Origin of the sequence: Gardnerella swidsinskii, assembly GCF_023277705.1 — a bacterium.
In the GTDB taxonomy this organism is placed as follows: Bacteria; Actinomycetota; Actinomycetes; order Actinomycetales; family Bifidobacteriaceae; genus Bifidobacterium; species Bifidobacterium swidsinskii.
The window spans coordinates 749,729-807,399 of record NZ_CP083176.1; the positions used below are offsets into that span (position 1 = coordinate 749,729).

Annotated in this window: 41 protein-coding genes, 3 rRNA genes and 2 pseudogenes (1 of these 46 cut by a window edge); 11 read left to right on the forward strand and 35 right to left on the reverse strand. The window is 43.3% G+C overall.

Features of this window, described 5'->3' with window-relative positions:
• The 5 genes from thiS to K9E37_RS02880 all read right to left on the reverse strand — a co-directional run.
• Positions 1-69, reverse strand: the start of a protein-coding gene (thiS, locus tag K9E37_RS02860) for a sulfur carrier protein ThiS (protein ID WP_004108127.1). 138 nt of this gene lie to the left of the window's left edge; 69 of the gene's 207 nt are visible here — the first part of the coding sequence; it begins with the start codon at positions 67-69; its stop codon lies beyond the left edge, outside the window.
• 123 nt (positions 70-192) lie between these two features.
• The gene (thiO, locus tag K9E37_RS02865) at positions 193-1,263 is read right to left on the reverse strand and encodes a glycine oxidase ThiO (RefSeq protein ID WP_004104781.1); all 1,071 of its coding nucleotides are present in this window, start codon (positions 1,261-1,263) and stop codon (positions 193-195) included.
• 489 nt (positions 1,264-1,752) lie between these two features.
• Complete coding sequence (locus tag K9E37_RS02870; RefSeq protein ID WP_248893555.1) at positions 1,753-4,440, reverse strand: glycoside hydrolase family 31 protein; 2,688 nt, start codon at positions 4,438-4,440, stop codon at positions 1,753-1,755.
• Positions 4,441-4,536: 96 nt separating this feature from the next.
• Positions 4,537-5,373, reverse strand: a complete 837-nt coding sequence (locus K9E37_RS02875; protein ID WP_004108130.1) for a TraX family protein — start codon at positions 5,371-5,373, stop codon at positions 4,537-4,539.
• A 77-nt stretch (positions 5,374-5,450) separates the two neighbouring features.
• Entirely contained in the window at positions 5,451-7,151 is a 1,701-nt protein-coding gene (locus K9E37_RS02880) for an alpha-amylase family glycosyl hydrolase (protein ID WP_102703474.1), read from the reverse strand.
• A 258-nt stretch (positions 7,152-7,409) separates the two neighbouring features.
• Between K9E37_RS02880 and K9E37_RS02885 the strand changes: the two genes are divergently transcribed.
• From K9E37_RS02885 to malQ, 5 genes are all read left to right on the forward strand, one after another.
• Positions 7,410-8,639 carry an extracellular solute-binding protein gene (locus K9E37_RS02885; RefSeq protein WP_004108134.1) on the forward strand — a complete coding sequence of 410 codons (1,230 nt, stop codon included), beginning with the start codon at positions 7,410-7,412 and terminating at the stop codon, positions 8,637-8,639.
• A 159-nt stretch (positions 8,640-8,798) separates the two neighbouring features.
• Positions 8,799-10,205 (forward strand): carbohydrate ABC transporter permease, encoded by a 1,407-nt coding sequence (locus K9E37_RS02890; RefSeq protein ID WP_004108136.1) that lies wholly within the window; start codon positions 8,799-8,801, stop codon positions 10,203-10,205.
• Positions 10,202-11,125, forward strand: a complete 924-nt coding sequence (locus K9E37_RS02895; RefSeq protein WP_004104797.1) for a sugar ABC transporter permease — start codon at positions 10,202-10,204, stop codon at positions 11,123-11,125. The genes K9E37_RS02890 and K9E37_RS02895 overlap by 4 nt, the downstream gene beginning before the upstream one ends.
• 311 nt (positions 11,126-11,436) lie before the next feature.
• Positions 11,437-13,446 (forward strand): type I pullulanase, encoded by a 2,010-nt coding sequence (pulA, locus tag K9E37_RS02900; RefSeq protein ID WP_004108138.1) that lies wholly within the window; start codon positions 11,437-11,439, stop codon positions 13,444-13,446.
• 278 nt (positions 13,447-13,724) lie between these two features.
• Positions 13,725-15,974 carry a 4-alpha-glucanotransferase gene (gene malQ, locus K9E37_RS02905; protein ID WP_248893557.1) on the forward strand — a complete coding sequence of 750 codons (2,250 nt, stop codon included), beginning with the start codon at positions 13,725-13,727 and terminating at the stop codon, positions 15,972-15,974.
• Positions 15,975-16,440: 466 nt separating this feature from the next.
• Here malQ and K9E37_RS02910 read toward each other — a convergent pair whose 3' ends face one another.
• The 3 genes from K9E37_RS02910 to K9E37_RS02920 all read right to left on the reverse strand — a co-directional run bounded on the left by K9E37_RS02910 (position 16,441) and on the right by K9E37_RS02920 (position 18,918).
• On the reverse strand, positions 16,441-17,049 hold the full coding sequence (locus K9E37_RS02910; protein ID WP_012914533.1) for a DUF624 domain-containing protein: 609 nt from the start codon (positions 17,047-17,049) through the stop codon (positions 16,441-16,443).
• A gap of 187 nt (positions 17,050-17,236) precedes the next feature.
• A complete protein-coding gene (locus K9E37_RS02915) occupies positions 17,237-18,070 on the reverse strand; it encodes a carbohydrate ABC transporter permease (RefSeq protein WP_076003104.1) in 834 nt (277 codons plus the stop codon).
• Positions 18,067-18,918 carry a carbohydrate ABC transporter permease gene (locus K9E37_RS02920; RefSeq protein WP_248893559.1) on the reverse strand — a complete coding sequence of 284 codons (852 nt, stop codon included), beginning with the start codon at positions 18,916-18,918 and terminating at the stop codon, positions 18,067-18,069. Before K9E37_RS02920 ends, K9E37_RS02915 begins: the two co-directional genes overlap by 4 nt.
• Before the next feature lie 302 nt (positions 18,919-19,220).
• Between K9E37_RS02920 and K9E37_RS02925 the strand changes: the two genes are divergently transcribed.
• Positions 19,221-20,234 carry a LacI family DNA-binding transcriptional regulator gene (locus K9E37_RS02925; RefSeq protein WP_033888411.1) on the forward strand — a complete coding sequence of 338 codons (1,014 nt, stop codon included), beginning with the start codon at positions 19,221-19,223 and terminating at the stop codon, positions 20,232-20,234.
• A gap of 154 nt (positions 20,235-20,388) precedes the next feature.
• Here K9E37_RS02925 and K9E37_RS02930 read toward each other — a convergent pair whose 3' ends face one another.
• The 3 genes from K9E37_RS02930 to K9E37_RS02940 all read right to left on the reverse strand — a co-directional run bounded on the left by K9E37_RS02930 (position 20,389) and on the right by K9E37_RS02940 (position 24,314).
• Entirely contained in the window at positions 20,389-21,729 is a 1,341-nt protein-coding gene (locus K9E37_RS02930) for an ABC transporter substrate-binding protein (RefSeq protein ID WP_004108164.1), read from the reverse strand.
• A gap of 272 nt (positions 21,730-22,001) precedes the next feature.
• A complete protein-coding gene (locus K9E37_RS02935) occupies positions 22,002-23,417 on the reverse strand; it encodes an ABC transporter substrate-binding protein (RefSeq protein WP_248893561.1) in 1,416 nt (471 codons plus the stop codon).
• Positions 23,418-23,603: 186 nt separating this feature from the next.
• Complete coding sequence (locus K9E37_RS02940) at positions 23,604-24,314, reverse strand: histidine phosphatase family protein (RefSeq protein WP_012914537.1); 711 nt, start codon at positions 24,312-24,314, stop codon at positions 23,604-23,606.
• Positions 24,315-24,483: 169 nt separating this feature from the next.
• Between K9E37_RS02940 and K9E37_RS02945 the strand changes: the two genes are divergently transcribed.
• Positions 24,484-24,939: a DUF4235 domain-containing protein gene (locus K9E37_RS02945; protein ID WP_012914538.1), complete on the forward strand. Its 456-nt coding sequence runs from the start codon at positions 24,484-24,486 to the stop codon at positions 24,937-24,939.
• 67 nt (positions 24,940-25,006) lie between these two features.
• On the forward strand, positions 25,007-25,789 hold the full coding sequence (locus tag K9E37_RS02950) for a nitroreductase family protein (RefSeq protein ID WP_248893564.1): 783 nt from the start codon (positions 25,007-25,009) through the stop codon (positions 25,787-25,789).
• 35 nt (positions 25,790-25,824) lie between these two features.
• Here the strand turns inward: K9E37_RS02950 and K9E37_RS02955 are convergent, their stop codons facing one another.
• A complete protein-coding gene (locus tag K9E37_RS02955; protein ID WP_076003106.1) occupies positions 25,825-26,082 on the reverse strand; it encodes a hypothetical protein in 258 nt (85 codons plus the stop codon).
• A gap of 271 nt (positions 26,083-26,353) precedes the next feature.
• Between K9E37_RS02955 and K9E37_RS02960 the strand changes: the two genes are divergently transcribed.
• Complete coding sequence (locus K9E37_RS02960) at positions 26,354-27,880, forward strand: aminotransferase class I/II-fold pyridoxal phosphate-dependent enzyme (RefSeq protein ID WP_012914541.1); 1,527 nt, start codon at positions 26,354-26,356, stop codon at positions 27,878-27,880.
• Positions 27,881-27,995: 115 nt separating this feature from the next.
• Here K9E37_RS02960 and K9E37_RS02965 read toward each other — a convergent pair whose 3' ends face one another.
• The 6 genes and pseudogenes from K9E37_RS02965 to K9E37_RS06460 form a co-directional block, all read right to left on the reverse strand.
• Complete coding sequence (locus K9E37_RS02965; RefSeq protein ID WP_004108190.1) at positions 27,996-29,057, reverse strand: LacI family DNA-binding transcriptional regulator; 1,062 nt, start codon at positions 29,055-29,057, stop codon at positions 27,996-27,998.
• A gap of 29 nt (positions 29,058-29,086) precedes the next feature.
• Positions 29,087-30,466 (reverse strand): glycoside hydrolase family 13 protein, encoded by a 1,380-nt coding sequence (locus K9E37_RS02970; RefSeq protein WP_248893566.1) that lies wholly within the window; start codon positions 30,464-30,466, stop codon positions 29,087-29,089.
• 32 nt (positions 30,467-30,498) lie between these two features.
• Positions 30,499-31,320: a carbohydrate ABC transporter permease gene (locus K9E37_RS02975; RefSeq protein ID WP_004108195.1), complete on the reverse strand. Its 822-nt coding sequence runs from the start codon at positions 31,318-31,320 to the stop codon at positions 30,499-30,501.
• Positions 31,320-32,225, reverse strand: coding sequence for a carbohydrate ABC transporter permease (locus K9E37_RS02980; protein WP_012914542.1), 906 nt, complete (start codon positions 32,223-32,225; stop codon positions 31,320-31,322). The genes K9E37_RS02975 and K9E37_RS02980 overlap by 1 nt, the downstream gene beginning before the upstream one ends.
• An 84-nt stretch (positions 32,226-32,309) precedes the next feature.
• Positions 32,310-33,581 carry an ABC transporter substrate-binding protein gene (locus K9E37_RS02985; protein WP_033888414.1) on the reverse strand — a complete coding sequence of 424 codons (1,272 nt, stop codon included), beginning with the start codon at positions 33,579-33,581 and terminating at the stop codon, positions 32,310-32,312.
• An 873-nt stretch (positions 33,582-34,454) separates the two neighbouring features.
• Positions 34,455-35,651: pseudogene (locus K9E37_RS06460) on the reverse strand (alpha-amylase family glycosyl hydrolase); the annotation flags it as partial.
• Between the two features lie 302 nt (positions 35,652-35,953).
• On the opposite strand from K9E37_RS06460, the gene K9E37_RS02995 reads away from it, so the two are divergent.
• Positions 35,954-37,216 (forward strand): MFS transporter, encoded by a 1,263-nt coding sequence (locus tag K9E37_RS02995; RefSeq protein ID WP_102703482.1) that lies wholly within the window; start codon positions 35,954-35,956, stop codon positions 37,214-37,216.
• Positions 37,217-37,260: 44 nt separating this feature from the next.
• Here K9E37_RS02995 and K9E37_RS03000 read toward each other — a convergent pair whose 3' ends face one another.
• The 13 genes and pseudogenes from K9E37_RS03000 to K9E37_RS03060 all read right to left on the reverse strand — a co-directional run bounded on the left by K9E37_RS03000 (position 37,261) and on the right by K9E37_RS03060 (position 51,595).
• Entirely contained in the window at positions 37,261-37,785 is a 525-nt protein-coding gene (locus K9E37_RS03000) for a hypothetical protein (protein ID WP_102703483.1), read from the reverse strand.
• Between the two features lie 27 nt (positions 37,786-37,812).
• On the reverse strand, positions 37,813-39,024 hold the full coding sequence (locus K9E37_RS03005; protein ID WP_103014047.1) for an ABC transporter permease: 1,212 nt from the start codon (positions 39,022-39,024) through the stop codon (positions 37,813-37,815).
• Entirely contained in the window at positions 39,008-39,718 is a 711-nt protein-coding gene (locus K9E37_RS03010) for an ABC transporter ATP-binding protein (protein WP_102703485.1), read from the reverse strand. Before K9E37_RS03010 ends, K9E37_RS03005 begins: the two co-directional genes overlap by 17 nt.
• A complete protein-coding gene (locus K9E37_RS03015; RefSeq protein WP_012914547.1) occupies positions 39,715-40,617 on the reverse strand; it encodes an efflux RND transporter periplasmic adaptor subunit in 903 nt (300 codons plus the stop codon). The genes K9E37_RS03010 and K9E37_RS03015 overlap by 4 nt, the downstream gene beginning before the upstream one ends.
• A 17-nt stretch (positions 40,618-40,634) precedes the next feature.
• Complete coding sequence (locus tag K9E37_RS03020) at positions 40,635-41,027, reverse strand: hypothetical protein (protein WP_012914548.1); 393 nt, start codon at positions 41,025-41,027, stop codon at positions 40,635-40,637.
• 420 nt (positions 41,028-41,447) lie between these two features.
• Positions 41,448-42,179, reverse strand: coding sequence for a sensor histidine kinase (locus K9E37_RS03025; protein WP_081378952.1), 732 nt, complete (start codon positions 42,177-42,179; stop codon positions 41,448-41,450).
• Between the two features lie 458 nt (positions 42,180-42,637).
• Positions 42,638-43,288, reverse strand: a complete 651-nt coding sequence (locus K9E37_RS03030; protein ID WP_012914550.1) for a response regulator transcription factor — start codon at positions 43,286-43,288, stop codon at positions 42,638-42,640.
• A gap of 194 nt (positions 43,289-43,482) precedes the next feature.
• Positions 43,483-44,814: an ATP-binding protein gene (locus tag K9E37_RS03035; protein WP_041160538.1), complete on the reverse strand. Its 1,332-nt coding sequence runs from the start codon at positions 44,812-44,814 to the stop codon at positions 43,483-43,485.
• A gap of 154 nt (positions 44,815-44,968) precedes the next feature.
• Positions 44,969-45,688, reverse strand: a pseudogene (locus tag K9E37_RS03040) (nitroreductase family protein).
• A gap of 222 nt (positions 45,689-45,910) precedes the next feature.
• Positions 45,911-46,027, reverse strand: a 5S ribosomal RNA gene (gene rrf, locus K9E37_RS03045).
• Between the two features lie 178 nt (positions 46,028-46,205).
• Positions 46,206-49,272, reverse strand: a 23S ribosomal RNA gene (locus K9E37_RS03050).
• 376 nt (positions 49,273-49,648) lie between these two features.
• A 16S ribosomal RNA gene (locus K9E37_RS03055) occupies positions 49,649-51,175 on the reverse strand.
• Together the 16S, 23S and 5S rRNA genes form the textbook arrangement of a ribosomal RNA operon.
• Before the next feature lie 192 nt (positions 51,176-51,367).
• On the reverse strand, positions 51,368-51,595 hold the full coding sequence (locus K9E37_RS03060) for a hypothetical protein (RefSeq protein WP_248893573.1): 228 nt from the start codon (positions 51,593-51,595) through the stop codon (positions 51,368-51,370).
• 353 nt (positions 51,596-51,948) lie between these two features.
• On the opposite strand from K9E37_RS03060, the gene K9E37_RS03065 reads away from it, so the two are divergent.
• The gene (locus K9E37_RS03065; protein WP_012914553.1) at positions 51,949-52,722 is read left to right on the forward strand and encodes an SIR2 family NAD-dependent protein deacylase; all 774 of its coding nucleotides are present in this window, start codon (positions 51,949-51,951) and stop codon (positions 52,720-52,722) included.
• A 25-nt stretch (positions 52,723-52,747) separates the two neighbouring features.
• On the opposite strand, the gene K9E37_RS03070 is transcribed toward K9E37_RS03065, so the two are convergent.
• From K9E37_RS03070 to rbsD, 4 genes are all read right to left on the reverse strand, one after another.
• Complete coding sequence (locus tag K9E37_RS03070; RefSeq protein ID WP_012914554.1) at positions 52,748-54,667, reverse strand: alpha-glucosidase; 1,920 nt, start codon at positions 54,665-54,667, stop codon at positions 52,748-52,750.
• Between the two features lie 214 nt (positions 54,668-54,881).
• Positions 54,882-55,850 (reverse strand): ketopantoate reductase family protein, encoded by a 969-nt coding sequence (locus tag K9E37_RS03075; protein ID WP_004109418.1) that lies wholly within the window; start codon positions 55,848-55,850, stop codon positions 54,882-54,884.
• Positions 55,851-56,092: 242 nt separating this feature from the next.
• Positions 56,093-57,139, reverse strand: a complete 1,047-nt coding sequence (locus K9E37_RS03080; protein WP_004109420.1) for a ribokinase — start codon at positions 57,137-57,139, stop codon at positions 56,093-56,095.
• Positions 57,140-57,185: 46 nt separating this feature from the next.
• Positions 57,186-57,581 carry a D-ribose pyranase gene (gene rbsD, locus K9E37_RS03085; RefSeq protein WP_004109421.1) on the reverse strand — a complete coding sequence of 132 codons (396 nt, stop codon included), beginning with the start codon at positions 57,579-57,581 and terminating at the stop codon, positions 57,186-57,188.
• Positions 57,582-57,671: the final 90 nt, after the last annotated feature.

Here is a 57,671-nt window from a genome sequence, read left to right on the forward strand (position 1 = left end):
CGCAATAAGCTGAGCAACAGTTAATCCGTCTTGCGCTTCAACAATTTCACCATTGACTACGATTTGCATAATCTAACCTTTACTAACTAAAAGCTGAATTACTAAAAGTACTTTCTGCATCACACTTACGTCTATATTTGAACGCTTCACACAATTCGCAGCGGAATATAACGAATTCACTGGAATTAGCGATTAAAAGCGAGCAGGATTGCAGCTTTCCAAGAAGCCCTTTTCCTTCTCGGTCAATTCTTGCTCAAGCACAAGCTTTGTAGTCAAAGAAGAACCCAAAGCGGTGAGCAAAATGCCGTGACGGAAGTAACCAGTGGAAATCGTGGTATGCGTCTTAGGATCAATACCAATGAATGGCAAATCGTCCGGAGTTCCAGGGCGGCCGCCAGCGGTAACCTCAGTAATCGAGCATTCCTGAATGCCAGGAAGCACGCTTGCAGCATCGCGAAGTAAGTCGAGTACGCCACCAACCTTTGGAATATCGCGGTCATCTTCGCGAGAAGTAGCGCCAAGCACAAGCTCGCCTGTTTCCTTAGCGCGAGGAACCAAATAAACTGGACGATCATGCACAAATCCACGAACCACAGAGCTCAAAATTGGGCGCAAAGGCTCTGGAATAGTCATACGAATCATATCGCCCCACACAGCGCGAAGCTTAAGCTGAGGAAGCATATCCTTAGCACCCAAGCCGGATGCCAAAACTGTGTCTGGACCCAAATCGTCTGGAGTGCTTGCGCGACGCTCAATAACAACACCGCGCTTTTCGAGTGCATCAATCATTGCTGCAGTGAAAAGACGAGGGTTGATTTGATGGTCGTCCGGCACGCTTACAGCGCCAGCAATAGTTGGCGAAAGAGCAGGCTCAATCTCACGAAGCTTACTCACAGAAATATGCTCAGCTCTACGGCCGTAACGATGCTGCAAGTTTAGCAACTCGTTTACGTGCTCGTTATCTGCAGCGTCACCGCCAATTACGTAAGAGCCGCACTCTAAGTAGCCAGTTGGCTTATCGGTGTACTTTGCAACCGAATCAACCAATTCCTTATACATAGTTGCAGACTCAAACATAAGAGGATACAACGCTTCTTGCTGATATTGCATTTCTGCGGTAGGAGCTAACATGCCAGCAGCATGGTGAGAAGCGCCCGAGACTGGATCTGGATCAATTATGCTAACTTTTACGCCAGCTTCCGTAAGTCTCCACGCTGTTGCTAAACCAATAATACCTGCACCAATAATACGAATATTTCGCATAATACTCCTTCCCTACGGCGGCATTACCCGCATCAGGTTTACGGTCGGCTTTCGCCCTCTCAGCCTGTATAGAACAAGCTCCCGCGTTTCGTAGCTTTGACTTTCAAAACTGCGATTGTAAAGCTGTAATATTGCCAACTTTAGCGATATTACAAACGCTACAGATAGACGCAACGAAAATATGTGATTTTCGTCACACTACCGTGTAGTATTCTAGCACTTCTGTGAAAAATTGGTTAATTGAGATGGCATGTCAAATCGCAAAACTAAGCAATTTCGTTACTGACGCAGTACGGTTTCTGCGCGAGTAACGTATAACTCCGTTTTTTCGTTACTGGCGCAGACAGCGCTCGCGCGGATTACGCTCGCGCGCGAAACTCGCGTTGGAAGTCCACTGGACTTCCAACTTAAGCGAGTTTCCGCTCCGAGTTGCCTTCGCGCGCTACGCTCTATGCGCTCAGGCAGGTCGTCGCGCTCGCGCTGACGGAATTACTCAACCGAGCGCAGCAAAATCTCCTCAAGCGCGTGCTTTACCGAAACAGGCAGTGTGCAACGCCATTGCGCCCACTTAACTACGGAAGGCTGGTCGGTTGCGTAAGCGTTAAGCATATCAACGCTGTTGCGATACTTTTCTGCTTCCGATTCGTTCTCGTATTCAAGAGTTGAGATTTCAGCAATAGCACTTGCACTTCCGCCAGAATCTCGCACTGCATCAAAAGCCATTTCCTTGCCTCTGTACGGCACTTGCGCTTGAAGCAGGAATCGGTAAGCGTCGCCAACTTTAGGGTCGGCAGCGATTTGCAATCCACCGTCAACAATTACGCGAACTTCCGAACGAGCTGGCACGTCTTTCACAGAAACCGACAAGCTCAAAGTCGCCTCTTCGCCTTCGTAAGAAACCGCAAACTCGCTTGCGTTAAGCTCTCGGCTCCCAACAAACACGCGCACGTGAGCAAAATCTGCGCAAGCAACTCCTCTAAATACAACGTTCCAGTTGCGTTTTTGCGGCACAGATTCTACGGCAGCATCACATCCTGCAACACCGGAAATAATAAATTGCGAAGAACCATTGCCGTCTCGCCACACAAAATTCATACGTGTATTAGCAGTATTTCCAGCAGACGCGGCAGCAAAATCGCCGTTATCTTCTCGCATCACAAATTCGCCGTCAGCTCCAGGGAATGCAAGAACTCGCAAAGCCCGCGGATTTTCAATGCTATTAACAGATTCAGCGGTCTCAGCACTACGCTCGCAATCTGCAACTTCCGGCAAAACTTGCAGAGGCACAATCGCTCCAGCGCGCGCAAAAGCCGGCACGCGGTCAAGTGAGCGCCACGCTTCAAATCTGCGGCCATTCCAGCCGCGAGACACATACCTGCGTCCGTCAAACAAATCGTACCAATCGCCTTCCGGCAACCAAACTCCAGCACATCCGCGCAAAGCAGCCGCGTCGTTAGGCGAAACAATCGGCGATACTATAAGCTCGCTTCCAAAACGGTATTCGTTAGGAATTTCGTAAGCCATTCCAACTTCCGGCGACTGCCAGTACATTGGCTCAATAATCGGCCTGCCTTCAAAAGCTGCACGATAATTCATCGTATAAACGTATGGCAAGAGTTCCGCGCGCAATCGAAGCATTTTCACCATTGCTTCGCGAGTTTCCTGAGGGAAATTCCACGGCTCTTTTCCAGCAAACGGTGAGCAAGTCGAGTGCAAACGATTAATAGGACTAAACGCGCCGAAAGCGTACCATCGCGCTTCTAACTCGTTATTTCTAACGCCAAGCATGTGTCCGCCAATATCGTGACTCCACCATCCGTAGCCAATATTGGAAGCTGTAGAAGTGAAGTAAGTTTGGAAAGCAAGGGAATCCCAAGTAGTAACGGTATCTCCCGAGAATCCAACTGGGTAGCGATGCGAACCAGGCCCAGCATAGCGAGAGAATGTAAGCGGCCAGCGGCCGTCGCGCGCAGCGTCCTCATAATGCATGTGGTTCAGCATCCAAAGAGGATCCAAGCCAGGCTCGCGCGTCACTCCGCCCTGCTGCCAGTCAATCCACCAAAATCGCACGCCTTCATCTTCCATACGATGATGCATGTTGAAGTAAGCCTTCACAAACTGCGGGTTCGTTAAATCAAATTCCACAGCTTTGCCGCTTGCCGGATCAATGCCAGCATCTTGCGCAACTTGCGGATAATCTTTTTCAAACGCACGCACGCCGTCGCGCGGATGCAAGTTCAAAGTTGGAGACAATCCAGCAGCGTTAAGTTTACGCAAAAAAGCACGATGATCCGGGAAAAGTTCCTCGTTCCACGTATAGCCCGTCCAACCGGATCCATACTTCGGATCAACATCAGTAACATGCCAATCCATGTCAATAACAGCCGTGCTAAAAGGTATGCCTTCGCGCTTAAAACGATTATGCAATTGCAAATATTCGTCTTGACGGTAGCGATAGTATCTGCTCCACCAATTGCTTAGCGCAAAACGTGGCAGCAGCGGCTGAGCGCCCGTAAGCTTATAAAAGTCTTGAATTGCTTGAATGTAGTGGTGCCCGTAGCCGAAGAAGTATAAGTCTTTATATCTTCCTGATTGCTCGCTAACTTTTTGCGCACGCGACTTAACCCAAGCCCCATACGGGTTTGGTTTGCCATTTATTTCCTCAGCTGGCACAATTTCGCAAGTTGCAGAATCGTCTAAAATAGACCATCCGTCGCGCGAAAGTATTCCTTTACCAAGTTTTACTGGGCCGTTCGCCTGATCCAAAGTTCTAAAAGTTCCAAGAAGATTTCCCGGGCAGTCGTCGCCGTAATGCCACGTGTTAAATTGAGTACACGGCACTCCGCGCACAACAATACTTAATCCTTCTTTACTAAAAGCTTCGCAATTATAAGTAAGATGCAGCTTTTCAGTTTCGACTTCCAGCCATCCGTTTTCGTTTTTGCGCGCACTAAACTGCGGCTGAGTATCCGAGCTTTTCTGTGCAAAATTGCGACAGATTACAGTTTGCGTAGGATTGTCAACAAACTTTCCGTCGTCACTCCACTCAAGACGAATAAGCGAATCTGTAATAACCGTAATTCGCCACTTTTCGCCCTTAATTACCTGACTATCCTGCGCCTTTGCATTTGAATCAGTTGCGTACTTATAAAAAATTCCCAACTTGGAAGAGTCCATACTACTGCACATCTCTGCTGTTACCTTGCAACTTTGCTTATTAACAATTTTATGTATTATTTTATGTATTATTTTGTTTGCTTACAACTTATAACTTTAATGAATGTATACTGCAAACACTGACGCAATGATCAACATCAGCGGATACCACGCATACATAACACAACGGAACGTCGTCGAGTTTTTAGGACCATCACCATAAGGGCTACGATAATGCAACACAGCTACACCAATACCAGGTGTAAGCATCGACATAGCGCCGAACATTCCTGCAGTCATCTCCATAGTAATTTCGCGCTTTTTTAATAATTCAAAAAGAAGTACGAAAATAAGCAAAGTTACGCCGCCGAAGAAAATTCCATGCTGCACAAAAACTTTTCCTATCAAATTCCAAAGAAGACCCGCAATGATAAGCACGGTAATAGCAAAACCTTTACTAAATCCGCTTAAACGTTCCCTAATTGTATCTATACTCGAAAGTACGAATAGGGAAATAACCATTGCAAATACAGGATTTTGCGAACGCATGTCGAACAAACATTTTGAATTCACCAAATCGTATGGAACTTCGCAAACCACTGCTAAAATCAGCAATCTCAACATGTAAAGATTCAAATTATGCGTGTTATGGTATCCGCGTACTAGTATCCACGCATACCATGGCACTGCAGTCCAGCTTATAAATTCACAAACTAATATGACTGTCAATGCAAACATATTATTGGTTACTGTTCCGCCGAACATTCGTGCAATTACTGTGTTACTAAATGCACCTAGCATAAGCATAAAAGCGCCGAGCATTTTGAGTTTATTGAGCGTGATTCCAGTTTTTATGTTACGGTCAGCGCGAATTGGTTTGCCGTTTGCATCAAGCATTTCCTTATTCGCGTTACCGCTATCACGCATTATTGCTTTACCACTATTAATACTCATTGCACGTCCTTGTTTATTTGCGCATACCTAGTTTATATAAACTTTATCCGTAGTCGCGTATCTACCTAACCTGTAATTTACATTCCAAACACTGCAAAACTTTGAGCGCCGAGTGTTAAGCAATCACCATCAACTGATATTTCTCCAATTTTCAGTAATGGATTGTAAGCAGATTCTTGCGTAAGATTCGCTAATGCTTCTAATGAAACTGTTTCACTATTTACACCTGGGTTCATAACCACAATGCTTCGTTCCACAGCTGATTCTCCTGCGCCACCTTTTGCGCAACGCTCGTAAGCAAAGCCGCGGCCGTCAACCGGAGCATACAAAACTCTCCAAGACGCGTCAGCTTGCAAAGATTTGCGACTATGGCGAAGCGCAATAAGCGAGCGCACCCACGAAAGGAAGGAATCTTCGCAATTAATTTGCGCAGAAACAGTTGGAATTTCACCACTTTCCACTGCTTGTTTTCGAGAATTTGCGCAAGTTCTTCCGTCTGCTCGCGCTTCAACAGGCAAGTATAATTTAGATTTTGCAGCCATTGAGAAGCCAAAATTCTTTGCATCATCCCATTGCATTGGCGTACGAGTGCCCGTACGAGCGTAGCCGCCTTCTTTTGTTGGAATATCGCGATATTTCATGCCAATTTCGTCGCCGTAATACACGAATGGCACGCCTGGCATAGTGAGTATCATGCCAAAAGCCACGCGACGCTCACGATCGTCAAGACGCGGAGCAAGACGCGGCGTATCGTGATTGCATGTGATGAAACTAAAGTAACCTTGGTTGCAGGTTGACTCATATTGTGGGTAATAATCGTCTAAAAATGGGCAAATACTGCCGCCACCGTGCGCATTAAAGTAGCTGTGATCGCGCTCAGAATTGTTATCTAAAGCGTTATCAACGTCACGAAGTAAACGCGCATAACCATTAGGATTGCCATCCCAGCGCCAATTCAAATAGAAGTCCATGTCGAATCCGGCAGCAAGAGCCTGACGCGGTCTGCCCCATTCGGACACAAAAGCAGCCTGCGGATACTCTTCTTTTACAGTGCCAAGCATTTCCTGCCATGCGCGAATTGTATTGTCTTTTCCAAGACTTCCTTCGCCATTATTGTCATCGTTTTTTACAAGCGAATCAGCCATATCAACTCGGAATCCATCCGCACCAAGCGAAAGCCAAAATCGCATAATATCAACCATTGCAGCGCGAGTTTCTGCCGCTTCTTTGGAATCTGGAGCGGATTGCCAAGCTCTATCCCTATGTGCAAAACCGTAGTTTAATGCAGGCTGACATTTGAAGAAGTTTAGAATATAAGTGGCGTCACGCTCAGTTTCACCACCAACAAACGGCATAGAATAGCCGCTAAACGCACTGTCGGTCCAAATGTAGCGCTTACTGAACTCGTTTTCTTGAGCTTTTGAACTTTCGCGGAACCATTCATGTTCTTCACTAGTGTGACCTGGCACTAAATCAAGCAATATGCGGATTCCTTGATTGTGAGCTTCACTAAAAAGCTGCTGCAAGTCTTCGTTAGTGCCATAGCGAGCAGCTACTTTTTTGTAGTCGCGCACGTCATAGCCCGCATCTTTAAAAGGCGAGTCATAGCAAGGATTAAGCCAAATTGCGTTGCAGCCAAGCGATTTTACATAGTCTAACTTTTTGATAATTCCTTGAATGTCACCTATGCCATCGCCATTGGAATCACAAAAACTTTGCGGATAGATTTCGTAAAAAACCGCGTCTTTAAGCCACTGAGCATGATCGTATAATGCCATTATTTCACCCTTCTAGCGTTGTGCTATTTAGTTTACACGCAACCACTTGAAAAAATTTATAGGGCGAAATATACAGATTAACCCGCCACTCATTTGCAAACGACACGATATCCGTGTATACTACACAGTGCTTACGAACGGATTTGTGAGACTTGTGACGCTGCTCTACGCAGCAATCGCGATGTTGCGCCACAACGGAGTCCGTTACTACGCCACCAAATGATATGCCAGTTTTTGGCATGATATAGGAGGTCAAGGATGACGAATATTAAGAAGATGCTGGGTGCAGGTCTTGCAGTTGCTACTTTGTTTGGATTTGCAGCTTGCGGTTCAAGCACTAACAATAGCGCTAAGAAGGCTGCTGATTCAGCACCTGTTCAGCTCACCGTTTGGGGTTCTGCTGACGATCAGAAAGATGGCGGCTGGATTAAGACTGTTGAAGCAGAATTCAAGAAGGAAAATCCAAACGTTACTTTCAAGAACGCTGTTGTTGAGCCACCAGACGCTGCTAAGGCTGTTAAGCAGGATGCTAAGGCTGCTGCTGATGTGTTCCTCTTCCCTAACGATCAGCTCGGCGACTTGGTAAAGGCTGGAGCAATCGGCGAATTAAGCGATGACGCCACAAAGCAAGTTAAGGAACAGAACGAAGATACTTTGATCAAGTCTGTTACCGCTCAGGACGGTAAACTTTACGGCGTTCCTTACACCGGCAACACTTGGTTCATGTACTACAACAAGTCCAAGTTCTCCGCTGATGACGTTAAGTCCCTCGACAAGATGCTTGAAAAGGGCAAGGTTTCATTCGATCTTGCTAATGCTTGGTATCTCCCAGGCTTCTACCTCGATGGCAATATGACGCTCTTCGGCGAAAATGGAAACGATGCTAAGGCTGGCATGAAGCTCAGTGATAAGGCTGCTGAAGTTACCAAGTACATTGCAACAAAGCTCGTTGGAAACGAAAAGCACTTCGTACTTGATGGAAATGGTCGCGGCTTGGCTGGCTTGAAGGACGGCTCCGTTGATGCAATGTTCTCCGGTTCTTGGGATGCAGCCAAGGTTAAGGACGCCTTGAAGGATAACTATGCTGCAGCTGCTCTTCCAACCTTCAAGACTGAGTCTGGCGAGCACCAGATGAAGTCCTTCGCTGGTTCTAAGGCTGTTGCTTACAACACCAACACCAAGTCTCCAGAGATGGCTGCTAAGTTCGCTGCATTCTTGGGCTCCAAGAAGTCCCAGCAGATTGCTTTCGAAAAGGAAGGTGCAATTCCTTCTGACAAGTCCCTTGCTGATAGCGTAAAGGCAGAGCCAGCTGCTGTTGCTCAGATGGAAACCATTGCTAAGACTTCTGTCTTGCAGCCAGCAATTCCTGAAATGGGTAAGTTCTGGGATCCAGTTCAAGCATTCGGCACTTCTATCTCCACCGGTAAGATTACTGGCGATAATGCTGCCGCGCAGACCGCAGAATTTGCTAAGGGCTTAGAGAAGTAAGTAAACAAAACTTACTCTAGCCAACAAATCTAAATAGATGCATAAGCAGTGTTTTATGCACTTTGAGTAAAACAATGCGCCCCAGCCCCCGCTCCGGCAAGGGGTGGGGCGCATTGTTTATCTTCTACAAAATAATTTTGTTTACATGAAAGGCATGTCATGACTGGCACGACATCCACAAAGCGAGAAAGACGCCAGAAGAAGACGTCAACTGCAGAACGCTTTGCTCCTTCACCTTATTCACTGAAAGAGGCTGCAAAACATGCGGACATTCTTTCATGGATTTCTGTTGTCATATTTGGCTTTGGCAATTTTGTCCGCAAGCAATACATCAAAGGCGTTATATTCTTAGCGTGCGAAGCAACTTTATTCGTATTCTTATTTACAATTGGATTGGATTATCTTCCAAAAATCAACACTCTTGGCACAGTAGAACAGGGCAGAGTTAAAGTCAACGGATTCTGGCGATACAGTGCAGGCGATAATTCTGTAGAAATTTTACTGTATGGAGTTATGTCGATATTAGCGATTGTATTGCTTGTATATCTGGCAACTCTCGCTCTTCGCAGCGCGTACAAAGCGCAATCTGTAATGGCAGACGGCAAGAAGCCACTTAATTTCATTGATGATGCGAAGACTCTTCTTGACGAAAAAGCACACGTCGGTTTTATGACTCTTCCAACTGCTGGCATTGTGTTATTCACAATTTTGCCATTGTTCTTCATGATTTCTATGGCTTTCACAAGCTATGACGAGAATCATCAACAAAAATTCAGTTGGATTGGGTTAGACGTTTTTTCTCAATTCTTAACCGGAAAAAGTGATTTAATTAAAGCTGACGTATTCTTTGACGTATTAATCTGGACTCTTGTTTGGGCATTCCTTGCAACCTTCCTGAACTTCTTCCTCGGCATGTTCATTGCAATGATAATCAATAGAAAGTCCACTCGTCTTAAGGGATTGTGGCGAACTTGCTTCTCCCTTACAATTGCAGTTCCACAGTTTGTTTCATTGCTTATTATGAACAATATGCTTAGCCAGAACGGTGTTATTAACATTGTCTTTAAGCAAAACGGTTGGATACATCAGGAGCTTCCTTTCCTTACGGATGTAACTTGGGCTCGAGTGACGGTAATTCTTATCAATCTTTGGGTTGGTATTCCATTCACCATCATGCAGATTACAGGTATCTTGCAAAACGTTCCTGCAGAACTTTACGAAGCTGCAGAGCTCGATGGCGCAGGTTGGTGGCAACGTTTCATGAACGTCACAATGCCGTACATCATCTTTGTTATGACTCCATATTTGATTACTACCTTTACTGGCAACATCAATAACTTCAACGTTATTTACCTCTTAACAAAAGGTGGTCCAGCAAGTAGCAAAGTCAACAGTGCAGGCGGCACCGACTTGCTTATCACATGGCTCTACAAGTTGACTGTTGACCAGCAAAACTACAACGCAGGTGCAGTAATTGGTATTTTGACGTTCATTGTGCTTGCTGTCGTAGCACTGATTACGTATCGCAACTCTGGATCTTACAAGAATGAGGAGGGATTCCGGTGAGTGATAAAACTACAACTAAGAACGAAGAAGCTGTTGTAAAGAGCACTCGTAGTGTTTCTTTCCTTAAAGATCAACATGTCAGAAGAGTAATTGGAGATACTTTCTCACATTTGTTCTTGCTGGTGTTGTCAGTTATTTGGCTGATTCCAATCTTGTGGGTTTTGTTAGAAAGCTTCAACAAGAACACTGGTTCCTATCAGAAAACCTTCTTCCCAACTGAATACTCACTAAATAACTATATAAAGTTATTTACCGATACCGATGACATTAATTTCCCACGAATGTTCCTCAACACTTTGATTGTGTCAATTTTCGTGTGCATTATTTCTTTGGTGTTTGTGTTAGCAGTGTCCTTCTGCATGTCTCGTCTCCGTTTCAAAGGGCGCAAGACATTCATGAATCTTGCTCTGATTCTTGGTATGTTCCCAGGTATCATGGCTGTTATTGCTATCTACTTCATTTTGAAGGCTCTTGGTTTAACAAAAGGTTCGATTGTATTAATCGCACTTATTATCGTTTATTCTGCAGGTAGCGGTGCCGGCTTCTACATTATGAAGGGCTACATGGATACTATTCCAAAGTCTTTGGATGAAGCTGCATACTTGGATGGATGCACAAAGTGGCAAGTATTCTGGAAGATTATTGTTCCAATCTGCAAGCCTATGATTGTGTTCCAAGCAATTACTGGATTCTTGGGACCATGGCTAGACTTCGTTATGGTGAAGACAGTAGTGAGAGACAATAAGGAAAACTACACAGTTGCTTACGGATTAATGGAGATGCTTACCAAAAAGTATCTACCTGATTGGTACGCTGCATTCGCGGCAGGCGCTGTGTGCATTTCCATACCAATCGTAATCCTGTTCATTATTATGCAGCGCTTCTACGAAGAGTCCATGTCTGGCTCCGTTAAAGGCTGATAATTTACAGGATATAAATCTACTGAAGGCTGAGACGCTTTCGAGCGTTTCAGCCTTCTCTTTCGCTAGACAACACGAACACGTAAAAATAAAAAATAACTTAACACACTCGCCGTTTGACTTAATACGATAATGGCTATCGCATAAACCCTACCGTGTTTAGCCAAATAGTGCCGCAAAACATAAAAAAACTTGATAACAGAACAATAAGTAAATAATAAAATTTAAAAACTGTATAATTACTAATACGATTAAATAATTTAGAAAATTTAGACAATTCGCAAAATAGCGAAGGAAGAAGGATACCCTATATGACGACTCCATCTTCGGCAACATGGCCTGTATACGAAGGACCTCTTGGATTTACTTTAAACGCTAAATCTACAACATTTACTGTATGGGCACCAACTGCACAGAATGTGACGTTAAGACTTTTTGAAACCGGAAACAACAGTGAGCCAATTCAAACACACGAATTGAAACCGTTGCATGACGGAGCTTGGCGGATTAATTTCCGTAAGCGTTTAGACGGCATATACTACGATTATCTTGTTACTTTCCAAGATGGCACAGTAAATCGAACTAGTGACCCTTGGGGTGTAGCGAGCGGTGTAAATGGTGAGCGCAGCCTTGTCATAGACGATGAGCGAGTGTCTCCTGCCAATTGGCATAAAGATAAGTCTCCTAAGTTTGTGCGTCATGCAATGGTTGTGTGGGAAACGCATGTTGCAGATTTCAGCAGCAATCCTAATGGCGGCTTTAAGCCAGAGCATAGAGGCCAATATCTCGCTTTTACTGATGAACATACATCTTTGCAAAATCCAGATTCTTCTGAATGCAACTTCCCTACTGGCTTGGATTATTTAAAGCAGCTTGGCATTACTCATGTGCAACTCGAACCTATTTACGATTTTGCAACAGTTGACGAATCCGCAATCGACAATGCGCGCAAAAACGGTGCTTCAGCAGAAGAATTAGATTCTCTATACAACTGGGGTTATGATCCTCACGCTTACAACGTTCCTGAAGGTGCTTATTCTAGCAATCCTTACGACGGCACTGCGCGAATTCGCGAATGCAAAGCAATGATTGCGGCATTACATGCTAATGGCCAACGCGTAATTATGGATGTTGTTTATAATCACATGTACAAGTCTGCAGAAAACGCTTTCGAATGCATGGCTCCTGGGTATTTCTGCAGGCGAGACTCTGACGGATCTTTTGCTAACGGCTCTGGCTGTGGAAATGAAATGGCTTCTGAACATCCTATGTTCCGCAGGTTTATTATTGAATCTTTGCTGCATTGGGCACGCTGCTATCACATTGATGGTTTCCGTTTTGATCTTATGGGATTGACTGATACTGAAACCTTAAATCAGGCACGAGCTGCATTAGATGAGCTTCCTGGCGGTAAAGATATTGTTATGTATGGAGAACCGTGGAGTGCTTCGGATCCTGCTGTTGATGAAAAAGTTCCGATGGGAGATAAAGACGGCAGAAGCACTCTTAACGAGCGCATAGGCTGGTTTAGTGACGAGTCTCGCGATTCCCTCAAAGGCAACGTCATGAACCATCTCGACCGCGGGTATGTAAATGGCAATGAGCTCTGGTGCTCAGATGCGGCTCGCCAAACTCTTAATGCATGGCGTGATACGCCTTCTGCAGGTAAAGAAGTTGGACAGATTGTTCAATATACTTCTGCTCACGACGATTTGACTTTCTGGGATAAGCTTTGTATCTCTATGCGCGAGAATGCTAGCGATTTTGAGTTTGACGCTCAAGATGCACAACAAGTTGCGGATATTTTGAACGCTAATATGTTTGCAGCTGGAATTGTTTTGTGCTCTGCAGGCACGCCGTTTATGCTAAGCGGAGAAGAGTTTGGACGCACTAAGCACGGTTGCGATAATTCTTATAATCGCGGTGTACTAATGAACCAGCTTGACTGGGCGCGCGCTGAACGTTTCAATCCGCTTGTTCAATGGTATCGTGCACTTATAAAGCTTCGCGCTGAATATAGCTCATTGTATGATGGCAAACGCAAACAACTTGAAACGTCTAACCATACTGTTTTGGCTACGCGCATTGGCAATAATTTAATTGTTTGCGCAAATCCTATGTATCATGAAGATGCAACTATTCAGCTACCTGCTATTCATAGCGCAAAGGCTCAAGAGTGGCATTGCGTACTTAATTCAAGTGATTATTTTGCTAAGTGGACTGGAAAACAACCTGACACCGCGGTAAATATTACAACTGAAAAAAGCGCTGCTACCCTACACTTGCCTATCAGAACTTTTGTTGTGCTTAGCAACAAGTAATTGCGTTTTAGTAAGTAAAAAAAAATAATAAACTGTCAGACGATTGCAACTAAACATGAGTAATCACAACACTTGTGTTTAGTTGCAATTACTTATAAAAACTAGCAAATATGTCGCAACGCTAATTTGCAAACGATGTCAGGTATTTATATAATTGACAGGCAGGGTGTATTTCAATCCAGAGATGTATTGATTTACACGCTATCGCCATAGTTGCACATTTGGCACGCTTACGACGATGTTAGGAATGTGCCAAATCATAAAGTAGAAGGAGCACCATGACAACAACAGCTACTGGCAAAGCTGATGCTGATAAGCCTATGGAAGAAAGCGCAGAACGTCTTGCACGTCCACTTATTAAGCTTGCTAAGGCGTGCGGCGTTGCCACTTTTTATATTGATCAGCAAGGAAGCTACACCGAAATTACAGATGAAGCATTAGTTGGAGTACTTGATGCATTAGGCATGCCTGCCGACACTCAAGACAATATTGCAATTTCATACGAGAAGGTTCAGCGCAAACGCTCTAGCGAGTTATTGCCACCAACTGTCGTTTCGTTTAATGGCGCAAAAACTTGCGTACCAATTCACGCAGGAGATGCCAAAAAAGAGCAAATTCACATTTCTCTTACACTCGAAGATGGAACAGATTATGAAGACTCGTTAGGCGATATTCAATCCGAAGACGATGGAGACTTGTTCATTGAACTTCCGGATGATTTGCCAATGGGCTACCACACTTTGCATGCCAAAGTAATCAGCGCGAATGGCGAGACGGCTCAACATGCTGATGTCACATTGATTGCCGCACCTGCGCGTATTCCATTGCCTGAAAGCGTTAAGCAAAAGCACCGTTGGGGATTCATGACGCAAATGTATTCTGTGCGTTCAAAAGATTCTTGGGGAATTGGCGATTATGGCGATTTGCGTCGCCTACTTAAGGATGCTGGAGAAATCGGCAAGGCTGATTTTATGCTGATTAATCCAATTCATGCGTGCGCTCCAGTAACACCTCTTGAGCCTTCACCGTACTTACCTGAGTCTCGTAGGTTCTTGAATGTCACTTATATTCGTCCGCAAGATATTCCGGAATATGCTGAATTAAGTGGCGAAGATCTTGCTAAAGTAGAGCAATTGCATGAGTCTATTGCTCCTCAAAACAATAATCCAAATCCTATAGATATCAACGCTGCATGGGATGCCAAGCTTCCTGCGTTGCGTATTATTTTCAAGCAACCTCGTTCTACCGAGCGCGAGCGCGAGTTTAGTGAGTTTAAGCATCGTTCTGGTGAAGATCTTGACGCCTTTGCAACTTGGTGTGTTGCGTTTGAGGTTTGGGGTGCTCCTTGGGGCGAGAATTTGTGGTTTGACACTACAGGCAAAGGCACTCCGCAAATTGAGCGACTTAAGCGCGAACATGCTGACTTGTTTGAGTTCCATCGTTGGCTTCAGTGGATTGCTGATGAGCAAGTTGCTACAGCTCACGCTGAAGCTAAAGCTGCTGGTATGGCAATTGGTCTTATGCAAGACATGGCAGTTGGCGTACACGGCTACGGTGCTGACGTTTGGTGGAGTCCGGAACGATTTGCTAATGGTGTAAGCGTTGGTGCTCCTCCTGATTTCTACAACCAGCAAGGTCAGGATTGGGGTCAACCTCCATTCGATCCAAATTATTTGGATGAAACTGGCTATATTGCTTACCGAGACATGGTTCATAACGTGTTCTTGCATGCAGGAGCTGCTCGTATTGATCACGTTCTTGGATTGTTCCGCTTATGGTGGATTCCACAAGGACAGGGTGCTAGAAACGGCGCGTATGTGTACTACAACGTAGATGCAATGCTCGCAGTTCTCACTATTGAAGCAACTCGCGCAGGCGGTGTTGTTATTGGCGAAGATTTGGGCACTGTGCCGAAGTATGTTTCTAAGGTTCTTGCATCTCATGGCGTGCTTGGCACTGTTGTTGAGTGGTTCACCCACGACGACGAAGCTGAAGCCACTACTAAGAAGGCTGGAAAGAAGCAAATTATTTTTGCTAATCCGTCTACATATCGAGAGTATGCTCTTGCTTCCGTTACTACGCACGATATGCCACCTACAGCTGGTTATCTTGCCTTTGAGCATGTCAAGCTTCGCGAGCAACTTCATCTGCTTACAGACTCCGTAGAAACGTTCCAGGAGGCTGCTCAAGCTGAACGCGATGCAATGATGAAGATGCTTCTTGAGAACGGTTGGATTAGCAAAGATGCTGCTGAGGATGTTGAAGGTCATGTACAAGAGATTGTGGAAGCTATGCATGCAATTATGCTCACTTCCCCATCTTTGCTTTTGCAAGTAGCTTTGGTTGATGCTGTCGGCGAGAAGCGTTCACAGAATCAGCCTGGAACTAGTACAGAGTATCCAAACTGGCGTATTCCACTTGCTGATGCTGATGGTCGTGTAGTTCACACCGATGAAGTATTTAAGTCACCACGAGTGCTATCTATGACGGCAGTTATGCGCGGCGAAAATACACGGAAGCATGTATAATTTAATAGTTGGTTTACCGATGAACTGACTCTATTCCCCCCCTCGTAAGGAATATGATTTGCATAGTAGCAAATCAAAATATTTCTTACATGATGTCCTATGTGAGGCGAGCATCTATAATAGTGCTCGCCTCATTAATTATGGGGTTATGGAGTAAGAAGCAAACCCCCTGCCTCAACACCGTTACTCGCGCAGTACGTAATCTGCGTCAATAACACAAATAAGCAGCAACACTCGCGCGCTAAATCGCAGCGCTCAAGCAGGTCATCAGCGCACACCAGTCACAACCTAATTTCTAAAGCACAGCCACACAAACCTGCCCTGCCTTCGTCTTTATTGACGAAGGCAGACCTCGCTTGCGTTGAAAGCACACCGTGCTTTCAACCCTAAGCAAGCTCGGCACTCCGAGTTGCTTTCGCGCGCACAATGCTGCGCTCAAGCAGGTCGTCACGCCATAACGCAGAAATTACTTCTTAATATACTTTGCAAATACACGCTCTAAAATCGGAGTATGCAGCATAATAAGCGATCCCCAACCAATGAATACCAACAAAGGCAAACCCTGCGGCAAATATACGATTGATGCAAATATTAACACAATAAACACTATATCTAGCAGTGTCATTATAAGAGTTTCTTTCCAATACGAAATACCAAAAATAAGAGAATTAACCACTGTTTTATCAATTGAATTTTTAAAACGCGCTTGTAATGCAAACACCCATTCGGCAACAATAACCCACAATATGCTCAGAATAAATTTAATAATTAAAAGTGGAGTAGACCACACGCAAAGCCATAGCCAAATAATAGCAAGCAAAACTGGTCCCATTACAGCCCAAATAATAGTAGATTCCAAAAAATTGCTAGCAAACGCGCGAAAATAAGCTGCAGTAATATGTCCTTCACCTTGCTCTGTACGTCTTGCAGCATCATGACCGGCACAAAGAGAAGCACCGATAGTAATTAAAGGAATGCTTGTTAAAATCATCAATATTGTAAGCCACACGGCATCAGCAAATGTTTCCATGCTTTGCGCAAACTTTGAATCTGGGCTTCCAAACGAGAAAATCATTCTATACTATCTCCTGGTTTTATGACGCAATTCCTATGCTTTACTATCTATAGATACTCTAATAACGAACTCTACCACCTAATTACAAACTAACGTAACTATTAAAAATAATGACGGTGTGCACAAACGTAATAGTATGCACACACCGCCGCTTTCACTGCCACTTGAATTTTGGAGGAGAATTAATTTATCCCTTTACTGCACCAGACATAACACCTTTAATAATGTACTTCTGGCAGATGAGGTAGAAGATTATGATTGGAACAATTGCCATAACCAAGCAGCCCATCATTGCGCCCATCTCGACAGATCCATAGCCGCCCTTCAAATACTGAACAGCTATAGAAATAGTCTTATACTTGTTGAGATCGAGCGTCAAGAATGGAAGCAGGAAGTCATTCCAAATCCACATTGCCTGCAAGATTGAAACCGAAATAATAGCAGGTCGCATAATCGGCACAATAATCTGGAAGAATATACGTGGCACAGAAGCACCATCAATCATTGCAGACTCTTCGAGTTCTTGCGGAATACCCTTAATCACACCAGTGAAAATAAACACTGCAAGTCCTGCACCAAAGCCTAAGTAAATAATCCACAATCCCCATGGAGTATTCAACTTCAAAGCGTTCGTAATGTAAGCAAGGGTGTACATAACCATCTGGAATGGCACAATCATGTTAAACAGGAACAAAACGTATAGAAGTTTTGCTGCCCAATTGTTCACACGAACAATCCACCATGCACACATTGACGTGCACAGAAGAATGAGAATCACAGAACCAACAGTTACAACAATGGTCCAGAGGAAACTCATCGGAAAATCAGTACGATTTGAGCCTAATACGTAGTTAGACATTCCAACAAACGATTTTGAACTAAAAGTAAAAGGATTGCTGGCAATATCAACCTTAGACTTGAAAGAATTCAGCACTACTAAAGCTATAGGAAAAATCCATAACAAGCTTATAAGAGTGAACAGCACCGTCCATAACGCAGGATGCTTTGTTTTCTCGTTCATGCCGCTACCTCCTTTGACCTAGTGAGTATATTCTGAACCATAGCAATAACAGCCACAACAATGAAGAACATGACTGCCTGAGCCTGGCCAACGCCTTCACATCTTGGAGTAGTGAAAGTTCTATAAATATTAAGAGCTAACATCTCTGTTTTCCTTGACGGACCACCGTTAGTTAATGCGAAGTTCTGATCGAAAAGCTTGAAGCCGTTGGTAATTGTTAAGAATGTGCAAACAGTAATAGAAGGCATCATCAATGGAATAGTAATCTTGAATAAAGTCTGCCTTGGGCTTGCACCATCGACAGCAGCTGCTTCCATAACATCTCCTGGAAGAGCCTGCATTCCTGCGATATAAATAATCATCATATAGCCAATTTGCTGCCAGCAAACAACAATCACAAGACCCCAGAAACCGAATACTTCAGAGAACGTAATCGTACGATTGAAGTAGCCGAGTATACCATTTAACAAGAGCTGCCAAATATAGCTTAAAACGATACCGCCAATAAGATTTGGCATAAAGAACACGGCTCTGAATATCGTCGTGCCCTTGAACTTCTTAGTAAGCATGTACGCAATTGCAAAAGCAATAACATTAATAATTATTGTTGTAATAACTGCAAAAAGCGTTGTGAACAAAAACGAATAAACAAGATGCGGATCTTTTAAAGCTCTATAGTAGTTACGAAAACCCACAAACTTACCATCAGTCACAGTAGTGAATTTTCTAAAGCTCAAGTACACACCCATAATAAATGGCACTAAGAAGCCAACAATAAACGCAGCAAACGTTGGCAGCGCAAATAACCACCACCATTTACGTATTGCTTTTCCGCTCATACTAATCATGACTCGTCACTTTCTCCTCCTTGAGCGCGACATCCACGTAGACATCGCTGTCCCGAACCAATAACTTCATTCTACTACATGAATTAGCTATGTCAAACGTTGTCATTTTCGATATGTCACTTCAAACAAATATCAGAATTTAGTTTTAAAAAAATTGCTTATTATCGTTGGCATTCCAGCAAAATTTGCTAAAATAGAAATGTCTGCAAACGTTTGTTTGTTTCGAACTATAAAAGTTCGCACTAAACAATTAAACACAAGGCTGTGCTACACGTTTGTTATACGCGAATAAAGGAGTTCACATGTCGGCAAATATTCAAGATGTAGCGAATAAAGCTCATGTGTCAGTTTCTACTGTGTCGCGTTCATTTACACGACCAAACTTAGTATCTGCATCCACTCGCAATAAAGTATTGGCCATTGCCGAACAATTGAATTTTTCTATTTCGAAATCTGCAGCAGCACTAAAATCTGGTAAAACCTTGCGCATCGCTTTATTGATTAGCGATCAAATTCGTCTATGGTTTTCTGCATCTATTATTCAAGGATTGAATCAAGTATTCCACACAGCTGGATATGATTTGTCTATTTTTCAGATTTCCAGCAGTAAAGAGCGTAGTGAATTTTTCACAATGCTCCCAACTAGACGTAATGCTGACGCCGTTGTTGTGTGCTCCTTTGACGTAAATACCAACGAAATCGCACAACTTAAATCAACAGGCGTGCCAATTGTTGGCATAAACTGCTTATATCCACAAAAATGCGATTTTGACGCGACTATCAATATTGACGATGACCAAGGTGCAAGACTTATGGCACGCCACTTAATCGGTTTAGGGCATCGCAATATTGCATATGTGCGCACAACTCGTGACGTTTCACTACATTTCAGCGTATTGCAACGTTACCATTCTTTTATTGATGAATGCCAAAATAGCGGGATCACACCTACAGAAATTGTGGCACCTGCTAATTCTGATCGCATAAGTGCCATAGTTTCTATGCTTCTTGGAAGTTCAATTATGCCAACAGCAATTGCATGCCAAGAAGATGGTATTGCAATACCGCTTATGTTTCAGCTTGCACGCAGCGGGTATTCTACTCCAAAAGATGTGTCAATTATTGGTTTTGACGATAGTTTTTACGCGCATGAAACTGGCTTAACTACTATTAGACAGGATCCAGTTGATATTGCTTCTACTGCGGCAAATATCACGCTTGCGCTTATAAACGCAGAGAAAGTTGAAGATCAGTATCGCATTGTTCCAGCGCAACTTATTGTGCGTTCAAGCACAGCTGCATTATTAAAAGAATAGACCTTTTATAGTTTTCTAGAAAATATCGAAATAACAAAATATCGAAATAACAAAATCCGCTAGGACTTAGCACTGTGATGTGCCAGTATCCTAGCGGATTTTCTTACGTCACCTTTGCTTGCTTACGTCAGCAGGTGTAACGTCTGTTTGTTTATTAGTCATCTTCGTGAGCTTGAGAATATTCTTTAGCCCAACCATCCACAAACGCTGTCTTAACCTTATCCCACTTGCCAGTGCCCTGAGCGTACTCAAGCAAAGCAGAGCCGAGGTCGTTCTTCCAGTTATCAGATGGCATTACGGTGAAGTTCCAGCTTACTGGAGTCTTACCAGACTTAGCATCTTCAACAGCTGCCTGAGTCAATGGGTTGTCAGACTTGATATCTGCGAAGCTCTTGAATGGAGTAGTGAAGCCCATCTTCTTAGACAAAGCATCCTTACCAGCATCGGAAGTAAGCAACCACTTCAAGAAGTCCTTAGTTGCCTTCTTGTTAGCGTCAGACGTCTTCTCGTTGATGCACCAATAGTTCTCAGAACCAGTTGCCAAGCCTTGCTTCTCTTCGCCCTTAGCACCAATATAAATTGGAAGCATACCAAGGTCTTCAGCCTTCATACCAGCCTTGGAGAGGTCACCCCAAGCCCAAGTACCATTCTGGTAGAACACAGCTTTACCCTGGGAGAACTCAGCATTAGCATCTTCACCAGTCTTGGAACCAATTTTTGTTGCTGGTGTAGTGGAATCAGTAATGTAAAGATCGAAAATCTTCTTATAACCGTCAAGGAAGCTACCCTTTACCTTTGCAGGCTGCTTGGTAACATGATCTTCCTTGAACTCATAGTACAAAGGAAGATTTGCAAGGTGGGTCTTAAAACGCCAATCAGAGCTGGAATCAAAACCAGCAGAAGTAAAGGCGCCTTCAACGCCAAGATCTGACTTGTGCTTTTGAATATCATCTGCAACAGCCTTCAACTTATCGAAGGAGTTGATTTCTTCAGCAGACTTTACCTTAGCATCCTTAAGCTCGGTGTACTTCTTAAGCAAAGCCTTGTTGTAAATCAAGCCGTAGGTTTCCATTGCATATGGAATACCAACAACCTTATCTCCATCCTTCAAAGCAATATCCTTGTTCTGAAGTTGGCTATAAAGCTCAGTATCCTTCAAATCAGCAGTGTAATCCTTCCAGCTTGCGTAACCAACTGGACCGTTGATCTGGAAGAGTGTAGGAGCTTCATTACCCTTGCTGATTTCACTCTTCAAAGACTGCTCATAAGTTCCGGAAGCAGCAGTTTGAACCTTAACCTCAACACCTGTTTTCTTGGTGTATGCCTTAGCTACTTCCTTCCACTGATCTGCAGCTTCTGGCTTAAAGTTCAAGAAGTAAACCTTACCTTTAGCAGAGCTGTCACTTGAGGAGGATCCGCAAGCTGCAAGCGCGCCAAAAGCCATTGCCGAGCAAGCTACCAGTGCAATTGTTGATTTAATTGTACGATTCATCATCGAACCTTTCTCCTATGCCGACAATCCCGTCATTGGACTGCCACACCTCTAGGTGTCCTTATCGACAATATTTATTATGCCTCAACTGCTGCAATATTGCAAACGATAGCATAAGTAAATTGACGCGTGTCATTATAAAAACACCACCCACTAATATATTCGATAAAATTAGCACGTATTTTTGGCAATAATTAAAGGGATTGCACAACAATTTAGCAAACGATTGTGCAACCCCTTGAGGATTATAGTTCAAAACAAATTATTTAATTAAACTAACTCTGCCCATGAGCAATCTTATATTCCTTAGCCCAGCCGTCAACAAACGCGGATTTAAGAGTAGCCCATGCCTTATTAGCGCCAATAGAAGTCATACCGTCTTTTGTTGCTTGAGCATATGTAAGCAGATCAGAGCCAACATCGTCTTTCCAACCGTTAGATGGCATAGTAACAAACACCCACTTAACAGGCAATTTGCCAAGCTTAGCAGTGTAATCAACAGCAGCCTGAACTAGAGGATTTTCTGCTTTAGGGAAACCTTTGAAAGGAGTAGCAAAGCCCATTTTATTAGCCAAAGCATCCTTACCATAATTTGTAGTAAGTAACCAATTAAGGAAGGCATTAGTTGCTTCCTGATTCCGCCTTGAAGCCTTTTTATTAATGCACCAATAATTTTCCGAACCGGTAGCCATGCCTTGTTTCTCTTCGCCCTTAGCACCAATATAAATTGGTAGCATGCCAACATCGTCAGGCTTTATGCCAGCTTTTGAAAAATCACCCCAAGCCCAAGTACCATTCTGGTAGAACACAGCTTTACCAAGAGCAAACTCATAAACAGCATCCTCGCCAGTTTTAGTACTTAACTGGCTTACAGGAGTTGTGGAATCAGAAATATAAAGGTCAAAAATCTTCCTGAAATTATCAACATAGTCGTAATTAATTGACTGAGGCTGACCATTAACGTTATTCTTAACGAATTGATAATACAAAGGCATATTTGCAAGATGCGTCTTAAAACGCCAGTCGGAGCTTAAATCAAAACCTGCGGACGCAAAAGCACCGTCAATACCAAGCTCATCCTTGCGCTTTTGCAAATCGTCTGCAACAGCCTTCAACGCAGCGAAATTAGTTATTTGATCTTCAAAAGATTTGCCGTTTTCTTCTGGCTGCAACTTTGCATCTTTAAGATCCGCATACCTAGCAAGCAAAGCCTTGTTGTAAATCAAGCCGTAATTTTCAGTAACATATGGCACAGCAACCGGCTTACCGTTATCCATAAAAGCAAGATTTTTATTGCTAAGTTGCGTATAAAGAGGGGAATTAGTTAAATCAGCAGTGTAATCCTTCCAGTTAGCGTAGCCAACAGGACCGTTAATCTGGAATAACGTAGGCATGCTATCTGGATTATCTTTATATTTCTCAACTTCGGTTTTAAGTCTCTTTTCATACTGACCGCCAGTTGGCGTAACTATGCTTACTGTAACACCAGTCTGTTTTGTGTATTCTTTAGCAACTTCTTCCCACATAGCAGTAGCTTCAGGCTTCAAGTTGAAGAAAATAACCTTCCCATTAGCAGACCTATCGGCATTTGCGCCAAAAGACTGAGAAAAACCAAAAGCAGTAAACGCACAAGCCGCCAAAACAGCGCAAACCACTAGCGCAATAATCGACTTAACCGAACGACTCATCATCGAACCTTTCCATATACTGCTAATCTCTTACGAACTAACTAATTACTGCTATTGAATACTATTTAAATCACCGTAGTGAACTAATATTACAGCAAACGCAAGACTCAAATATATAAATATCTTTGCAAAAAATTTGCGCAAATCGCACTAAAATATATGGAAATATCTGAAATTTTAAACCGTATTTCAACAATTCCAATGCACAATTACATTGTCGCCTTTATACGTGCCCAACACAGAATAATGCGCGGTATCCATACGAAGAAGTCGCGCAAAATCTGGGTTTACTCCAAGCCAGCGCGCAGTAAGAATACGCAACACATGAGCATGTGCAACAACAAGCACGTCCTTACCTAATTTCAATTTAGGCATTGCCATATCAATAATCTTTTGAGTACGATCCGAAACCTCTTGCAAGCTTTCTCCAGAAGTCCTGTGCACATCCACTGTCTCTCCACTAGGAAGCACTTCTTTAGCATCACTAACCATGTGAGAAGGAAGAACTTTAGGACCATGTTTCCACACATCCCACGCCTCAACTCCACTTAGTTTAGAAATATCAGCGCGCGTGCGACCCTCAGCAGCACCATAATCCCACTCCAGCGCGCTATCACAAATTGTATACGAAGCAAATCCAGCAAACTGAGCTGTTTGCTGCGCGCGACGAAGCGGGCTTACAAGCACACAATCCTCATCAAAACCTTTTGTGAACACACACTGCAATCTAGCACCAGCCTCTTTTGCTTGCTCAACACCAACTTCAGTAAGAGGCAAATCCGTGCGCCCAGTATGCTGACCAGACACACTCCAAGCGGTTTGACCGTGACGAAGTAACACCAAGCAACCCTGCTTCGAGCATTCTTTCTGAGAGGATTCTTTAGTGCCGTTATTTTGCATAGTCTTCACATTCCTCACCAGCGCCATGTACACACATCGCACTGGACGCCTAGCAGCACGATTGCTTTACGTAAGCATTTCTTAACTTGCAGCCACTTTGCCGCGAATCAAGATTACTGTTCCATGGTACCGCCAAAATTGGTATTTCGTTACCACTAACATAGAAAATATGACGCAATTATCATCGGCTAATACTAAAACTCAACGAAACCATCGTGCGACTCAAGCTACCGTACAACGACTGAATGCAGCGAATCGTAAGATTGATGCGCTTCGCGAGCGCCGATTAAAAAATCCAAATACTTTAGGAGATTCGTTGCTTAAAGCCGCACTTCCGTCTTTTGCAACGTTTATAGCTGGGCAGATTGCGCACTTAATATGGGAAAAACATGTTGATACTAGAAAAATCAATTTAAACTCTAATAATCGTCCTAACAATCTTTCTAAAGAAAAAATCACACAAAAGCAACGTGTTAAGCAAGAAGAACCATTGCTAATGTCTCTTGGGTTTGCAGTATTTTCTGCGATTCTTACTACGATTGTTGGTCGCTTAGTAAGTCACGGAACCTTGTCTTATGTTGCGCGAAGGCAAAGAAAGCGACAGTTTCGAAAAAATAAATTCTAATTTTGAACAAATGAAACTACAATGCAGAAATAATCGAAGAATAAGGAAAGTAAGGAATAAGAATAACGTGCAAAACTTACGTCACAACGAAACTATTGATACTCTACTGAACCGCCGATCTATTCGCGCTTTTTGCAACGAAGCAATTGACGAAGATACAGTCGCGACTCTTGAAACCGTGGCTCAACGCGCTGCTTGCAGCCAGTTTTTGAACGACTGGTCAGCGATTAAAATTACGAATAGCTCAATTAAGCAGAAGCTTTCCGAAATTGGCAATCAAACATATATTGCTACAGCTCCGCTGTTGTACGTTTTTATTATTGACCAGCACAGAAACGCCGCAATTGCACAAAAAAATGGCATCGATACAGGCAGCGACGAATTTATGCTTAAAACTCGTTACCGCTTTACTCAAGCTCAAAACGACGTCATTTTGGCACTTCACACCATGGAAACTGCCGCGGAATCTTTGGGTCTTGGTTGCGTAATCCTCGGTTCAATTTTGAACAGTGGAACTCAGCTTATTGATATTTTGAATTTGCCTGAATACACGTATCCCGTGCTCGGCTTGGCAATTGGTAAGCCTGCACAAAATCCGGAATTAAAGCCGCGCATGAGTACTAGCATGCAGATTTTTGAAAACACTTACCCTGCTGACGATGCTGAATTACTAGAGAATCTTGCCGATTTCGACAATCGCGTGCATCAATATTACGATTTGCGAAATACTAGCAGACCGGTTGACGCTTTCAGCGCGCAAATTCTTGCTATAGCAGCAGACGATATTGCCAAAAAACACGAAGCAGAAGATGTTGAGCAGGTTGCAAGGCAAGGTTTTAATGTTGCATAAGATTTAACACCGTTTTAATTTAGTGCCGTTTTAACTTAACGCCGTCTTGGCTTATACCCGCGCTTTCTAGATTTAGGCTTCGTGCTTGCGGATGGCGAGCGCATATCGGAATACATGCGATTTACCGGGTTTTTATGCGTCAAATGCCAGCAACCACAATATTCACAAGCATAAACCCATAACTGTGTTCCACGCTCTCGCAAACTTTGCTCCGCTGCCATAAGAGCCTGCCCTTTATTCTTGTACATGATTTTTTGGGTAGATTCGCAGCGCCTCGGAGTAAAGAAATACATAGCTTTTATGGTAGCAAACCGCTTAACACAGATTCTACGAGTTGCGTGCAATAGCGCGAAATAATGCAGCATTCCTAAATTTAAGTCACCAAACATATTCGCAAAAGTTCAAAATAAATTCAAAATAAATTCAATTTTTACTTTGCAAAATACAAATTTGCGCGTAAAATCATCACTAAAAATATAAATAGTTCAATTTAATACTTATATTTTGAACTTTGCTATAAACTTGTTCAATTTATAAATGCCGATTTTACAAGAAAGACAGATTATGGCACAGAATTTTGCTGATGAGCTTAAAAAAGCTATGAAGCGTAAGGGGTACAAGCAGATTGACGTAATCGAGCTTGCAGCAAAAAACGGTCATAAACTTGGTAAAAGCCAGTTAAGCCAGTATTTAAGCGGCAAAACCGAGCCTCGCAAAGACGTACGTAACATGCTAGCTGAAATTCTTGGAATCAGCAGCGACGGAATCAAAGGCGGTCATTCTTGTGCAAAAATCGAGCAAAACTGCCAGTCTGCAGAAGAACCACAATTAAATCAGCCACAGCTTACAGAAGCTGAACTTTCCCAAACACTCAAACATAGAACCTTCAACAAATCAACCAAACTCGAGCACGTGCTTTATGACGTTCGCGGCCCAGTTGTTGAAGAAGCAAACCGCATGGAAGCGAACGGAACGCATATTCTAAAGCTCAACATTGGAAATCCTGCGCCTTTCGGATTCCGCGCTCCAGACGAAGTGATTTACGACATGCAACAGCAGCTTATTGACTGCGAAGGCTACTCGGATAGTCGTGGACTTTTCTCCGCTCGCAAGGCGATTATGCAATACGATCAGCTTAAGGGCATTCCAGGCGTGCAAATGGAAGATATTTACACTGGAAACGGAGTTTCCGAGCTGATTAATCTTTCTATGCAAGCGCTGCTTGATTGCGGCGACGAGATTCTTATCCCAAGCCCAGACTATCCGTTGTGGACTGCGTGCGCTAGCCTGGCTGGAGGTACTCCTGTGCACTACATGTGTGACGAAAAGTCGCATTGGTACCCAGATATTGCCGACATTCGCTCTAAAATCACGCCTCGCACTAAAGCAATCGTGATTATTAACCCGAATAATCCTACGGGTGTGCTGTATAGTCGCGAAGTTTTGGAAGAGATTGTTAAGATTGCGCGCGAGTTTAATTTGATTATTTTTGCGGACGAGATTTACGACCGTCTTGTTATGGATGGCAAGAAGCATATTTCGATTGCTTCTCTTGCTCCAGACGTATTCTGCGTAACTTTCAGCGGACTTTCTAAGTCGCATATGATTGCTGGCTTCCGTATTGGTTGGATGAGTCTTTCGGGAGATAAATCCAAGGCTCGCGACTACATTATGGGTCTTAATATGCTGTCTAATATGCGCTTGTGCTCGAACGTTCCTGCGCAGTCAATTATTCAGACTGCTTTGGGCGGATACCAGAGCGTTGAAAAGTATTTGGAACCAGGCGGACGCGTGTATGAGCAGCGCGAGTATTGCTATAACGCGCTTCAAGAGATGGATGGCGTAAGCGTTGAGCGACCAGACGCTGCTTTCTACATGTTTGTAAAGCTCGATCCAAGTCGATACAACATTCACGACGACGAACAGTTTGCGCTTGATTTGCTACGCGATCAGAAGTTGCTGATTGTGCACGGCAAAGGCTTTAATTGGCAGACTCCAGGCTACTTCCGCGTAGTCTACTTGCCGCGCTTGCAAACGCTTCGTGACGCAATGGGCAAACTCGCTAACTTCCTCTCCTACTATCGCCAGTAGAAAAAATAATTTTTATATAAACAAAAAAATTATGCATATAGTGCCACGCTAAAAAAACTTAACGTGGCACTATATTTTTCATAGGAGGAAGGAATCAAAGTATTTACTAAGCAGCCTATTCTCTTATAGATGCTGCTGGGCCAATTGACTCACGCAGCAGCACAGTAATAGGTAGACATACGTGACGGGATGATGCTCGTTCATACCCAGCATTCAAAGTCTCTACTATATATTCAGCAGCTAAACGTCCTTTAGTTGTAACAGGCTGTTTAACTGTTGTCAACGGTGGATTACTACATGCAGACTCATCTAGATCATCAAAACCTGTAACAGAAATATCACGTGGGATTTGCAAACCAAACTGTCTAGCAGCATCCATTACTCCAAACGCAATAACATCACTAAAGCAGATGAACGCAGTTGGGAATGCAGAATTATTTTGTTTAGTTATTTGTGCAAAAGCTTCTTTTCCTCCAGCACGAGTGCATGGCACTTCAATAACATTTTTCTTATCGACCAGTGGGGCTATTCCATTCTCTTCTAAAGCAGAAATCACACCATCAATACGGCGACGAATTGTTCCATGCCAAGAAAGATACCCATCATCATTGCCTGATTCTGGAGAAATCACCACAAAATTGCGATGGCCCAATGAAATAAGATGCTCAGTTAATTCCTTCATAGCGCGCGTCTCATCAATATTGATACTTGGAGCCTGACTATGCACCTCACTGTCAACAATAACAAATGGCTTTCCTTGCTGCATAAGAGCTTCAACTTCACCACGATCTTCTTCTAAACCAGTTACTATAAAACCGTCAACTGCAGCATAAGGAATTGCTTTTAACATAGAATTACGAAGTGGAGGCACTAAAAGAAGCGTCAGTCCCTCTCGCTCACAGATTTGCCCAATACCTTGAATAAATTCCGAATAGTATGGATTTTCTAGCACTCGCCCTAATTGCTGTGGTAGTAACAATCCCAAACTATTTGTCTTTTGAGTTCGCAGCATATAAGCAACAGGATTACGCACATATCCTAGTTCCTTTGCAACTGAAAATATGTGTTCTACAGTTTCTGATGATAAGCGATCAGGAGTATTATACGCAAAGGAGACAGCAGATTTAGAGACACGCGCTGCATCAGCAATATCCTGCATTGTAATTTTCTTTCCCATGTCTCACACTTCTTACTTCTACATTATTTTTACTGTTGAGCTTGCAATACAATCATAGAATTATCTTTATTGGGGCGCCAACTATTTCCAACAGTTACACCATTTATAATTCGCCAATTATGATTTTGCAATTGTTGAGGTAGCTTCGATGAATTATATTCTACCAAATTATTACGTGAAATAATCATCAAAAGAGATTCTTCCTTATGCTCTCGAGAAATAATGACAGTATCTTCGTCAACAGCGTAACAACTTTGCGTGCCTCTTCGCAACGCAATATGATCACGCCGCAATGCATTTAATTGAACAATTGTACGGAATATTTCAGCATTTGCATCAAGACTATCCCACTGCATACCAGAACGGCACCCTGGATCATTATCGCCAACCATACCAAGCTCATCACCGTAATAAATCATTGGAGCACCTTCGCAGGCAAACATGCAATAGTACGCGGTTATGCAATCCTCAGTATTATTTTGATGCGCAGTTAAAACACGCTCAGTATCGTGACTACCCAACAAATTCATCATTCCATGGTGATATCCATACGGTATGCGCTCCTGCAAACGGTTAATACCGTTAACAAAATCGTATGCATTGAATCGCTTTGTCGCGGTAAAACCTAAAACTAAATCACGCAGAGTATAATTCATTGTGCTATCAGTAGTGTCTCCTTGCAACCATTGAGCAGGGTCTCTCCACTCTTCAGCTATCAAACATAATTCCGAATTTTTTGCTTTAACAACTTGCCTAAAGTCCTGCCAAAATTCTGGATAAATAAAATATGGAACATCAAGACGATAACCATCGATACCTTGATCGATCCAATATCTTGCAACATTAAAATGATGCTCACGCACCTTTGGATTAAACACATTCCACTTCGGTAGATATTCACAACCAGAACAGGTTTTATAATTAGGCACAGGCAATGACTTAACTGGGAAGTTTTTCACTGAAAAATAATTCACATATTCTGAATTCTCTTCATTTTTAACAACATCTTGAAACATCCAATGAGTTTTACCACAATGATTTAAAACTGCATCTAGTACTATACGTATATTCCGCTTATGCGCTTCATCTACTAATGTATGGAAATCTTCAAGAGTTCCTAAAAGTGGATCGATTTTAAAATAATCGTTTGCATCATAACGATGATTTGTTGCAGCAGAAAAAATTGGATTCAAATAGAGCGCATTGCAACCTAAATCATGAATATAATCAAGTTTTTCTGTAATTCCAGCAATATTACCACCTAAGAAATTCTCACGCGTAGGCTCAGCATCCCATGGATCAAGCGGCACATGACCTTCAGTTAGTATACCGTAGCCTTCACAACGATGGAAACGATCAGGAAAAATCTGATAAAATCTTGCATCAGGCAACCACTGTGGTATAGACATAATAAACCCCATCCTTAATATTTCTACAATTTCTAATCTTTCATACCCGTATTTGCAATTCCTCTAACGAGCGCACGTTGGAAGAAAAGGAACACAATGATACTTGGTATTGTTGCAGTCAAAGTTCCTGCCATTAAATAATTCCAAGAGGTTCCATAACGCCCTACGAAGGATGCTAAACCAATCTGGATTGTACGAGTTTCATCCGTATTCGTAACTAATAACGGCCAAAGGAAATCATTCCACGCAAAGAGAAAACTGAAAATACCAAGCGTCGCAAACGCTGGATATGACAATGGAACAATCAGTTTGAAGAATATTCCAAACCTGCCACAACCGTCAATGCGCGCTGCCTCATCAAGCTCTCGAGGAATTGTTGCAAAATATTGGCGAAGTAAAATAATGCCAAACACATCTGCAAGTCTAGGAACAACCAAAGCATACAGCGTATCAACCCACCCCAAATTAGCGACTATCTCATAGGACGGAATAACAATCACAAAATTAGGAATCATCAATGCAGAAAGCAGCAGAATGAATATTGTTTTCTTCAAAGGAAATTCTAAGCGCGCAAAAGCGTAGGCAGCAAAGGCATCAAATATTAAATGTCCTACAACAATTCCTACTGTCATCAATAGCGTATTCCAGTAATATTGTGCAAACGGCGCAGCTTGCCAAGCGTGAATATAGTTTTCCCAATGCCATGATGTGGGAAAAATTGAAGTATTCGTGTATGTTTCAGCACGCATTTGCAAAGAAGTAGTGAACATCCACAAAAATGGAATGATTACTGTTGCTGAACCTAAAATCAGAATCGCATGACGCGCCAAACGCGACCATAATGATGATTTCATTATTCTTCTCCTTGTGCTCCAGAAACTTTCCATTGAACCATCGTCACGCCTAGCACTAGCGCAAGTGTAATAAACGCTATTGCTGTTCCATAGCCAAAATCACCAAGCTTGAACGCATCCCGATACATCATCATGCCAAGCACTTCCGTGCCTCCGCGAGGCCCACCACCCGTGAGCATGTATGCAAGGTCGAAGGATTGGAAGCTCGTCACCAATGCCTGAACTACTACAAAAAACGTCATTGGAGACAGCAATGGGAAAGTAATCTTCCATAATTTTTGCCACCCAGTAGCTCCATCTAATGCAGCCGCTTCATACACACTTTTTGGCAATGCTTGTAACGCAGTTAAATACAAAATAGCGTTAAAACCAATATTTTTCCACACGGTCAAAAGAATTAATGCAATAAGCGCAAGCCAGCGATTTTGTAACCAATCTGGTCCGTGTATATTGAATTTCATCAACACACTGTTCACGAATCCAGAAGGATCGAGCATATATTTCCACACAATGGCTGCAGCCACAGAAGATGTAACCACTGGAAGGAAGTAAATACTACGATAAATACTCCTACCTCGTATAGGTGCATCAAGCAAAAGCGCGAGCAACAATCCAGTCAGCACACTTAATACACATACACCAGCAGCATAAATAATTGTTACCATTAAGCTGTTGAAAAACTCAGGATCTTGGAAAAGACGAGCATAGTTTTCCAAGCCAATAAATTTCTTTTCTGGAGAGAATCCATCCCACGATGTTAGTGAAATATATACAGCAGACAACACAGGGTACAGCACGAAACCACCAATAATAAGCACTGCTGGCAACAAGAATACCGCAGCACAAATTACCTGATCTTTCTGGTAGTGCCTGTGCGCAGACTTGAGAAAATGACGTTTTTTCATTACATACTCCTTGATGCAAAGAACTCCGATAGCTGAGCCAACTTTATTTCATTCGACCCAGCTATCGGCACAGTATTTATGCAATCAGCCTTTGGCAATCACGTCGTTTACTGCCTTTTCAGCATTCGCAAGCGCTTCGTCAACACTCTGCTCTCCAGCGAAAGCCTTCTCCACAGCCTTTGCAAATTCGAAGGAAATCTTTGGATACAATGGCGTATTTGGACGTGTATGAGCAATCTCCATTTGTTCCACAAACGGAATTAAACGAGGCTGTTCCTTCTTAACCCAATCCAAATACTTATCAGACTTTGCAACACTCTTCGTTACAGGAAGCATGCCAGTCTTTTGCGACCACTTGATCACCTGTTCTGGCTGCAAGAACCAATTCAAGAACTCGCCAGCAGCCTTGGCACGAGCGTCAGAATTGTGGAAGACGATTGCTTGTTCACCACCGAGATTGGTTGCCTCCTTACCATCCTTTGGATGAGGGGCTTTTGCTACACCGAAATCAAATGGTGGATCTGGCGCCCAGATGCCAACCATCCAGCTACCTTCCTGAGCAGAACCACCCTTGCCCTTTTCAAATTCGCCCCACTTAGCATATGGGCTCACGCCGCTCTTGATGAGATCCATCCAGAAGTTCATAGCCTTCTTGCCTTCTGGCGTATTGAATGCAGCCTTAGAATTATCCTTCGTCAAGAATTCGCCGCCAGCTTGCCACAAGTTGACCTGGAAGTTCCAAGTTAAACCTTCGCCGTTATCTCCTGCTTGAGTAAGCAAATCATACCCTGGCTTGCCCGTCTTTTCCTTGATTGTCTTGGCAACTTTCTTCAACTCATCCCATGTTTGCGGTGGCTTGTTAGGATCTAACCCAGCTTCTTTATAAACATCCTTGTTGTACATGTACGCAAGATTATTGGCAGTCACTGGCACAGAAACTTGTTTGCCGTCAATATGACCATAGTCAATCAATGCAGGAGTCACATCATCGAGCGTTTTCGAGCTGATAACCTTAGAAAGATCAGTCAAATTGCCCATTTTTGCAATCTGTGGCACCCATACCAAATCACTTATAGAAATATCTGGCAAGCTCTTCGACGAAGCCGATGCACGAAGCTTCGTCATAAAATCAGAATTCGGGACGCTCGCAGTCTTAATCTTAATATTTTTATGCGAAGCATTAAAATCCTTCACCATTGCATCAAAGGTATCGGCGTTAGCGCCATCCCAATAATGCCAAATGGTAAGCGATGTTGCACCATTAGCGTCGGACGATTTCGTACTACCGCACGCACTTACGCTAACAATCATTGCAGCAGCACCAATCAGTGCACATATTTTTGTAAGTTTCTTCATTGTAACCTTCTTTTTATATTCATACGTTAACTTGCACTCATTTTGCATTTAGAAAATGGATGACGAACGATTCTCTAAAGCATCAGAAAACAAACTAATAATTTTTTTATTCTTTGTTGTATGACTACATAACAAGCAAACAGTTTTTTAATTGCCACAAACACTGGCTCATATAAATCTACATGTCATGTTCACACAGATACCAAATCAAAAATGCACGCTTGTTTCTACCTCCTCCCCTCCAACTCCGAAGGCATTATCTTTAGACACCCATTGTTTGTCATCAAGCAATGCCTTAAATTGGAACTTTTTACCTTTAGGTATTCTTTCCATTTCAAATTCCCATATGTCGTTACCCAAATAATGACATGCACGACCATAATTCCAAGAAAGTGGATAAGTATCTCCTCTTACAGTTAGCGAATGACCTAAAGGAACATTCGCATGAACCATAATCTTCGTAAGATTCCGACGAACTGGGTGATACTCAGAAGTAGACGTCTCTGCGGCAAAAATAGCGACATCATGCGAAGATAATAGCACCTTAATCTGTTTACCGGTTACTCCTCCTGGCACAACAGTTGCCTTACGATTCGTATTCATCATATCTGTCAAAACAGTTCCTACAGAGATATGACTTTCTGCTCTAAGAGGTATAGTAACCATCTTTTCACCCCAAGTATTATGAGCAACTGTAATAACCTCATCGCTATTATCCTTGGCCATACGAGAGAAAGCATACACATCTTTGGCAGACCACATCTCAAGTTGACGACCTGTCCTCAATGAAGTGTGCTTACGACGAATCTCTGTTAATCGTTTAATATGCTGGTATAACGGAGATTTAGTGTTAAACGATTTCATATCTTTACGATTATCCTTATTTGCAATAGGGACTTCTGAACCATTGCCATTACCGTCATCAGCCTGTTCAGTGCCATAATAAATAATTGGCAAACCACGGGTAGTCATCATAAACGACAAGGCAGAACGTAAACGTTGATAATCATCATTTGCCCAAGTCAAAAACCTTGCTCTGTCATGATTATCAATAAATGTCTCTAATTGGTTTGGATTCCTATATTTCGTATCCTGCGAAAATAGCTTCCCTAAGTCACGCATATCCGTGTCTGCTGAAAAAGTTCTACGCACAGTGAAGAAATAAGGAAAATCTAATGCACCCCATTCGTAGTTTTGGTAATCAGCAACATAATCAACATCACCAACAAATATTTCTCCAAATGATGGAACCCCAACTTCTTTCTCAAATTTCTTTAACCAAGGTTTCGGGATAGAACGAGCAGCATCTACTCTCATTCCATCAAAGCCCATATCAATCCAATCTTTATATGTCTTAATAAGATATTTAGAGACTTGCGGATTAGACTGATCAAGATCATCTAAACCACCAAGATCACATTGCTCTATATCAGACTGCGATTCAGTATTATCGAATTTACAATCACCAAAATGATGATAAAATGCTGGATTATTCAAAAACCCTTCTGGATGATATGCCCCATTATATTTACGAGCATAAGCATCAAGATAGTCTGACGTGTGATTTGGCACAACATCGAGAATCATCTTTAATCCACGATTATGAGCTTCATTAATAAGCCTTTGCAAATCAGCTCTACTACCAAAATGTTTATTTGGTGTTGCAAAATCTTTAGTGAAATAACCATGATAGCTTGCTTCTTTACCGTCTTTTGACAACGGTTCTTGTTCAGACACAGGAGAAATCCAAATTGCAGTAACACCCAACCCTGCTATATAGTCCAAATGATTAGTTAGACCTTTCCAGTCGCCACCATGATAAAAACCTAAATCATTAGGGTTATATTCACCATGACCAAAATCATTGTTGGATGAATCACCATCCGCAAATCTATCAACTAAGACTTGATAAATAACATCACCTTCTTCCAATGGTCGCACACTATGAGCAGTGTTCGCAAAAGCAGAAGTAGATGAATTAAAAAGTAACATTACACTAATAAAAAATGAAACTATAAAAAATAAAATCCTACGCATAAATGCGCTAAACTTCATCGCTCGAGAGTTCATTTCAGTCTCCTTTGAACCGTAATGCTAAACTCTTGTAAATCAATTTACTACATTGTTAAACAAACGTCAATCCCTTAAAATAATTACATGTTATCTACTTGCTACGCTTGCAAACACTTCGTGACGCAATGGGCAAACTCTCTAACTTCCTCTCCTACTATCGCCAGTAGCCGCAGCCCCTGCCTATAAACAGCAATAAAACACTAATTTCACTCGCAGTCCAGAAAAAGGTGTATATCAATAGGCATATATCATTCAGAATATGAAAGACATTCATAACATGAAAGAAAAAAGAGAAGGAAATGAACGCTGCGGCACGAATTCGCACGACTCTTATTATATCCGTTTTATCGCTTAATGCTTTTCTTTTAACAAGCTGTAGATTTGGCGTGAGTCTATATCTTTTAATGCATGTTGACTTATCTCACGCAGCACTTAACGCAGTGTCCGTAGCACTTATGACCTGCATAGCAGCACCACTTGGCGGCATTATCGCAGATAAATATCCACCAACTAGATTGTTTATAGCTCTAACGTTCTGCTTTGCCTTGCTGTGCACTGGATATGGTTTCGCTTTAGTAGCACAGCATAACCTTATTGCTATTATGGTTACGCTACTCGGCATAATATTCGGGTTCTTTACTGCATTTTCTTCACCTAATCAAAAAGTATTGATGGCGTATAGTGTACCAACTGGCGAAAAAACCAAATTTTTAGCAAGCATGCGCATGTGGATTAATCTCAGCAGGCTTGCTGCACCTGCAATCACTGGCATATTTGTTGATATATGCAATCCTCTCATTTTCTTTACGAGCATTGCTATTGTGATGATATTAGCGGCGCTACCTCTACTGTTAGTTAATCTAAACCAGCAAGCACAAAATAGCGCAAACAATACGAAAACAGGAAGCAATAAAACTGCTGGTTTTGCAGCCTCTCTACACTATATGAAATCTACACCATGGTTAATAGTCTTAGGAGCAGTATCAGCATTACAATCTGGATCATGGCTTGCTGCATTTAGACTAATGGGAGCACACCATTGTCTCACGCTTTTTCATTCGGCATCCACATGGGGATCAATAGTCAGCATATTTAACATTGGCATGATTGTAGGTTCAGTATTATGCAAATATATTGTGCTACATTATGAGATTTTATACTCCATTTTATTACCTGGATTCCTTTCTATTCCTTTACTTATTTTCGCACTTAATAATTGGATTGCTCTTTTTCTTTGCTCTGCTTTCATTGCAGGTATTATTTTTGACGCCACTATTGTCTATGGGCAAACAGCTCTTCTCGACGGCATACCAACACGCATTCTCGGCGCAACTACTACTTTTACTTCTATTATGGAGCAATGCGGCATTATCGTAGGGTATGCAAGCGTACTAGCATGGGGAAATCTAAATTCATCATTATTCATAATGATTGCTTCTGGCGTAATACTTATTTCAACAGGTATAGCCTTATGGATTATTCAAGCTCGTAAACAAACATACCCATCAATGCTTACCAAAGATTATTGGACACCATCAACATGGGTAAAAAGAAGCATATAACAAGCCATTTAGCGCGACAGCGCAACAAAGCTATACAAATGCAATTACATCACAGGACAATTAGTTTGCACATCCTGTTGGAATCCTGATGGATCTCCAAGTTTTGCTTTACGCATGTGCTCTTTGAAAAAGTTTCGCGTTGCATCATCACAACGATCTGGACCCATAAACGGCATGCTAGGCACTTTTTCAAGCTCATGCAAAGCTTTACTTGCCGCTTGTTCATCACTAGCATACGTGTCTAGCCATTGCCGCTCCCAAGCACACTGATAATAATTAGATGCTTGCGTATCGCCATATCCACTCTGGAACTGACTGTCTTTTTCTTCTCCAACCAAGTTTGCAGGAGCTTTATATTTTTCAGGCCAACTAAGCTTTGCCACAGATTCCTGATATTCCTTCTCTATATGAGCAAAATCAACAATCTCTCTAGGCGAACTATTTTGCGAGCGCGCGCCACCCATACCACTCGCATTATTGTTGTCTACTCCTCCACAAGCATTGAACATAAGAAGCGCACTAAGCACACCAACAATAAGAGTTGCTTTACCAATAGTATGATTATTCATTATTCCTTCTTTCTTATTTTTTGAAAATTAACGCAATGCTAATGCTGGTTGTAAACGCGATGCTTTTATTGCCGGCACCACACTTCCAGCAAGTGCTGTGATAAAAGCCGCAATAACAGCTCCAATAGCGGCTTCATATGGGTAAACTGGCGGACTAACTGGGCTTGATGCATCCCAAAAACTTGATGCTATAGACACAAGACCAAAAGAAACAGCGACGGCAGCAATCGAGACTATTAGTGCTAAAATAATCGCACTGCCTAACACGAGTGAAGCAATCGACCATCTAGTAGCACCCAAAGCTCTGCGTATAAGAAGTTCATGTGTGCGCTGCTCCAACGATGCTAAACCAATATTGATTAAACCTAGCGCGGAAACAAAAAGCAATAATGCTGCTACGATAGCAAAACTTAATTGCAATACTGTTATCACATTCTCGTAATCATCACTATTATCATGTCTTCTAATTTCGTTTACTTGCCCACCACAACAGTCATAAAGAGCATCTGAAACATAAGATTTAATTGATTTTTGAGAACGATTTTCTTTATTTAACCAGTAGATTGAGCCGTGAGTTTCTTTTTCAGAATATTCCCAAAGAGTTGGAGCGTAACGTAACAAGCCTAGAATATTCACGTATGCTTTTGCTGAGTCTACGCCATCGTTCACAACTCCAACAATCCTTATAGGACTCATTTGTGTTGTTTTGCGAGAAGTAATAAATGCTACTTCACCAATCTTGTATCTTTTGCTAGCAGATTGGTTTACTACCATTTCTAATGCGTTGCTTTTAGCGCTATTACTAAACCATCTTCCACTTACAATAGGTAAGTTATAAACTTTATTGTATCCTGACGTAGTGTAAACAGCATCAACATATTGAAGATTGCTAGTTTTATATTCTTCGCTTATTTTTACGCTCTTCAAAGCTGGCATAGAAGCGCTAAACAGTAGCCCAGTGTTTGGTTGTAGCATAACGTTAGCGTTACGATTTGCGGATTCAATGCGATTTAAGAATTTGTTAAATACTGAATATTCGTCAAAATTTTGTGCTGAAAAAGTAATCTCGTATGTTGGTCTACGACCGTTTAGCTGTTCGTTAGTTGCAATAAGATAGTCCTTACCAACCGTGCCAATAAGCACTGACGCAATAACGGCAATGATGCCGATAAACATTGAAAAACCTGTAAGGAAGGATCTCATAGGAGACAGGCGCAAATCTTTAAGCAGCATGATCATAAAGAACACCGCCTTCCATAGTAAAAATGTGAGAGCAAGAACGAGCCACTTTCATATCATGAGTGACTAATAGTAATGTTGTTCCAGATTCTTGAACACGATCATGCAACACTTGAAGCACTTTTTCTCCCGTGCTACTATCGAGCGCACCAGTTGGCTCATCGCAAATAAGTAATTCGGGATTAGTAACGAGAGCACGCGCTATCGCAACTCTCTGTTGTTCACCGCCTGATAGCCTTCCAGGGTATTCATTTAGTTTATCTTGCAATCCAACAGCACATAATGCTTCTTCTATCGTTTTTCTTCTTGTCTGCTTGCTTTGTTGTAGTCCTGCGTATAAAAGCGGCAACTCAACATTTTCTCTAATGCTTAAATGCTTAATAAGCGAATAGTTTTGAAAAACAAAACCAATATTTCGAGCGCGCATATGCGATACTGTAGCATCACTACACTTTTGGATTGATTTGCCAGAATAATAGTATTTTCCAGTAAAATTTTTATTCAAAAATCCAATAATAGAAATAAGACTTGTTTTGCCGGAGCCAGACCTGCCAACTACCGCGTATGTTTCACCTTGATTAAGTAACATAGAAGCAGAGTTGACAGTGGTAAGCCATTCGCCATTGCCTAGTTTTACACGCGCTGACACGTCTTGTAGTTCAACCAGTGGAACAGGATTGTTCTCCATAATCATTGCACTCCTGGAATGAGATCAGGAGAAACACCTGCTACAACATCACCCTCATGCAAACCAGACGTAATTTCAATATTAGCGCCGTCACTGATTCCAAGACCAACTTCTTTACGCTCCCAATTATCGCCTTTCTTGTATGAGACTAATCCTTTTTGGACTCTTCCAGCAACTGCACTAACAGGCAGAGTTAGAACCGATTGTTTATGCTTGCCATTAAAAACAAGCGTCGCATTTTGGCCTGATTCTACTTCTGTGCTTTTATCTATTAAACACGTTAAAACTTTTGACGATACACTAGGCGTACTTTGCGCACTCGACTCATCTGTTTGAGTTGAATCAGCATTATCATTCTTGCTACTACCCGAAGCTGCAACATCTGTAGAAGTTCCACCGCTTTGTACTATTTGCAAACAATTGGTTGGCCCAACACCATCTTCAACTTGGAAGCGACCTTTAATATCTGCAATATCCGCAGAACGAAGTAAAGCTTTTGCGTTAAGGCTTATTGAAAAACCTTCATATTTAAGAGTAAATAGCGGGAAAGATTTAGGCACGTCCGCAGATGATTCAGCCACTGACACAACTTTAGCGTCTACTGGAGCAATAACTTTGTTATCAGCATTGTAGCCTAAAATACTTCCAGCTTTTACAGCACTTCCTGCTTTTACCGATGGAGAAAAATTCCCTCTACTTACAGCAGTGATAACAAAGGTAGACGATTGTTCTATTGTTGCTTTACCCGACACAACTTGTGTTAAAGGCTGTTTTTTGACTGAAATAAGTGGAACTGAATCATGCGATGCCTGCTGTTGACTATCATCAACTGCTCTACCAGCGCATGCAGTAAGCAAACACGCTGGCAGAGCAGCTAACAAGAATACTTTCGTAAACTTACGCATAACACAAAGTTCCTGATTTAGTATGTTAAATCTCCACCCCAAGTGTTATCAAGAAAAATTCCAGAAGCTAGCATTCTACCTTGGAATGCAAATTTAGTTCCTACCAAAATATTATCCCATGCTTTAGTGCCTGTTCGATTCCACTGTAATGAATCAGTGAATTGTGGACCACCAGGTTTTTTCATATTACGCAAACCTAAACGAAGAACCCCAGAGGGCATATCTGTAACATGTAAACTAATTGGTCCAGTAAACTGATGAGTCCTTACATAATTGTATTTTACAAGAGTGCCAGATGTGTTAAGTTGGCCTGACACATAAGCTGTATCAGCATGAGCAATATTAGCCGCCCCAAAAACAAGCAATACACCCGACATAGACGCAATCACTACTTTTTTGAAAGATTTCATAATAACCTCCTTGTTAACTATTTATTTTATGAATCATTACCAAAAAACTTTCTTTATTAATAACAACTCACTTTCAATTAAGTTTACCTTAAGGAGAAACTGCACTCCAAGACCTTGTATATGAAAACCAAGACAAATATTTTAAAGGTAAAGCTATGTAGCGATAAGATGGTCACAAGATATAATTGAAAGTATTACTTTTCAGTAAAAAATATGTGTTAGAACAAAAAGTGTACACGTTAACAACCTTTATTTATTTTAAAAAGAGGATAGTTACTATGTCAAAAACAGCTTTATCTCTCTGTTTCATTCTATTATTCTTGTTCACAAATGGTGAAACAACAACCACACAAATGGCAAATATCAATACAATAAACCAAATTAACCAAATTAGAGACAGAAATGTGTATTGTCCTATATTCATGCATGCTCTTGGTATGTGTTAAATTCGCCATCAGCAACTCTTGCTCTAGTTGGAATAATAGCAGTGCATTTCCAATATCTGCTAAAACTATGAATACTTATAGAACCGCCAAACTGTTTGATAATATCATGATGGAGCTGAAGTCCTTTTTTAGAAGCTGGACGAGTAGCAGGTTCCTGCTTATTAAATGAAGAACACATGTTGAACTGTCTAATGACAATTTGTTCCCTTTCTACAGAAAAGCTCATTCTATACCACAACGTGGCATGTTTGCGTGTATTAAGATACAATTCATCAATTAAATCAAGAACTTCACGAATAACCTCGCAACTCATATCTGAGTCAATATCATCGTCGAATATTCTACACACAGATTCCCCATGCAATCCACATGTTTTATTGAGCGCGTCATTTTTCTTAATGACATAGTTAATGCGCTGTATAAATTCAGTACGAACATCTTGCAATATTCCATTGTTATGAAGTAAGTCAATAATACGATGGCCTTCTTCAAAGGCCTGATTCGCTAAAGTCTTCATTTCTTCAAAAGAAGCTCGTTGTTCCTCAGAAAGAGATGTGTCAAGTAGCGCTATCTCAATGTTCAGGATAAGATCAGCAATTTTATTAGTCATATGATCATGCATGCACACTGCCAATTGTAGATTGTGAACAATCTGATGTTCTTGTTCACGCAAAATAATTTTCTTATGTTGGATACGCAGAATCACACCTAAGGAAGCACAAAAAGCACTCATTAAAACATAAATAAAAAATAATTTAAAAGATGACGTAGTTGGGGAGTAGTAATAACAAAAACACTGTAATATATATGAAACTAAAAGTAATTGAATTGTAAGCCGAAGATAATATACATAAGCAATATAAGTAAAAGTAAAAACAAATCCAAACGTTACTACAGGAACGTAAATCATCGGAATAATAGAGATGCATAGATGCAACAAAACATAGCAAATACTCATTAAACGTGGCGATACCCAAATTAATAAATTTATAATCACGAGTGTAATATGTAGTAACTTAGATATTGTCGAAATGTTATTAGCGTTGGCACAGCAATATGCATCCATTACACTGGTTATACAACTCAAAAACAGTAATGTTTTATTGCCAACAAACTTTTCGCGTAAACTTCGCAATAATGAAAGCGCCATTGATCCTCACACCCTTAGTACTCATCATGTAACCAAGCAGCAATTAGTTGTGCACGGTTGAGAGTACCCATCTTCTTACATACACGACGAAGAATTGTCTCAACGGTGCCAATTTCGACAAATAATTTCTTCGCTATTTGTGCATTTGTCATGCCTTGCACGCATAGTTTAACAATTTCTTGTTCATGATTTGTTAATGCAAGAATACCAACTTTCGGCTTATTTTGTAATCTTTGGAATGCTACCATAGCATCATCAAAATGAATATTATTTATTTTCTGCGGACAGAATATTCCGTTACTAATATCATCGAGCATGTCACAAATTATTTTTGGGTGATTCTTGCCAACAATGCACTGAGCACCTGCTACGGATGCTGTTAATGCATAATCTTTAATAGGAAACGAAGTGATAGCAATGATGATTGGACGCTCATATCTTCGCCGTAATTCATACAATATCCTGGTTCCAGAAACTCCAGCCATATACATGTCTATCAACAATACGTCAGGACATTTTTCCGCACAAAGCGATAATGCTTTCTCGTAAGAAGTAGAAAACCAGCAAATATGACAAGATGGAACGATTTTCTCAATATAAGTTTTAATACCACGTAAACAAAAAGAATCATCGTCAATAATTCCGACAGCAATCTGCTTTGCCATATCACTCCTTTGAAAACTACAATATTTAAAATTGTAAGCAAACACCGTGTCTATAAAAACATAAAAATATAATCCACTATAATAGTAATATTCTCAAAATTTATATACGCATCTGCTTGACAATAAACAAGATTAACCATACAAAGATTCCGAAGACACCTTTAATAACAAATACTTATTTATTCCCTAAATCTTCACCGCTTAAGACTATCCTCGTTAAGCAAAAAATCAAATAGGTCCATGGTGACTACCCCACGATTATCTCTTGTAGCATGCAATCCATTTTTCGTAACTACTATCTTTTTGAAGGAATTATCAATATAGTAAAGCGAGCGTTTCTCTCGCAATGATTTTTCTTCCGTTGGCATAGCGGGCGCAGATTGTATATAATATTTTTCACTTCCCAAAGTAGCAATAAAATCTATTTCCAAAGATTTTTGCGCATAAATATCATGGTTATTTTTATCTTTTCGACCAGTATTTTCGGCAATATTCATTTCGCCAATATCCACGTTATATCCGCGATATCTTAATTCGTTGTATATAACATTTTCCATAATATGCGACTCTTCAATTTGCCTAAAATTAAGTAAAGCGTTGCGTACACCAATGTCTTCAAAGTAAATTTTGAACAAGGAATCAATGTATTTTTTGCCCTTAATATTGTACTTTTGAGCTTTGCTTACAAGAAAAGCATCGCTGTAGTAGTCTATGAAACGACTAACAGTTGCTGAAGTAATTTCCCCATATCCGTGGCTAATAAACGTGTTAGAAAGTTTCCTTGGATTAACAGGAGCACCTATTGATGAAGCTATTACTTGCAAAGTTTCAGAAAGAGCCTGTTCTTTTCGCACGCCGTTTCGCTGAACTACATCTTTCAAATAAGTTTCTTTAACAAGATTTTCAAGGTAGTTTATTTGTTCCTCAACATTTTGCATTCTAGCTACAAGCGGTATTCCGCCAGTAACAATGTAATCTGCCCAAGATTCTGAAACCGTTTTGTTAGAACTTTCCACATATTCGGCAAAAGTAAGGGGTTGGACGTGAACTTCTGTGCTCCTCCCCTTAAATTCAGTAACAATGTCTGATGAAAGAAAACGGGAGTTAGATCCAGTAACATATATGTCTAAATTTGCGTGCCTTAAGTAACTGTTAAGTGTACCAACAAAATTATCAAGCAATTGCACTTCGTCGAGGAAAATGTAAAACTTGTCACTATCATTTATTTGCGACGCAATGTAGCGACGGAACACTTTAGCATTTATAACGTAGCCAAGTTTTTTATCTGCGATTTTTACTGGCTCGCCATTTGCGAATGGCTCAAGACGATCAATATCTTCGTCTGCATCAAAGGCAAACCGAATAATATTCTTCTGCAAAACACCTTGAGAAATAAGAGAATTATAGAACAGCTCGTTAAGAATGAACGACTTTCCCGCGCGGCGCACACCAGTAATGATTTTAACCAGACCATTCCAACTAAGCTGGTTAAGTTTCCTTATGTAACTTTGACGATTGAAAATCATTCGCATTCCTTTTCCTTCCACTTCTATCTTCAATTTAGCAAAGTACTTTGGTTTTTGCAAGATAGAATTAGCGAAAATAGGACATATTTAGCAATTCTATCTGATATTTTCCAAAGTACTTTGCGCTTTGCAAGATAGATTGGTTTATGCGAAGTTACTTTTCCTGCGCAAGCTCGATTGGCGGATGCTCCGCACGGAAAGCATTTACGTGCGCTTCAGACGCATACCCTAACGCAAAACCAGTAATCAGCGCATACTCCGGCGGAATGTCGAATACTTCGTCAAGCGGCGAACGCTATGTAGCAAGAACGCCAAGCGGGCATGAATCTACGCCTTGCTCTTTGGCAGCCAACAGTAACGTTTGCAGCATAATTCCAGCATCCAGCGCAGCAAATGGTAGAAAATCACGGCGTACAAGCACAAATCCCATAACTGGCGCACCAAACGCCTGGAAGTTGCGCAAAGTGTGAGCATTTCGAGCAGGAAAATCTTTACGATCAATATTTAAATGTTTATACAACGCCAACCCTAAACGCGCACTGCGCTCTTTAAGCGATTGCGGATACGGAGCCATTACAGGAAAATCTCCATCCGGCTGGCTCATTTTCTGGGCTATCATGCGCTCGTATTCGCTAAGGGTAGCGTCTTTAGTACGAAACATTGCTTTGCATTTTTGCGTATAAGCATCAATAAGCTGCTGCTTGCGTTCTCCTTGAGCAATAGCGAGCATGTAGCCACGAGTGTTAGACCAGCTCGGCGATTGTGCAGCTGTTTGCAAAATAGTTTCAAGTATTTTAGAATCGACTGGCTTATTTAGAAAATCACGTGCAGAAAATCGCGACTTTGCGAGTACTTCAAAAGTTTGTGTAGTCATGCTTTTAGTATATCGCACCAAATACGCACGCAGTACTTTCCTCGCGTTTGCGCGACGACCTGCTTGAGCGCAGCATTGCGCGCGCGAAAGCAATTCGGAGCGTGAGCTTGCTCAGCAGTGAGCGCTTATAGCGCGAGCGTTGTCCAGAGTTTGGAGGATTACAAAAACAGTAGTATACGAAAATAAAAAAGCGGGGAGTGAAAACTCCCCGCTAGAAAAATAATGCGGCAGCGTGCTAGTCTCCCACACCCTATCGAGTGCAGTACCCTCGCCGTGTCAGGCCTTAGCTTCCGGGTTCGGAATGGGACCGGGCGTCTCACCTGAGCCATGACCACCGCAAAACTAGATTATACACTCAAAACCATTGAGTGGCAACACGTGGCGGTTAGGGAACCGGACATGAACGCGAATAAAAACTCTCTTACCAACTGATCGTTAAGCAAAACATTCAGTACTCATTAACGCTAGAAGAATAATACTCACAGAAACTCACCCTCCCCACTAGTAAAAGTGAGGAAGAATGTCACCATCGCCCGTTAGTACTAGTCAGCTCCACCCCTTACAGGGCTTCCACATCTAGCCTATCAACCACGTGTTCTACATGGGGGCTCACACACTAAAGTGCAAGGAATGCTTATCTTGGAGCAGGCTTCCCGCTTAGATGCTTTCAGCGGTTATCCCTTCCGAACGTAGCTAACCGGCAGCGCCACTGGCGTGACGACCGGCATACCAGAGGTTCGTCCACCCAGGTCCTCTCGTACTATGGGCAGGTCTCCTCAACATTCCAACGAGCGCAGAGGATAGAGACCAAACTGTCTCACGACGTTCTGAACCCAGCTCGCGTGCCGCTTTAATCGGCGAACAGCCGAACCCTTGGGACCTGCTCCAGCCCCAGGATGCGACGAGCCGACATCGAGGTGCCAAACCATCCCGTCGATATGGACTCTTGGGAATGATCAGCCTGTTATCCCCGGGGTACCTTTTATCCGTTGAGCGATGCCACGTCCGTACGCCGGCACCGGATCACTATCTCCGACTTTCGTCCCTGCTCGACCCGTCAGTCTCACAGTCAAGCCCGCTTGTGCGATTACACTCAACACCCGATTGCCAACCGGGCTGAGCGGACCATTGAGCGCCTCCGTTACTCTTTAGGAGGCAACCGCCCCAGTTAAACTACCCGCCAGGCACTGTCCCTGACACGGATAACGTGTCGAGGTTAGACGCCAGATATGGAAAGAGCGGTATTTCACCTGTCGACTCCACGCAAGCTAGCGCCCACGCTTCACAGCCTCCCGCCTATGCTACACGATCCACACCTAACGACAATACCAAGGTATAGTAAAGGTCCCGGGGTCTTTTCGTCCTTCTGCGCTTAACGAGCATCTTTACTCGTACTGCAATTTCGCCGGGCTCCTGGCCGAGACAGTGGGGAAGTCGTTACGCCATTCGTGCAGGTCGGAACTTACCCGACAAGGAATTTCGCTACCTTAGGATGGTTATAGTTACCACCGCCGTTTACCGGGGCTTAAATTCACCGCTTCACCGAAGCTAACGGATCCTCTTAACCTTCCGGCACCGGGCAGGCGTCAGAGCGTATACAGCGGCTTACGCCTTCGCACGCTCCTGTGTTTTTGGTAAACAGTCGCTACCCCCTAGCTTGTGCCACCCCCAACAGCTCAACAGTGTAAAACCATATCACCATCAGGGGTCTCCCTTATGCCGAAGGCACGGGAGTAATTTGCCGAGTTCCTTGGCCAGGATTCGCCCGATCGCTTCGGTATACTCTACCAGACCACCAGTGTCGGTTTAGGGTACGAGCGGAATCACACCTCACGTTGAAGCTTTTCTTGGCAAGCAGGATCACCGGAATCAGCCTTACAGCCTACCCATCACGCCTCAGCTTTAACATCCCCCGGATTTACCTAGGAGACAGCCCACACGCTTAGCCACGGAAAACCACCTCCGCAGCCGGCTACCTACCCGCGTCACTCCCACGCTAACCTACTACCGATACAGTCCCAACACAAACCAGCCAACAACCCCGAAAGGCAATCAACCAGCAAATGAAGGTTAGTACTCTCAGATTCAGTTCGAACGGTGTAACACCGGTACGGGAATATCAACCCGTTCATCCATTCGACTACGCCTGTCGGCCTCGCCTTAGGACTCGACTCACCCGGGGACGACGAACGTGGCCCCGGAACCCTTAGTCATTCAGCGGACGGGATTCACACCCGTCTCTCGCTACTCATGTCTGCATTCTCACTCCTGTAAAGTCCACGACAAGTTCACACTGCCGCTTCACCCCATACAGGACGCTCTCCTACCCCGCATGAAACAAATCATGCAGCCGCGTCTTCGGTGGCGTGCTTAAGCCCCGCTACATTGTCGGCGCGGAACCACTAGACCAGTGAGCTGTTACGCACTCTTTCAAGGATGGCTGCTTCTGAGCCAACCTCCTGGCTGTCTATGCGACTCCACATCCTTTCCCACTTAGCACGCGCTTCGGGACCTTAGACGACGATCAGGGCTGTTTCCCTTTTTGACGACGGAGCTTATCCCCCGCCGACTCACTGCCGTGATAAACCTAACAGGTATTCGGAGTTTGGCTGCTATTGGTACCCGGTATGGGCCCGCAAGCATCCAGTAGCTCTACCCCCTGTAAGCAATAACACGACGCTGCACCTAAATGCATTTCGGAGAGAACCAGCTATCACGGAATTTGATTGGCCTTTCACCCCTAACCCCAAGTCATCCCCCAGTTTTTCAACCTAGGTGGGTTCGGTCCTCCACACGGTCTTACCCGCGCTTCAACCTGCTCAGGGCTAGATCATCCCGCTTCGGGTCCAGGACATGCGACTCAAACGCCTTTTTAAAAACTCGCTTTCGCTACGGCTCCCCCACCCGGGTTAGCCTCGCCACATACCACTGACTCGCAGACTCATTTTTTTTCGATAGGCACGCCGTCACCCCACAAAGAAGGCTCCGACGGATTGTAAGCGCACGGTTTCAGGAACTATTTCACTCCTCCCGGGGTGCTTTTTCACCTTTCCCTCACGGTACTAGTACACTATCGGTCAGACAGGAATACTTAGGCTTACCCAACGGTCTGGGCAGATTCACGCGGGATTCCACGAGTCCCGCGCTACTTGGGAATAAACATAAAGAGACATCGCACGACAAGCTACGGGGCCATCACCCTCTACGGCTGGGAATTCAATCCCATTCACCTAGCACGACATTTTATCACTCTCCTCAACCCCGTCAGAGGCTGAACAGTCCATCCCACGACCCCGAATGCGCAACACCTGACGGCTATCACACGCACCCGGTTTAGCCTGATCCGCTTTCGCTCGCCACTACTCACGGAGTATCCTTTCCTGCAGGTACTGAGATGTTTCACTTCCCTGCGTACCCCCCACAAAAACTGTGGTGACCACTCATAACAGTGGCCGGGTCTCCCCATTCGGAAATCCTCGGATCAAAGCCCACTCGGCAGCTCCCCGAGGCATATCGCAGCCCGTCACGTCCTTCATCGGTCCTGTCTACCAAGGCATCCACCATACGCCCTTACCAGTGACAAACACTAAAGTAAGAACCCATCAGCAAAATTCTCTAGACAAAAAATCATCACACTAAACGATCACAAAACGATCAAGCGACTCCAACAAAAGGAGCCGGTTGAAATTGATAAAAGCAAAAAAATCGAAACAAAAAAGTTTCGCATTTTACTCGCGTCCACTATCCAGTTCTCAAACCACCACAACACCACAAAACCCAAGCCAAACACTCAAAAGCATCAACCTGAAATCCTGTGAGTCAAGGACCGCAACCCCAAACAAAGGGGGGTGGCAATCCGGGAACCCAAAAGCATGCCCAACAAACTCATCTAAAAACGTTAACTATTGTTTTCCACACCAGTAACCACACTCAAACCGAGCGTGCACAAAAACTCCGTAGAAAGGAGGTGATCCAGCCGCACCTTCCGGTACGGCTACCTTGTTACGACTTAGTCCCAATCACGAGCCTCACCTTAGACGGCTCCATCCCAAAAGGGTTAGGCCACCGGCTTCGGGTGCTGCCCACTTTCATGACTTGACGGGCGGTGTGTACAAGGCCCGGGAACGCATTCACCGCGACGTTGCTGATTCGCGATTACTAGCGACTCCGCCTTCACGTAGTCGAGTTGCAGACTACGATCCGAACTGAGACCGGTTTTAAGGGATCCGCTCCATGTCACCATGTCGCATCCCGTTGTACCGGCCATTGTAGCATGCGTGAAGCCCTGGACGTAAGGGGCATGATGATCTGACGTCATCCCCACCTTCCTCCGAGTTAACCCCGGCGGTCCCCCGTGAGTTCCCGGCATAACCCGCTGGCAACACAGGGCGAGGGTTGCGCTCGTTGCGGGACTTAACCCAACATCTCACGACACGAGCTGACGACGACCATGCACCACCTGTGAACCTGCCCCGAAGGGAAACCACATCTCTGCAGTCGACAGGCACATGTCAAGCCCAGGTAAGGTTCTTCGCGTTGCATCGAATTAATCCGCATGCTCCGCCGCTTGTGCGGGCCCCCGTCAATTTCTTTGAGTTTTAGCCTTGCGGCCGTACTCCCCAGGCGGGACGCTTAACGCGTTAGCTCCGACACGGAACCCGTGGAATGGGCCCCACATCCAGCGTCCACCGTTTACGGCGTGGACTACCAGGGTATCTAATCCTGTTCGCTCCCCACGCTTTCGCTTCTCAGCGTCAGTAACAGCCCAGAGACCTGCCTTCGCCATTGGTGTTCTTCCCGATATCTACACATTCCACCGTTACACCGGGAATTCCAGTCTCCCCTACTGCACTCTAGCCCGCCCGTACCCGGCGCAGACCCACCGTTAAGCGATGGGCTTTCACACCAGACGCGACGAACCGCCTACAAGCTCTTTACGCCCAATAATTCCGGATAACGCTTGCGCCCTACGTATTACCGCGGCTGCTGGCACGTAGTTAGCCGGCGCTTATTCGAAAGGTACACTCACCCGAAAGCTTGCTCCCAATCAAAAGCGGTTTACAACCCGAAGGCCTTCATCCCGCACGCGGCGTCGCTGCGTCAGGGTTTCCCCCATTGCGCAATATTCCCCACTGCTGCCTCCCGTAGGAGTCTGGGCCGTATCTCAGTCCCAATGTGGCCGTCCGCCCTCTCAGGCCGGCTACCCGTCGAAGCCTAGGTGGGCCATTACCCCGCCTACAAGCTGATAGGACGCGACCCCATCCCATGCCACTAAACACTTTCCCAACAAGACATGCGTCAAGTTGGAGCATCCAGCATTACCACCCGTTTCCAAGAGCTATTCTGGAGCATGGGGCAGGTTGGTCACGCATTACTCACCCGTTCGCCACTCTCACCAACCAGCAAGCTGGTCAGATCCCGTTCGACTTGCATGTGTTAAGCACGCCGCCAGCGTTCATCCTGAGCCAGAATCGAACCCTCCACGAAAAACTTCAATGAAGAGCCAACAAAAGGCTCCAATATTAAAAAGAAAAAGACGAGACATTCTTTAAGGAAAGAACATCCCAACAAAAAACCTCACCACCATTTAACCATCTCTCAGGCACCCTGCAATCTGCAAGGCAGGCAATGAACTGGCAATAATTAACTAATAAGTAGTACAGACACGCTCTTGAGTTCTCAAACCACCACCACACCAGCCGGCCCATCAACCTCAACCGAGGAGAACCAGCCGCGCTGAGCAGCAAGAGATAAACTTACACCAACCCACGCTAAAAACGCAAACCCACCAAAAAAACAAACACCCCAAAACCATTGAAAAACAAGCCAAAACACCGGCGTGTCGAAAATCGCGAAAAAGCACCAAAAAACCAACACAAGACCAGGAACAATAATCAAAACCAACAAAAAATAATCAAAAATACCTCCAAAAACCTCAAAGCCGGGAGTGTCGCACGCACTCGCTTTAAGCAGAACAACAACAAATACGCAATTAATACAGAATCAACGCGAAAAATACACAATAAAAGCAGAAAAAGATGAGATATACGATTAGATATACACAAAAATATATGAGCGCGATATATGGAATACATACGGAATAAAAAATACCTATATAAATAGATACTTATTAAATAAACTTTTATAAAGCATACAAAGCACATAAAAACACAAAAAGCGTAAAGCGCATAAAGAAAAAAGAAAAATAAGAAAATAAGAATAGGGTATTAACAGACATTAATAAAAGAAGGAGCAGAAGAATGAGCAACAAGCAATCGAGCAATAAAGCACACCACATTGTTGTGCTCACAGGCGCAGGAATCTCCACAAGCGCAGGCATTCCTGACTTTCGCGGTCCAGATGGAGTTTGGACTAAACACCCAGAGCAAATGAGCGTTTATGACATAGACGCATTTTTAAGCAGTAAAGAGGAACGCGTCTACTCTTGGCGCTGGCAAAAAGAGTCTCCCGTTTGGAACGCACAGCCAGGAACAGCACACAAAGCACTTGTAAAACTCGAGAAGGCAGGAATGCTCGACCTTATAGCCACACAAAACTTTGACGCACTTCACGAAAAAGCTGGCAATAACCCAGACATTATAGTGAACTTGCACGGAAGCATTGGAACCTCACACTGCATGAGTTGCCACGCGAGCTATAAAACTGCCGATATTATGGCAGATTTAGATGAGCACCCGGATCCGCATTGCAGGCGCACTCTGCCGTACCGCAGCAATATGCCTTGTAATGGTCTCATAAAAACAGACGTTGTTTATTTTGGAGAAGCGCTTCCAGAAGGTGCTATGGAACGCAGTGCGCAAGCAATAGTTAAAGCGGACGAGCTGTGGGTTATTGGTTCCACGCTGGAAGTATTCCCAGCTGCCAGCCTCGTGCCGTTAGCTGCGCGCGCTGGAGTGCCGATTACGATAATGAACCTGGGCTCTACGCAATACGACTATTTGGCAGAGCGTATTATTCGCGAAGATATTGCGAAAGCTCTGCCAAAGTTAGTAGACGAAACTATTGCAAAGTGATTATTGCAAATTAACGCTATTAAAACTATTGCAAAGTAACAGCTATACCTTCCCAAGGCGCAAGCGTACCGTTTTTAAGCGATGTAAGCGCGTGATTCACGTCGTAGGTCGTAACCATTACGTCACGCCCTACAAAAGCGTTAGAGGCGCAATTTTGCAATAATTGCGCGCTCTGCGTAGGGATAGGCACAGTTGAGTCAGTCATATTAACCATTACGAGCATGCGTTCTGTAGATTCCGCGGAATTTGCAGCAGATTCCGCAGCAGTCTCTGCAGAATCTTCCTGCTTTTCGCAACCAGATTTAAGCTCGCGCACGAAAGCATACACGCACTCGTCATCTGCATCAACCAAATCCCAAGAACCAGCAGAAACAATCGGTTCCGAATGACGAAGCGCAATCAAATACTTATAGAAAGCGTAAACGGAATCTGAATCTTCCATCTGCTCCGCTGCGTTAATATCCACATAATTAGGATTCACACTAATCCACGGCTCTGCGTTATTTACCGACTGAACATTAAAAGGCATGAATCCCGCGTATTTAGAAGCATTCCACTGCATTGGAGTTCGAGAATTGTCGCGGCCGCGCTTTGCGAGCGCATCCATCATCGACTCAGCAGACTGAATATGCGCTTCTTCTACGCGCTGCTTAAACATATTCAACGCTTCCAAATCGCGATACTGCTCGAGACGCGTAAAGTGCGCGTTAGTCATACCAATTTCCTCGCCTTGGTACACGTAAGGCGTGCCGCGGTGCATGTGAAGAAGCATGGCAATCGCCTTAGCAGAGCGCACGCGCATCTCCTCGCTAGCCTCACTACCCCAGCGAGAAAGCGCACGCGGCTGATCGTGATTATTAAAGAACAGGCTCGCCCAACCAGCATCCGCTACCGCTTGTTGCTGCTCTGCCATCACGCTCTTTAATGCCGTAAGCTTTAGCGGCACAGGATTCCACTTAGTACCGTTTTCGCAATCGATATCCACATGATTGAACAGGAATAACATGTCAAGTTCGCTGTGGGCAGGGTCAGTAATATAAGTATTACGGTGCGGAGAAATTCCCGGAGCCTCGCCGACAGTAAGATAACCTTCGCGACCGTCGAAAACTTCTGCACGCATCTCACGCAAGAATTCGTCTAAACGAGGACCGTCCGAGCAGAACGGGAATGGCGAAGAATAGCCGTCAGCACCAGCTGGCAAATCTTCAATTTGGCAGCCATCTTCACCCGGCAAACGACCTTCAGAATCAACATGCTTGGAAATTTGCGTAATCACATCCATGCGGAAGCCATCAATTCCGCGATCCATCCACCAATTCATCATCTTGTACACGGCAGCGCGAACCGCGGGATTTTCCCAATTCAAATCTGGCTGCTTTGGCGAATACTGGTGAAGGAAGTATTCTCCGCGCTTCGGATCGTAAGTCCACGCGGAACCGCCGAAATACGAACCCCACTTATTCGGCTCCGCACCCGGCTCACCAGGCACACAACCTTCACGCGCAGGCCTCCACCAATACCAATCAGCGTAATCACTAAAAGCATCTCTTGAAGCCTGGAACCAAGCGTGCTCGTCAGAAGTGTGATTTACTACTAAATCCATCACGACTTTAAGACCGCGCTCGTGAGCTCCAGCCAGCAGCTCGTCCATATCTTCCAAAGTTCCGAAAAGCGGATCAATATCTTGATAATCGGAAATATCGTAGCCGTTATCGTCTTGTGGGGACTTGTAAACAGGGCTGAGCCAGAGCACGTCAACGCCTAAATCAGCCAAATAATCAAGGCGCGAAGTAATTCCCTTCAAATCACCAATGCCGTCACCGTTCGTATCCTGGAAGCTTCGTGGATAAATCTGATACACAACTGCATTCGCCCACCAAGGGTTTGGAGTAGCGCCGTTCGTACGCACGGATTCTGGCAAGTTTGCTCTGTCAAAAGTAGTCATTTAATCCCCATTAATTTACATTGATAAGTATTTTTATTGCAGTTTTATTTATTACAAATAATTCTATTTACTTAATAATATTTATGATTTTAGACTCTAAACTTTATCATCATACTAGATGTTACGCGCGGATAATAAAAAGCGGCCCGCAGTAAAAACCGCGAGCCGCGCCTCCTTCTCATTCATTGCAAGAGCTATAGGGATACTCTCTAAATTATTGCTGATTATGAAGTTTGAACGCGAGTTCTGCCAAATGAACTCCATGCGTTAAGAATTCGTGAGTGCGGCAAACGTAATCATTTTCGCGACCGAGCTTTGCTATGTAACCATTAATGTAATCGACTTCAGTCTTTCGTCCGCGACTCATATCTTGGTACATAGAAGGATAGTGCAGAGGATTTGCAACGCGACTTACGTAATCGATAGCCTCTAGCTCCTGCTGACGCGTATTAACCATACGAATTCCGGCACGCTCGCACACGTCGTACGCTTCGTTAATAAGCTGTTGAGCCATATCCATAGCCCCAGGGTACGAAATAAACTGACCCATTTGAATCTGATACATTGTGCACAAAGTGTTAACTACGGAATTGAAAACTACCTTCGCCATGCACGTACCCTTGAAATCTTCCGTAATAGTAGGATTCAATCCGGCAGCTTTAAAGTCGTCTCGCATAGCAAGCTCAACGTCACTCACCTGCTCGTTCAACGCGCACATATTCATAGTTCCAACGCCAACTTTACCAATAAAATCAACGTCGCCTGGACCGTTCAAAACGGTTGCAATCATGGCAGTTCCGCCGTAAATATGATCATCCGGGAAGTACTGCTGCAACTTTTCAAAATGACCCCAGCCATTCATAGCAGCAAACACAACCTGATGCTCTTTAAACAAATGCTTACAACGCTCCAACATTTCCGCAAGCTGCATTTGCTTCATAAACACAATCCACACGTCTGGATCGCCGTCATAATCTTCAGGCGTATACATATTAATCGGTACCAAATGACGGTTTTCATGGTCACGGCTCACCATTACGCCGCCTTGCTCGCGAACTTTATTCACATTCTCATCCCAGGCATCAATGAAATCAACATGAATGCCAGCCGTTTCCTGCAACAAAACGCCATAGCGATATCCCATAGCTCCCGAACCGATCATTGCATATTTCATGCCACTCATAGTGACACCTCCTTTTAGGTAAAAATGTGCTTAGGCGAAATTCGTGCATACATGAAAATTCGTCGAAGCGACTGTAAATATAGTAAAAAGCAGTAAGGCTGATTGTAGTGACTAAAATCAGCCAACTGCTTTTTGGTTTTTATAGCATATTACACAGTTTTAGAAGAATGTCAAAATTCTGTACATCGGCAAGGCGCGAACGTCAACTGAATATACTTACAATTTATGCATGCATCACCTACTTACAAGTGAAAAAATTGACGAATTTGAGCAACTGTACCGTAAGAAGCTTGTGCGCCAAATCCAGTAGCAGCATATGCAGCTACATAAGAAGCGAGTGACGCTGCATCAACCAACCGCATATCCACAGACAAACACGCAAGCACAGTACCCATAAAAGCATCGCCACAACCCGTAGTATCAACGGCATTGACATGCTGAGCCATAATTCGATGCACCGAATTATCAGCATAATCCAAAACCATAGACCCACGTGAGCCAAGTGTTACTATTGCCTCATTAAAGCCAAACTCATGCATTGCATGAAGCGTATGCTTCCAATCAAATGAATCCCAATCACCGCTATCTGGTTCTGAAATATGCAATAGCTGTGCCATTTCATGCTCATTGACCAGTAAGATATCTGCAGATCGTATAAGATCTTGCGGTAATGTATCCAAAAAAGGCGAATTATTAAGCAAAACTTTTACGCCATGTTCATGCGCTAAGCGAGCGCACATCGTAACCGATTCTAATGGACTTTCCAAGCAAAGCCCTAATACTTTTGCATTAGTAATAGCAGCTTGCACAGATGGCGACTGAATATAATCAATATCAACTTGCGAGTTAGACCCAGGCGCATAAACAATAGTATTTTCGCCACTTTGCGCATCCACTGTAATCACTGTTGCGCCACTGTTGCAATTGGGTACATGACGTACATACGTCGTATCAACACCAGATTCTCGCAAAGCACCAGTAAGAAAATCAGCATTAGCATCATCACCTACAGCACCGAACATACATACGTGCGCACCAAGCTTTGCAGCAGATACTGCCTGATTACCTGACTTGCCTCCAGGCAGTATTCGTATTTCGTTACCTTTAATGGTCTCACCAGGCATAGGAAGACGATTAGCAACAATAGTATAATCCGCATTCATAGAACCAACTATCGCTACAGTAGGCATCTTCATATTTCGTAACGCAGGCAATGTCTCATGTTGCAAAGCCACGTTAACAGGCTGAATGACTTTAATCTTTTCTAAACTCTCTAACGAGTCAAGCATATGATAACTACACATAATTCTCCCTAAATATTGCGCAAAACAAAGCTTAGAATGGAACGCCACAACGCAGCAACACGTTAGAATACGGAGTAGTCTCACCCGTTCGAATCACGAATTTAGCTTGCGAAACAAGAGCCTTAAACCCTCGTTCGCCATCATGCGGCACATAAGTCAATGGCACACCAAGCAAATCCTTGATCCATGTTTCTGGAACATCATCACAAGCTTCTTCCGCCATAATACCAGACTCAAGAACAAGATCATCCTTTATTGATGCAAGCACATCAGGAAATCGCGGTATTCCAAAAACCAAAGCTAAATCAATAACTTCTACGCCCGCTGGGACAGGCAGGCCACAGTCAGAAACAACAAATTGATCCTTATGCCTCAATTTTGCAATAGCAGCTGCTAATTGTGCGTTCAAAATACCATGAGTTAACATAATTCACCCCATATCGTGGCTCATGAAAGTGACATCAACAATGATCATCACCTTCATAACAAGTGCGCCACCACGAACATATATGATAAA

What these genes read in the sequence shown, in the direction of transcription:
- thiO (WP_004104781.1), bottom strand. Translation starts at nt 1,263, where the DNA reads ATGCGAAATATTCGTATTATTGGTGCAGGTATTATTGGTTTAGCAACA.
- K9E37_RS02870 (WP_248893555.1), bottom strand. Translation starts at nt 4,440, where the DNA reads ATGGACTCTTCCAAGTTGGGAATTTTTTATAAGTACGCAACTGATTCA.
- K9E37_RS02875 (WP_004108130.1), bottom strand. Translation starts at nt 5,373, where the DNA reads ATGAGTATTAATAGTGGTAAAGCAATAATGCGTGATAGCGGTAACGCG.
- K9E37_RS02880 (WP_102703474.1), bottom strand. Translation starts at nt 7,151, where the DNA reads ATGGCATTATACGATCATGCTCAGTGGCTTAAAGACGCGGTTTTTTAC.
- K9E37_RS02885 (WP_004108134.1), top strand. Translation starts at nt 7,410, where the DNA reads ATGACGAATATTAAGAAGATGCTGGGTGCAGGTCTTGCAGTTGCTACT.
- K9E37_RS02890 (WP_004108136.1), top strand. Translation starts at nt 8,799, where the DNA reads ATGACTGGCACGACATCCACAAAGCGAGAAAGACGCCAGAAGAAGACG.
- pulA (WP_004108138.1), top strand. Translation starts at nt 11,437, where the DNA reads ATGACGACTCCATCTTCGGCAACATGGCCTGTATACGAAGGACCTCTT.
- malQ (WP_248893557.1), top strand. Translation starts at nt 13,725, where the DNA reads ATGACAACAACAGCTACTGGCAAAGCTGATGCTGATAAGCCTATGGAA.
- K9E37_RS02910 (WP_012914533.1), bottom strand. Translation starts at nt 17,049, where the DNA reads ATGATTTTCTCGTTTGGAAGCCCAGATTCAAAGTTTGCGCAAAGCATG.
- K9E37_RS02915 (WP_076003104.1), bottom strand. Translation starts at nt 18,070, where the DNA reads ATGAACGAGAAAACAAAGCATCCTGCGTTATGGACGGTGCTGTTCACT.
- K9E37_RS02920 (WP_248893559.1), bottom strand. Translation starts at nt 18,918, where the DNA reads ATGATTAGTATGAGCGGAAAAGCAATACGTAAATGGTGGTGGTTATTT.
- K9E37_RS02925 (WP_033888411.1), top strand. Translation starts at nt 19,221, where the DNA reads ATGTCGGCAAATATTCAAGATGTAGCGAATAAAGCTCATGTGTCAGTT.
- K9E37_RS02930 (WP_004108164.1), bottom strand. Translation starts at nt 21,729, where the DNA reads ATGATGAATCGTACAATTAAATCAACAATTGCACTGGTAGCTTGCTCG.
- K9E37_RS02935 (WP_248893561.1), bottom strand. Translation starts at nt 23,417, where the DNA reads ATGATGAGTCGTTCGGTTAAGTCGATTATTGCGCTAGTGGTTTGCGCT.
- K9E37_RS02940 (WP_012914537.1), bottom strand. Translation starts at nt 24,314, where the DNA reads ATGCAAAATAACGGCACTAAAGAATCCTCTCAGAAAGAATGCTCGAAG.
- K9E37_RS02945 (WP_012914538.1), top strand. Translation starts at nt 24,484, where the DNA reads ATGACGCAATTATCATCGGCTAATACTAAAACTCAACGAAACCATCGT.
- K9E37_RS02955 (WP_076003106.1), bottom strand. Translation starts at nt 26,082, where the DNA reads ATGTATTTCTTTACTCCGAGGCGCTGCGAATCTACCCAAAAAATCATG.
- K9E37_RS02960 (WP_012914541.1), top strand. Translation starts at nt 26,354, where the DNA reads ATGGCACAGAATTTTGCTGATGAGCTTAAAAAAGCTATGAAGCGTAAG.
- K9E37_RS02965 (WP_004108190.1), bottom strand. Translation starts at nt 29,057, where the DNA reads ATGGGAAAGAAAATTACAATGCAGGATATTGCTGATGCAGCGCGTGTC.
- K9E37_RS02970 (WP_248893566.1), bottom strand. Translation starts at nt 30,466, where the DNA reads ATGTCTATACCACAGTGGTTGCCTGATGCAAGATTTTATCAGATTTTT.
- K9E37_RS02975 (WP_004108195.1), bottom strand. Translation starts at nt 31,320, where the DNA reads ATGAAATCATCATTATGGTCGCGTTTGGCGCGTCATGCGATTCTGATT.
- K9E37_RS02980 (WP_012914542.1), bottom strand. Translation starts at nt 32,225, where the DNA reads ATGAAAAAACGTCATTTTCTCAAGTCTGCGCACAGGCACTACCAGAAA.
- K9E37_RS02985 (WP_033888414.1), bottom strand. Translation starts at nt 33,581, where the DNA reads ATGAAGAAACTTACAAAAATATGTGCACTGATTGGTGCTGCTGCAATG.
- K9E37_RS02995 (WP_102703482.1), top strand. Translation starts at nt 35,954, where the DNA reads ATGAACGCTGCGGCACGAATTCGCACGACTCTTATTATATCCGTTTTA.
- K9E37_RS03000 (WP_102703483.1), bottom strand. Translation starts at nt 37,785, where the DNA reads ATGAATAATCATACTATTGGTAAAGCAACTCTTATTGTTGGTGTGCTT.
- K9E37_RS03005 (WP_103014047.1), bottom strand. Translation starts at nt 39,024, where the DNA reads ATGATCATGCTGCTTAAAGATTTGCGCCTGTCTCCTATGAGATCCTTC.
- K9E37_RS03010 (WP_102703485.1), bottom strand. Translation starts at nt 39,718, where the DNA reads ATGATTATGGAGAACAATCCTGTTCCACTGGTTGAACTACAAGACGTG.
- K9E37_RS03015 (WP_012914547.1), bottom strand. Translation starts at nt 40,617, where the DNA reads ATGCGTAAGTTTACGAAAGTATTCTTGTTAGCTGCTCTGCCAGCGTGT.
- K9E37_RS03020 (WP_012914548.1), bottom strand. Translation starts at nt 41,027, where the DNA reads ATGAAATCTTTCAAAAAAGTAGTGATTGCGTCTATGTCGGGTGTATTG.
- K9E37_RS03030 (WP_012914550.1), bottom strand. Translation starts at nt 43,288, where the DNA reads ATGGCAAAGCAGATTGCTGTCGGAATTATTGACGATGATTCTTTTTGT.
- K9E37_RS03035 (WP_041160538.1), bottom strand. Translation starts at nt 44,814, where the DNA reads ATGATTTTCAATCGTCAAAGTTACATAAGGAAACTTAACCAGCTTAGT.
- K9E37_RS03065 (WP_012914553.1), top strand. Translation starts at nt 51,949, where the DNA reads ATGAGCAACAAGCAATCGAGCAATAAAGCACACCACATTGTTGTGCTC.
- K9E37_RS03070 (WP_012914554.1), bottom strand. Translation starts at nt 54,667, where the DNA reads ATGACTACTTTTGACAGAGCAAACTTGCCAGAATCCGTGCGTACGAAC.
- K9E37_RS03075 (WP_004109418.1), bottom strand. Translation starts at nt 55,850, where the DNA reads ATGAGTGGCATGAAATATGCAATGATCGGTTCGGGAGCTATGGGATAT.
- K9E37_RS03080 (WP_004109420.1), bottom strand. Translation starts at nt 57,139, where the DNA reads ATGCTTGACTCGTTAGAGAGTTTAGAAAAGATTAAAGTCATTCAGCCT.
- rbsD (WP_004109421.1), bottom strand. Translation starts at nt 57,581, where the DNA reads ATGTTAACTCATGGTATTTTGAACGCACAATTAGCAGCTGCTATTGCA.